A 54,470-nucleotide genomic window follows, 5' to 3' on the forward strand; every position below is an offset into this window, starting at 1 on the left:
GCGGCAGGGGCGGTCAGATGAAGCGTTGATGGATCGGGCACTGGCGTGCTCCCGGGTATTATCCCCTTGCAATCATTCAAATATTGACGATGATGGCGAGGAGCGGTATTTTTGGAAACTTGATATTTTCCAAAATAGTCACCACATGCCTTCTGTCAATGGAATGACAGGCACGAACGAAAGGCATGGCTGGCCGGGAGGGTTTGACATGAAGGCGACACAAGAGAGTCGGCAGACCACCGCCGAACTCGACGATCGGCGCTGCCGCGGCCGGCCGCAGCTGCGCTCGGACGACGAGACCCGGGCCATCATCTTCGAGGTGGCGCGTCACCAGTTCATCGAGAAGGGTTTCGCCGCGACCAGCATGGAGACCGTCGCGCGCGGCGCCGGCATCTCCACCCGCACGCTCTATCGCCTCGTGCCCAACAAGACCGCGCTGTTCGAGGCGATGCTGACTGCGCGCATGGACCGCTTCCTTGAGCAGGTCAGCCTGCAGACCTGCGAGCACCAGGACGTCGAGATGGCGCTGCGGGCGGCGCTGACCGTGTGCGCCGAAATGATGTTCGACGAGGAGGTCATCGCCCTGCAGCGCGTGATGCTGGCGGAGGGCGATCGCGTGCCCGAAATGGCGGAAACCTTCTATCAGAAGGCGATGCGGCGCTCGGTGGCGGCGCTGGCCGACTGGCTGCGCGCGCGCCGCCAGCGCAGCCTGATCGAGTTCGACGACGCCGAGGAAGCCGCGGGCATCCTCATCGGCATGCTCGCCTTCGCGCCGCAGCGCGCCGCGCTGTTCGGCCACCAGCCGCTGCCGACGCGCGAGGCCACCGAAAAGCGTGTGTGCACCTGCGCCTCGCTGTTCCTGCACGGCTGCGCCGTCTGACGCGCGCGCCGTTCGCTGCCGCGTTGCTCAGGCGTGCAGGCGCCGCCGCGTGCGGCGCGGTCCGCGCAGCGCCTTGAGGTTGGCGGCGCACAGCGCATCGAAATGATCGAGGATGCGGCCGTCGCCGGCGAGTGCGGGATGCGCCACCGCGGCATGCGCCAGCAAGGTGGCGTTGCGATGCTGCAGCGTCGCCGTCAGGCGGATCTCGTCGGCGCCGGCGTCGGGACATTCCTCCGTCAGCGCCAGCGCGATCTCGTCCACCATCTGCGCGATGCAGTGCTGGAATTCGACGGACGGCCGCGCCGTCTCGGCGAGGCGGATCAGGTTGAGATGCAGCATCTGCGCGCCGCAATGGTCGTTGAGGATTTCGACGAACGGCAGGCGCAGCCGCGTCCTGGCCGAACGGCCCCTTGACGCAAGGCGCGTGTCGCGCAGCAGGCCGACGGTGTCGTCGAGGTGCTGGCGCAGCAGCGCCACCGCGATCGCCTCCTTGCCGCCGAAGTACTGATACAGCGAGCCGATGCTGACGCCGGCGACCTCGGCGATGCGGTTGGTGGTGGCCTCCGCCAGCGGCACGGTGTTCAAAACGCGAGTTGCACCGGCGAGGATGCAGGCGATCATCTGCTCCGAACGCGCCTGTTTCGGGGCTTTCCTGAGCATTCAATCCTCCCTTGCGCCGCATGGAAACGCGAGTTGCCGGCCTCCACCGTGCCGCCGAGGATGCGCTGCGCGAGCCTGACGATCGCGCGCCATCACCAGCCGCGAGGGAACCGCCGATGTTTCGCCGATGCTTGCACCCGGCCACCCTTCTGACAACAGGATTTGTCCTTGCCATGACAGCAGTGATCCCGACGGCGACCGCCGAGCCGGCCGCCATCTCCGTGCCCGGCATGATCATCGAACACAATGTCGCTGTCACCATGACCGACGGCCTTGCGCTGCGGGTCAACATCTATCGCCCGGACAAGCCGGGCCGCTTCCCGGTGGTGATGCTGCACGGCCCGTATGGCAAGGACACGCCGGACGCGGAAGCACCGGCCTATCAGGAGGCCTGGAAGAAGCTGCTGATCAGGAATCCGGAGCTGTGCAAGACCTCGTCGTGCCGCCTCATCCGCTGGGAGGCGCCGGATCCCGAGCGCTGGGTGCCGGACGGCTATGTCATCATTCACGCCGACTCGCGCGGCAGCAATGCTTCGCCCGGGCTGCTCGATCCGTTCGCGCCGCGCCACACCGAGGACTATGCGACGCTGATCGGCTGGGCCGCGCATCAGCCCTGGAGCAGCGGCAAGGTCGGCCTGCTCGGCATCTCCTACTACGCCATCAACCAGTGGCAGGTCGCGGCGCGCCGGCCGGAAGGCCTTGCCGCGATCATTCCGTGGGAGGGCGCGTTCGATCATTACCGCGACGTCTCCCATCATGGCGGCATCCCCAGCACCGCATTCCAGACCATGTGGTTCGCGCGCCAGGTCGCGATCAACCAGCATGGCAATGGCGACACACCTTATCGCGACGCGCTGACCGGCGCGGTCGCCACCGGCGCGCCGCTGCCGCCGTCGTTGCTTCGGGTCAACCGCATCGAGCCGGCGGAGGCGTCGCTGCGCCAGCCGTTCGATGGCGCGTATTATCAGGAGCGCACGCCGGACGGCGCGCGCATCGAGGTGCCGCTGCTGTCGGTCGGCAACTGGGGCGGGCAGGGCCTGCATGGCCGCGGCAACATCGAGGGCTATCTTGCCGCCGGCAGCGCCCAGAAATGGCTGCGCATCCACACCGGCGATCATCACGCGCCGTTCTATGCAGAGGATTCACTCGCGCTGCAGAAACGTTTCTTCGATCGTTTCCTGAAGGGTGAGCAAAACGGCTTCGATCAGGAGGCGCCGATCACGCTGGCGATCCGGCGGCCGGACGGTGTGACCTGGCGGGCGGAGAGCGAGTGGCCGCTGCGTGGCACGCGGTGGGAGCGCTACTATCTCGATGCCGCGGACGGCGGTCTCGCTGCCGGCAAGACACCGGTGACCGCCGAGCGCAGCTATGATGCGTCGGGCGAAGGCCTCACCTTCACCACCGCGCCGTTCGCGGAGGCGACCGAGTTCACCGGGCCGGTGAAGCTCAAGCTGTGGGTGAAGTCGAGCACCGCCGACATGGACGTGTTCGCCACGCTGCGGCTGATCGATCCCAATGGCCACGACGTCACCTTCGACGGCGCGTCGGAGCCGCATGCGCCGGTGTCGCAGGGCTGGCTGCGCGTGTCGCATCGTCAGCTCGATGCCGCGCGCTCGACCGAGGCGCGGCCCTATCATCCGCATCTCGTCGCCGAGCCGATGACGCCCGGGCAGGCGTATGAAGTCGACATCGAGATCTGGGCGACCAGCATCGTCGTGCCCCCGGGCTATCGGCTCGCGCTCACGGTGCAGGGCAGGGATTGGGAGCTGCCCGGCCTCGAAGGACCGTTCAAGGGATCGGGGCCGTTCCTGCATGTCGGCCGCGATGCCGCGCTTTATGGAGGCACCAACACCATCGCCTCCGGCGAAGGACAAGAGTCCTATCTGCTGCTGCCGCGAATCCCCACCAGCCGGTGACGGACAGGGCGGAGTGACTTTGTCGCGTCACTCCGTCCCTTCATTGGTTGCGCGCGAGATCATCGTCAGCCCTGCACCGGGCGCAGATCCCGCGATCGTACGATGTGGCGGCATGTGAGCGATTGTACGTAGATCTGCGGAGATCATCACGCGCGGATTGACGGACGAGCGTCCGTTCGTAGCAAGACAATCTCCTGTTGCCTGCGATTGCCTGTCGATCGAGCAGGAGTGCTGTCGTAGATGGAGCGAAAACCATTGCGGCACAGGCATAACTATCACCGCGCAAAACCTGACGGAACTTGTCGAGTGTTGCTGCAGCCACACAGAATTCCGTGCACGCCTGGCATAGGATGACTCCAGTCATTTTGCGAATGTTGGTCGTCATCAGGGGGAATTGCAGATGAAAAAGGTTTTGCTCTCCACCGCGGTCGCCCTGGTTGGCATCGCAACTGTCGCGGGCTCGGCGTCGGCCGCTGACCTCGCCGCGCGCCCCTACACCAAGGCGCCGCCGATCGTCGAACCGATCTTCACCTGGACGGGCTGGTACATCGGCGTCAACGGTGGTGGTTCCTTCGGCGGCTCTTCGACCGGCAAGCTCGCTGCGTTCTCGACAGCTCCCGCCGGCAACGACTTCACCCCGGCTGTGGTCGCGGGCGGCACGCCGCGTGCGCTCGGCGTCAAGCACAACGGCGGCTTCGGCGGCGGCCAGATCGGCTACAACTGGCAGACCGGACCGTGGGTCTGGGGCCTCGAGACCGACATCCAGGGCGCCAGCATCGGCAGCGCCTCGACGGTGGTCTTCCCCGGCGGCGGCGGCATCGTCCCGAGCGTCTCCACCGGCCGCGATCGCATCGACTGGTTCGGCACCTTCCGTGGCCGCGTCGGCTATGCCGCCGACCGCGTGCTGTTCTACGCCACCGGCGGTCTCGCCTATGGCGAAGCCAAGAGCAGCATCAGCAATATCTACACGCCCAATACCTCCGGCGTGTTCGTCGGCAGCAAGAGCGATACGCGGGTCGGCTGGGCCGCAGGTGCCGGCATCGAGTGGGCCTTCCTGCCGGGCTGGAGCCTGAAGGGCGAATATCTCCATGTCGACCTCGGCCGTACCAGTGTGAACGCCACCGACCCCATCAACTTCCCGGGCGGCGCGTTCGCGACCTACCGCTTCAAGCACGACTTCGACAGTGCGCGTGTCGGTATCAACTATCACTTCAACAGCTTCAGCCCGATCCTGGCCAAGTACTAGGCTGGTCACCAAGGGATCATCGCGTCACGTTCGATCGTCTCCTCCCAACCCAGAAACTGGCCCGGCCTCGTGCCGGGCCTTTTTGTCGAGGGCGAGGGTGCCGCAATCCGGGGGCTTGCGCTCATACCGGGGTGGGGTATGCTCCGTCCATGCGCATGAGCCTGCGAGGAGCGAGCGATCGGACGCGTCCGGGCCTGACCCGGACCGCGCGGCTGCGCGCCGGCTGGTGCCTTGCGCTGCTTTACCTCACCTGTGTGCTGCTGCCGGGCCTGTCGCTGACGCTCGCCGCCGATCCGGCGCGGGCCGCGCCGTGCATCGAGCAGGTTATCGCGACCCCCACGTATCATGCCGAAGCAGCGCATGTGGCCGGGCATGAACACGCGGGTCTCGGTCACACCGCTCCTGGCGATGGCCCCGGCCACGCCGCCGCCCCGGGCGGCGATCACCATCACGGTTCGATGACCGCCATGGCAACGGATGTCGCCGCGGCGCCGGACAGCGGCGATCGCCCATCCTCCCATCACCACACCTCGCCCGGCCCGTGCTGCGCGATGATGTGTCTCAGCGCGCTGCCGGCAGCCCCTGCCGAACTTGCGCTTCCCGCCGCGGTGACGTCGCGTCGCACGCCCGACATTGCCCGCAGCCTCAGCGATGCCGCGCCGTCGCGGCGCGACCGTCCCCCCATGGCCTGATCCGACGTCACGCTGCCGCGTCGCGCTCGCCTGAGCGCGCGCTTTCCGTGCCATCGAGATTCGGGATTTTTCATGCGAGCGCAACCTGCGGCGTCAGCCGCGGCCGCCGTCCGTTCGGGCGCGGCCATCCATCCCCTGTTCCTCATCGGCCGTGCGGCCGCCGTCGCCGCGGTGGTCGCGGCCGGCGGCTGCACGCCGCCGCGCCCGGCCATCGGCGCCGACCCGGCCGATCCTGCGGCGCGCGTCGCGCCGGTGCGCGCGGCGCCGGTCATCGACCGCTACGAATCGCTGCGGCCGCAGACGCCGGCGGCGTGGCCGGCGCAGAACCGGCGCGTGACGCCGGACAGCGGGGAGCGATGACCATGCGGCGCTGGTCATCTCTCATCGCCGCGACGGCGTCGCTGGCGATGCTGTCGGCCTGTGCATCGTTTTCGCCGGATCGCGGCATGGCCGTGGTGTCGCAGGCGACGCAGGCCGCGATCGGTGAGGACACGGTGGCGCGGCGCGACGCCGGCGCGACGGCCGAGGCAGGGGACCGCATGCGGGCGCTGCTGCGCAAGCCGCTTGCGGCCGATGATGCGGTGCGCGTCGCGCTGCTGAGCAACCGCGCGCTGCAGGCCGCCTACAGCGAGCTCGCGCTCGCGGAGGCCGACCAGGTCCAGGAGAGCCTGCCGCCGAATCCGACGCTGTCGCTGTCGCGCATTGCTGGCGGCGGCGCGGTCGAGATCGAACGCCAGGTCGTGGTCGACATCCTGGCGCTGGCGACATTGCCGGCGCGCTCGGAAATCGCGCGCCAGCGCTTTGCTGCCGCGCAGTGGCGCGCGGTCGAGGCGACGCTGCGGCTCGCCGCCGACGTGCGCCGCGCCCATGCGCGCGCCGTCGCCGCGAGCGAACTCGTGGCGCTGCTCGCGGAGACGAAGGACACCGCGGAGGCGATCGCGCAGCTCGCGACGAAGCTCGGCGAAACCGGTGGTCTCAACAAGCTCGACCAGGCGCGCGAGCAGGTGTTTTACGCCGAGACCACGGCGGAGCTCGCCACCGCCCGCCAGGACGCGATGCGCACGCGCGAGGCGCTGACGCGGCTGCTGGGATTGTGGGGGGACGATCTCGCCTATCGCCTGCCGCAGGCCCTGCCGGCGCTGCCGCGACCACCGACGCTCCCGGAGGTCGAGGTCGCGGCGATCAGCCGCCGCGCCGATCTGCAGGCGGCGCGGCGCTCGCTCGCCGCGCTCGCCGGCTCGCTCGATCTCACCCAGGCGAGCCGCTTCGTGTCGCTGCTCGATCTCGCCGGGGTGGCCAAGACCACGCGCGAGGGCGGCGGCACGCTGCGCGAACGCGGCCTCGACGTGCAGCTGCAGGTGCCGCTGTTCGACGGCGGCGAGGTGCGCGTGCGCCAGGCGGCCGAGACCTACAACGCGGCGGTCGATCGCCTCGCGGACCAGGCGATCCGCGCGCGCTCCGAGGCGCGCGAGGCCTACCGCGCCTACCGGGCCTCCCATGACATCGCCCGGCATTATCAGAGCGAAGTTCTGCCGCTACGCAAGGTGATCGCCCAGGAGATGCAGCTGCGCTTCTCCGGCATGCAGGTCGACGTGTTCACGCTGGTGACCGAGGCGCGCCAGCGCGTCGCGGCGCAGCGTGCGGCAATCGCTGCGCGGCGCGATGTCTTCCTGGCGCAGGCGGATCTGTCGGCGGCGATCCATGGCGGCGGGCGCGGCGATGCGGCAGAGGCGCGACCGGCGACGACGGCCGCCGCGGAATGATGACCCCTGGCCCGGATGAGCGCTGCGACATCCGGGTGGGAACGACGAAAGCGGCCCCGGATATCGCTGCGCTCATCCGGACTCCGCGCCGCCTTCACTCCCGACCTCATCCTGAGGAGCCTGCGAAGCAGGCGTCTCGAAGGACGAGGGCGGGGCACGGCGTTGGTGCACGGCCTTGGTGCACAGCCTTGGCCTCATGGTTCGAGACGCGCCTGCGGCGCTCCTCACCATGAGGAGTGGGGTTGGGCGACGAACCACGACGAATGACCTGTTGTTTGGAGATTCCTGATGCTTTCCCGACGTAACTTCATCGGCACCGCGGCGCTGGCGGGCGTCAGCGCGGTCAGCGGCCGCGCGCAGGCCGCCGCCATCCCCGAGGCGGCCGTGATGGACAAGGCGACGACCCAGCCGCCGCTCGCCCCGACGAGCGGGCCGGACTATCGCCCGGTGGTGACGCTCAACGGCTGGACGCTGCCATGGCGCATGAACGGCGCGTGGAAGGAATTCCATCTCGTCGCCGAGCCCGTGGTGCGCAGCTTCGCCGACGGCATGACCGCGCATCTGTGGGGCTATAACGGCCAGGCGCCGGGGCCGACCATCGAGGCGGTGGAAGGCGACACGGTGCGCATCTTCGTCACCAACCACCTGCCCGAGCACACCACCGTGCACTGGCACGGCCTGATCCTGCCGAACGGCATGGATGGCGTCGGCGGCCTGACGCAGCCGCACATCAAGCCCGGCAAGACCTTCGTCTACGAGTTCGAGCTCAGGCACAGCGGCACCTTCATGTACCACCCGCACTCCGACGAGATGGTGCAGATGGCGATGGGCATGATGGGCATGTTCGTCGTGCATCCGCGCGACACGACGTTCCGCCCGGTCGACCGCGACTTCGTCTTCATCATGAGCAGCTATCTCATCGATCCCGGCAGCTACCTGCCCAAGGTCAACGAGATGACCGACTTCAACATGTGGACGTGGAATGCGCGGGTGTTCCCCGGCATCGATGCCCTGCCGGTGCGGCTCGGCGACCGGGTGCGGGTGCGCATCGGCAACCTCACCATGACCAACCATCCGATCCATCTGCACGGGCACAAGTTCGGCGTGTCGTGCACCGACGGCGGCTGGGTGCCGGAGAGCGCGCAGTGGCCGGAGACGACCACCGATGTTCCGGTCGGCGCGGTGCGCGCGATCGACTTCACCGCCGACAATCCCGGCGACTGGGCGTTCCACTGCCACAAGTCGCACCACACCATGAACGCCATGGGGCACGACATGCGCAATCTCATCGGCGTGCCCAGGAAAGACATCGCGCGCGCGGTGCGACGCCTCGCACCCGACGCCATGGTGATGGGCTCGACCGGCATGGCGATGGGCGAGATGGAGATGCCCGCGCCCGACAACACGCTGCCGATGATGACCGGCAGCGGCCCGTTCGGCCCGCTGGAGATGGGCGGCATGTTCACGGTGATGAAGGTGCGTGCCGACCTTGCCGCCAACGACTACCGCGATCCCGGCGCCTACGCTCATCCCGCCGGCACGGTGGCCTACGAGATCGCAACGCCGCCGGCGGCCGCGCCTGCGGCGCCGCTGCCCGACAGCAGCAAGGGCGCGGCGAAACCGCGCACGTGACCATCCGCTTTCCCCACCACCCCTACCCAGCCTAACAGGAGCAATGCCAATGACACTCTGGATCAGATCACTCGCCGTGCTGGCGGGCCTTGCGGCCGCCCCGGCGCTCGCCGCCTCCGGCCACCATCATGGCGGAGCGACGCCGGCGGGCGAGCCGGGCGATCCGCGGAAGCCGTCGCGCGTCATCGAAGTGATCATGGATGACCGCATGTACTCGCCGGTCACCGTCGATGTCGTGCAGGGCGAGCAGATCCGCTTTGTCATCCGCAACGCCGGCGGCGAGGCGCACGAATTCCTGCTGGCGACGCGCGAGGCCAATCTCAAGCACGCCGCCGTGATGAAGAAGCATCCGGACATGGAGCATGACGAGCCCAACGGCCTGCGCCTGGCGCCGAAGGCCAATGGCGAAATTCTCTGGCGCTTCACGAAAACCGGCACGTTCGAATACGCCTGCCTCATCCCCGGTCATCGCGAGGACGGCATGATCGGCCTTGTCACGGTCAAGCCGGCGCCGAGCGCCGATCATCATGCCCCGAAGAAGGAGAGCCGCAAATGAAGTTCACTCCCGCAACGCTGGCGATGGCGCTAGGCTTGTCCGCATCCGTTTCGATGACGTCCGCCGTGTTGGCCGAGGCGCTGGTCAAGGGCGAGGTGCGCAAGATCGACGAGGCCGCCGGCAAGGTCACGCTCCAGCACGGACCGATCAAGGCGCTCGACATGGACGACGATGGCATGACCATGGTGTTCCGCGTCCAGGACACAGGGCTGCTGAAACAGGTCAAGGTCGGTGACCGCGTGCAGTTCGAGGTCGTGCGCACGTCGGCCGGCCTCACCATCACGCGGCTGGAGAAGGCGCGGTAGAACGGGCCCAATCCGTCATCCCGAGGTGCGCAGTAACCCGGCAAAGCCGGGTTACGTCCTTTTTCAAAACTGCAAGTCGTGTAAGCACGACTTGCAGCGCGAGCGTCGAAGGATGGACGGCCGATGCGTTGGTACTCGGGCCGTCGCCCTTCGAGGGTCCCGCTGCGCGGGACCACCTCAGGGTCACGGATCAATTCGATTGAACCTCAGATCACGACGGCCTGGCGGGCCAATTCCAGCTCTCCCATCCAGCGTGGGACCGCGCGCCGGCCTGCCATTTGAGGTTGGCGCGCGTGTGTGCCACAAGGGCGTCGCCGCCGGCGCGAGAGGCCGGCGGCGTTGACGGAGACGCACGACAAGCCATGGGTCACCCCACCGCGATGACAGCGCCGGCCGCGGCCGTGACGACCGGGCCATGAGCCGTCCGCGTCTTCCGCCCCTGATTGCCCTCCGTGCATTCGAAGCGGTGGGCCGCACCGGCAGCGTGCGCGCCGCCGGGGACGAACTCGCCGTCAGCCACACGGTGGTGTCCCGCCATGTCCAGAACCTGCAGAAGAGCCTCGGCATCGTGCTGGTGCGTGGCGAGGGTCGCGGCGTCACGCTGACCGAGGCGGGCGTCGCGTTTCATGCCCAGATCTCGCAGGCCTTCGACATCATCGCGCGCGCCACCGTCGCGGTGCGCCCGGCGACGCGGCCGGCGCTGAACATCTGGTGCATACCCGGCCTCGCCAACCGCCGCCTGCTGCCACGCCTGCCGGAACTGACGGGACCGCCGCGCAACTGGGAGGTCAACCTGCAGCCGACGCTGTCGCATCCCGATCTCGCGCGCGGCGAGGCGGATGCCGAGATCGTGTTCGCCGATGTCATCGAGGTGCGCGGTGCGTTGATGGCCGAGCCTCTGGTGCGGCCGCGGGTGTTTCCGGTGGCGAGCCCGGCCTATCTGGCGCGCTATCCGGCGCTGTCGAGCCTTTCGGATCTCGCCGCCATCGCACTGATCCACGAGGAATCCACCGAGCAGTGGGAGCGCTGGTTCGCGCTCGCCGGCATCGACGTCGTGCCGCCGCTGCGCGGCCAGCGGCTGTGGCACGCGCATCTGGCGATCGAAGCGGCGCGGCTCGGCCAGGGCGTCGCCATCGCCAACGACGTGCTGGTCGCCGACGATCTCGGCAGCGGCACCCTCGTCGAGGTGATGACCTCGGCGGTCTACATGGGCAGCTATCAGCTCGTCGCGCTCAAAGAGCGCTGGAACGATCCCGTCATCGCCGCGCTGCGCGACTGGCTCAAGCAGGCGCTCGCGGTGTAACGCGGCGCCGTCCGGCGAGGTCGGTGGTGTGTTGCGAGGCCCCGGATACGGGCGATCGCCCGCACGCATTCTGCTTCATCCCGAGGAGCCTGCGCAGCAGGCGTCTCGAGGGATGGTGGTCTGGCGACGCCGTGTCCTCATGGTTCGAGACGGCGCTTTGCGCCCCCCGCCATGAGCGGCAGGCGCCGGTGCCCTCGGTGCATTTTTTCAAAAGCCTGAACCCGTGACCCGGATGAGTGCTGCGACATCGGGGACCGACGGCGCCCGCATTGGTGCATTCAGGTCACCAGAGCCGACGGAGAAGCTGATTGTCCGCCGGCCAGCGGTGCTTACGTTTCCTGTCGCGGATGACAGGGAGACGTGGATGACGGCGAATGCGGAGTTGCTGGCGCGGCGGCAGGCGGCGGTGGTGCGCGGGGTCGGTCATGCCACGCCGGTGTTCGCGGCGAGGGCGCGCAACAGCGAGGTGTGGGACGTCGAGGGACGGCGCTATGTCGACTTCGCCGGCGGCATCGCCGTGCTCAACACCGGCCACTGCCATCCCCATGTCATGCAGGCGGTGCGCGATCAGCTCGACAGCTTCACCCACACCTGCTTCCAGGTGCTGCCTTATGAGCCCTATATCGCGCTCGCCGAGCGCCTCAACGCGCTGGCGCCGATCAACGGCCCGCTGAAGTCGATTTTCCTCTCCACCGGCGCGGAGGCGACCGAGAACGCGGTCAAGATCGCCCGCGCCGCCACCGGCCGCAGCGGCGTCATCGCCTTCACCGGCGGCTTCCATGGCCGCACCGCGCTGGCGTCGGCGCTGACCGGCAAGGTCATTCCCTACAAGATGGGTCTCGGCCCGGCGCTGCCGGATGTCTGGCACGTGCCGTTTCCCGTCGGCGATGTTTCGGTCGAGGATGCGCTCCGCCACATCGGCTTCATCTTCAAGGCTGATATCGACGCCTCGCGGGTCGCCGCCATCATCATCGAGCCGGTGCAGGGCGAGGGCGGCTTCCACCAGGCGCCGGTCGAACTGATGCGCGGCCTGCGCCGCATCTGCGACGAACACGGCATCGTGCTGATCGCCGACGAAGTGCAGACCGGATTCGGCCGCACGGGCACCATGTTCGCCATGGAGCACTACGACGTCCAGGCCGACCTGATCTGCGTCGCCAAGAGCCTCGCCGGAGGTCTGCCGCTGTCGGGCGTCATCGGTCGCGCGGTGATCATGGATGCCGCCGAACCCGGCGGCCTTGGCGGCACTTATGCCGGCAATCCGCTGGCGTGCGCCGCCGCGCTCGCGGTGCTCGACGTGTTCGAGCGCGAGAATCTCGTGGCCCGCGCCAATGCCATCGGCGCGCGGCTGCGCGAGGCGATCGCGCGTTTCGCCCGTGCCAACACCCTGCGGCCGATGTCGCCGCCGCGCGGTCCGGGCGCGATGATCGCGTTCGACCTTCTCAAGCATCGCGGCGGCGACGAGCCGGACGCGGAGGCGGCCAAGCTCGTGACGCGGCGCGCCCATGAGAACGGCCTGATCCTGCTGTCGTGTGGCACCAACGCCAACACCATCCGCGTCCTCGTGCCGCTCACCGCCTCCGACGCCATCGTCGACGAAGGCCTTGCCATTCTGGAGCGCTGCCTCGCGGTTTGAGGCAGGCTGATAACTGAAGGACTGATGACCATGCTGACCCTCAAGGATCCGACCCTGCTGACCGACCGCTGCCTGATCGGCGGTGAATGGACGGGCACGCCGGTCGACGATGTGCTCAATCCGGCTACCGGCGAGCGCGTCGGCGGAGTGCCGCGGTTCGGCGCTGGCGAGGCGCTCGCCGCCGTGCGCGCCGCGGGCGCGGCGTTTCCGAAGTGGTCGAAGCTGCTCGCCAAGGAGCGCGCCACGCGGCTGCGCCGCTGGAACGACCTGATCCTCGCCAACCGCGACGACCTCGCGCTGATCCTCACTTCGGAGCAAGGCAAGCCGCTGAGCGAAGCCAGGGGCGAGATCGATTACGCCGCCTCGTTCGTCGAGTTCTACGCCGAGGAGGCGCGGCGCATCTATGGCGAGACCATTCCCTCGCATCGCGCCGACTCGCGCACCCTCGTCATCAAGCAGCCGGTCGGCGTCGTCGCCGCGATCACGCCGTGGAATTTCCCAGCGGCGATGATCACCCGGAAGGTGGCGCCGGCGCTCGCCGCCGGCTGCACCGTGGTGGTCAAGCCGGCGCCGGAGACGCCGCTCACCGCGCTCGCGCTCGGCGTGCTGGCGGAGCGCGCCGGCATCGACGGCGGCATCCTCAACATCATCACCGGCGACGCGCCGGCGATCGGCAAGGTGCTGACCGAGAATCCGCTGGTGCGCGCCATCAGCTTCACCGGCTCGACCGAGGTCGGCAAGATCCTGATGCGCCAGGCGGCGTCCACGGTAAAGAAGGTCGGCCTCGAGCTCGGCGGCAATGCGCCGTTCATCGTGTTCGACGACGCCGATCTCGACGCCGCGGTGGAAGGCACGCTGGTGTCCAAGTTCCGCAACATGGGTCAGACCTGTGTGTGCGCCAACCGCATCTATGCCCAGGACAGCATCTATGACGCGTTCGTCGCCAAGCTCGCGGCGAAGGTCGCGACGCTGAAGGTCGGCAACGGCATCGACGACGGCGTGACGCAGGGCCCGCTGATCACCACGGAAGCGATCGACAAGGTCGAGCGCCATGTCGCCGATGCCACCGCCAAGGGCGCCAAGGTCGTGATCGGCGGCAAGCGTCACGCGCTCGGCGGCACGTTCTTCGAGCCGACGGTGCTGTCGGGCATCACCACCGACATGATCGTCACCGAGGAAGAGACCTTCGGTCCCGTCGCACCGGTCTACCGCTTCAAGGACGAGGCGGATGTCATCGCGCAGGCCAATGCGTCGCCCTACGGCCTTGCAGCGTATTTCTACGCCCGCGATCTTGGTCGCGTCTTCCGCGTCGCCGAGGCGCTGGAGTCCGGCATGGTCGGCGTCAACTCGGCGCTGCTCGGCGCGGACGTCGTGCCGTTCGGCGGCGTCAAGGAATCGGGGTTGGGACGCGAAGGCTCGCGCCACGGCATCGAGGAGTATGTCGACATCAAGTACATCCTGCTCGGCGGGCTCGACACGTAACGCCACAACGCTGCGACGACATGAAAAATGCCCGGCCTTGCGCCGGGCATTTGCGTTTGCTGGATCGTGCGCGGCGCGCGATCAATCGGGCATGTGCTCCGTCAGCGCCTTGTTGAGCGCACGCACGCGATCGTTGAGATCGACGATCTGCTCGACCGAAAGGCCCGAGCGCTGCAGCAGCGTTTCCGTCAGACAGCCGCTCTCGGCGCGCAGCGCCTTGCCCTGCGCGGTGAGGCTGACCACCACCTGGCGTTCGTCGGCGGGGTTGCGCTGGCGGGCGATGAAGCCCGCCTGTTCCAGCCGCTTGACCAGCGGGGTGATGGTGCTTGGCTCTAGCGCGAGGCGCTCGCCGATCGCGGAGATGGTCTGGCCGTCATTCTCCCACAGCGCGCTGAGCACGAGGTACTGGGGATAGGTGACGCCCAGGCCGTCGAGCAGCGGCTTGTAGGTGCGGTTGATCGCGATCGAGGTCGCGTACAGCGAAAAACACAGCTGCTGGTCAAGCGGAATGACGGGGGCGGGCATCGGGCGGTTCCCTGAAAACCATATTTGTCATGACCTTATCACAAAAATTATTATCGCGATAAGAATTATCTGGACAGGGGTCGTGAGCTCAGCTATCAATTAATTATCGCGATAATAATTATCGCAAAAATTAAAAGGAGCTTGTCATGTCCGTCATCCGCAAGGCCCTCGCTGCCGCCGTCTCCCTCAGCTTCACCGCGGCCATCATGCCCCAGGCCCACGCCCAACCTGCCCGCACCGACACGGCCATCAAGTCGGTGATCCTGGTTCATGGCGCCTTCGTCGACGGCTCGGGCTGGGAAGGCGTCTACAACATCCTGAAGAAGGACGGCTACAAGGTCACCATCGTGCAGAACGCGACCGCCACGCTGGCCGACGATGTCGCCGCGACGAAGCAGGCGATCGCCAACGCCGACGGCAAGGTCATCCTGGTCGGGCACTCCTATGGCGGCGCAGTGGTGTCGGAGGCCGGCAACGATCCGAAGGTGGCGGGCCTTGTGTATGTGGCCGCGTTCGCGCCGGACCAGGGCGAGTCGGTCGGCTCGCTGATCGCCCATCCCGTGCCGGGTGCGCCGGTGCCGCCGGTCCTGCCGCCGCAGAACGGCAATCTGCTTCTCGACAAGGCGAAGTTCGCGGCCGCCTTCGCCGCCGACGTCAAGCCGGAGCTCGCTGCATTCATGGCCGATGCGCAGGTGCCGTGGGGTGTCGCCGCGCTGAACGGCGCCGTGACGCAACCCGCGTGGAAGACGCACAAGAGCTGGTATCTGGTCACGACCGACGATCACATGATCCCGCCGGCGGCGCAGCGCGCGATGGCTGCCCGCGCCAAGGCGACGGTGACCGAAGTCGCCAGCAGCCACGCCATCTATGTGTCGCGGCCCAAGGCCGTCGCCGCGGTGATCGAACAGGCCGCCCGCGGTTCCGCCGACGCCAGATAACAGGCCGGCGAGCGCCCGCACCTCCATCAACGGACGCTTCCGCACCAAGACTTCCGCACCAAGACTTCCGCACCAAGACTTCCACACCAAGGCTCCCGGGGGCTCAGCCCCGGGAGCCTTTGGCGTCGTTGCTGCGGAGATGGTCGTGTCGACACCAAGCGTCGCGCGCGGGCGGACGGTGTGGGGACATCATGGATCGGAGAGGGACGAGGCGACTGCTGCGGCGAGAGCCGCGACGCTCAGTGCTTCTTGTCGGATTTCTTTTTGGGCGCGCGGCCGATGGCGCACTGCGCGTCGATGATGGCGCGGATCTTGTTGCCGTCGAGCAGGTCGGGCGCGCGGCGATAGCCCTTCTCCACCAGCTTCGCCTGGACGCTGCGCCAGTCGGCGTGGTCGCCCGAGGCGGCGAGCGCGACGGCCTCGCGGAACACCTCAACATCGTGCTTCTTCATCGACATGCTCTCGTAACTGGAATGCGACGGGGTCTGAACGATCGGCCAACGTCCCGGGCGGACGCATGGCGCAGGCGGCCCCGGTGACATACCCGTTTTTGCGCTGCATTCAAGGGCTGCGATGGTCGCGATCGCGGGAACCCGGGAGGACGGCAGGCGACGAACGCCGCTTCTTAATGTGGTTCTCGTGCGCGTCTTAATGCTTGTCTTAATTCCTGGCTGGTAGTGTCGCAGCGTGACGACCGCGCGATGTCGCTGGAGCTGCGACAGCACGCGGTATAATATGATGACCTGTCATGAATGAGTCTCCCGGCCGGCGAATCCGACCCGGAGGATGGCGATGCGCTGGATGCTGGTTCCGCTCGTTGTCGTGTCGATGCTTGGGCTCGCTGCCTGCGAACCCGAGACCGAGACGACGAGTTCGATCAAGCAGTGTACGGCCGGCCTCACCGGCACGCCGGCGCCGCGCAACCTCGATCAGTGTGTCCAGAGCTGCAAAATCTGCGAACACGGCAACACGCTGACCTGCACCACCGCCTGCAAGCTCAAGGGCGCGCTGTGACCGGACCGCGCGATGGCCGCGGCCGCATGCAGCGACCGGCGATCAGCGCCGCCAGCGTGAAGCCGAGACCGACCCAGCAGACGCCGGCCCATCCCTGCCAGTCCCACGCGAGGCCGGCGAGCGCGGCTCCTGCCGCGCCGCCGATGAAGAACAGTCCGGTGTAGAGCGCATTGAGGCGTCCGCGCGCTTCCGGCCGCACGGTGTTGATGGCGATGCGGCCCAGCGTCTGGTCGGCAAACAGCCCGAGATCGAGCAGCGCCGCCGCGAGCGTCAGCGCGGCGAGTGAAACAGACGGCGCGGCGGCCGATGCATGCACGGCCCAGGGACCGTCGGCGGCAAGGCCGGCGACCACGATGCCGGCGAGCGCCGTCACATGGGCGAGCGTGGTGGCGGGCGCGGACCAGCCCCGGTCGGCAATGCGCCCCGCCAGCGGGGCGATCACGGCGCCGGAGACGCCGGCGAGCGCGAACAGCGCGATGCCGCGCTGCCCCAGGTCGAACGGTGGAGCGGCGAGCCGCAGCGCCACCGCAGTCCAGAACGCGCTGAAGGCGCCCATCAGCAGGATCTGGTTGAGCGCGCGCTGCCACAGGACGGGTTCGCTCACCATCAGCGGACCGAGCGAGCGCACCAGCGCCAGGTAATTGGCGCGTCGCGCCGGCGGCCGCGCATCGACCATGCGTGCGAGCACCAGCGCGATGACGGCGATCGATGCCGCGGTGAGGGCATAGAACGCGCGCCAGCCGCAGAACTCCGCAACAAGGCTTGCGACCGGCCGCGACAGCAGCACGCCGATGACGATGCCGCTCTGGACGGTGCCGACCACGCGGCCGCGATCGGTGGCCGGGGCGAGGGAGGCGGCGACCGTCACCAGCATCTGCACGGCGGTGGTGGTGACGCCGATGGCGGCTGAGGCAATCAGGAACAGCACCGCGGTCGGCGCGGCGATGCTCAGCAGCAGCGCGGCGACGGCGCATGCCAGCGTGGTGACGATGAGCCGGCGGTGCGCGACGATATCGATCAGCGGCACCAGGAACACGAGGCCCGCGGCATAGCCGAACAGCGTCACCGTCGTGGTGAGGCTCGCCACCGCCGGGCCAAGGCCCAGTGCCGGGGCGATCAGGCCGATCAGCGGCTGCGACGCGTAGAGGTTGGAGACGATGACCGCGATCGCCGCGGTGAGGAACAGGACGCGTGCGGTCGTTATCGCCGGTGGCGGCGACGTCGAGGAAGACGACATGACAGATCCCTGGGACGAAGATGGTCTGGAGTGGGAGCGATGCAGGCGGCGGCGGTGCGCCGGCCGCGGATCAGGCCGCCGCCGCGCCGTGGGTGCGGGCGAGATGCTCGACGTAGTCGCGCAGGGTGTGCGGCGGCCGCTTGAGGATGGCGTTCAGCGTCAGGCTGTTGCCGCGCGAGCCGTAGCTGGAATAGGAGGCGAACACGCGCTCGAGTTGCGCGAGCTGCCGCGCGTCGTAGGGCGGCCGCGCCAGCTCGGCCCATGCGCTAAAGTCGAGCTCGGCGGCGGCGATCGGCCGGCCCAGCACAGCGCCGATCGTCGCCGCGATCTGGTAACGATCGAGCATTTCGTCGGCGCACAGCTCGAACGCGCCGCCGCTGAGGCGGTCGCCGGTAAGCGCCTCCGCCGCGACCTCGGCGACGTCGCGGTAATCGACGCGCGCCAGCGCCGCGCTGGCGGCAAACGGCTCGGCGAACGCCCCGGTGGCGAGGATCGCCGGCCAGGCGGCGGCGAGGTTCTGATAGACCGTCGCGGGATAGAGCAGCGTGTAGTCGAGCCCCGAGGTGAAGATCGCCTGCTCCACCGGCAGCTTGCTGCGGTGGTTGGCGAGATCGCCATTGGTCGGATGGATCACCGAGGAAAACACGATCTTGCGCACGCCGCTGGACCGCGCGGCGTCGACCAGCGCGACGCCGAGTTCGGCCTCGTCCGCGACGAACGCCGGGCCGATGTGAAACACCGCGTCGATGCCCGCGAGCGCCGGCTGCAGGCGGTCGGGGCGGCGCAGGTCGCCGATCGCAATCTCGCCGGCGCCGTTGGCGCGGGCGACCGCCTCGAGCGCGGGATCGCGCAGCAGGGCGCGGACCGTCGCGCCGCGGCGGGCGAGCGCGGCGGCGACCAGGCCGCCGAAGCGGCCGGCGGCGCCGATGACCAGGATCTTGGCAGGGGATGTCGACATGAGGGGTCTCCGTGATGCTGCAGCGCAGTTGGCAGAGTCCCGGATTTGTTGAGTAGTCGGACATTTTCTGAGATGGTCTCTCATAAATCGAGAGACCAGACATGAAGTCGCGCAAATCCCAGTCCGGACCGAAGCGGCTGGACGAGATCATGACCTTCCTGGCCGTCGTGGAGCACGGCAACCTGACCGCGGCGGCGCGCCATCTCGGCCGCCCGCTACAGTCCGCGAGCCGGCAACTTGCGGCGCTGGAGCGCGCCCTCGGTGTCGAACTGGTGCGGCGGACCACCCATCATTCCCAGCCGACCGAGGCAGGCCTTGCATTCTATCGGCGGGTCAAGCCGGCGCTGTCGGAGATCGAGGACGCGGGCCTGGAGGCCGCGAACCGCGGCGCCGAGCCGTCGGGCACGCTGCGCGTCGGCGCCTCGGTGCTGTTCGCGCCGATCTTCGTGGTGCCGCTGATCGCGCGCTTCATGGCGGGCCATCCGCGCGTCCTGGTCGACCTGCGGTTGTCGGACCGTTTCGTCGATCTCGCCGAGGAAGGGCTCGATCTTGCCATTCGTATCGGCGAGCTCGGCGACACCGATCTCAAGGCGCGGCGTCTCGGCGCGCAGCGCCGGGTGGTGTTTGGCGCGCCGTCCTATCTCGCCGCGCGCGGCCGCCCGCGGCATCCGCGCGATCTCGCCGACCATGCCTGCGTGATCCGCACCACGGATCCGGACCCGCATCGCTGGGAGTTCGTGATCGACGGCAAGCTCACCCATGTGAGGGTCGACGGCGCGTTCCGCTCCGACAGCACCACGGCGGTGCATGCCGCGGTGGCCGAAGGGCTCGGGCTCGGCGTCGCGCCGCTGTGGCAGCTGCGGCCGCTGCTGCAGGCCGGCGCGATCGAGATCCTGCTTGCGGACTACAAGCAGCCCCCGGTGCCGATTCATGCCGTGTGGCCGCCAAGCAAGCTGCTTGCGGCACGAACGCGGCTTTTCATCGACCATCTTGCGGCGGAGCTGGCGCGTGACGTCGACGCGCCGGTGTGATCGCGCAGCGGAGCTGTCACGGCACAATGCTGATGCAAGGTCCGGCGGCGAGGTTGCGGCGTTGATCTTCGCCGGCGCGTCGCGCCGCGCCCGCCGCAACAGGAGCGACCCGCCGTGCTCGATGCCCATTCCGTCGTCCCCATCGCCACCGCCGCCGCGCTGGCAGGCTGGGGAGGGCTTGTGCTCGCGTTGTTCGTCCGTTCGGCGCTGCCGGTGGCGCGGACGATCGCGACCGTGATCATTCCCGGCCTGCTCGCGCTTGCCTATGTGATGCTGTTCTCGCGGGGGTGGGACGGCCTGCATGGCGGCTTCGGTTCGCTGACACAGTTGCGCGCGCTGCTCGCCGACGATGCCGCGCTTGCCGCCGGCTGGCTGCATTATCTCGCCTTCGACCTGTTCGTCGGGGCCTGGATCGTGCACGAGAGCGACCAGTTCGATCTGTCGCCGTGGCTGATCGTGCCTTGCCTGGTACTGACCTGCGTGGCGGGGCCGGCGGGTCTGCTCGGCTTCATTGTCGTTCGCACGGTCGTCCCGCGGCTGACCGCGGCGGCGTCGTGATGCGCAGGCACGCGGCCGCGCGGCCGGTCGCCGGCATGCGCAACGATGCCGTCCGCAAGGCCGCGGCAATCGCCCGTGCATGAGCCCCGCGGGCCGGACGGCGCCGGAGCCCGATAAGCAGTTTCGATCAGCGTATTTTGCATTTCGCCTTGCCTGACAGGCCGGGGGCGGCAGACTGCAGCCTGCACTCCTCACGTTTCGGCCGGGGCGGCGGTTGCCGCGTCGGCCAGCAAGGCTGATCAAGACATGCGCACTCAGGTTGGAATCATCGGCGCCGGCCCGGCCGGACTGTTTCTCTCGCATCTGCTGCACCGTGCCGGCATCGACTGCGTCGTGCTCGAGGCGCGCAGCCGCGACTATGTCGAGGGACGGGTGCGCGCCGGCGTGCTGGAGCCGGGCACGATCGAGACGCTGGGCGCGCTGGGGCTCGACGCGCGCATGCATCGCGAGGGCATGATCGACGAAGGTCTCGACATGCGCTTTCGCGGCAAGACCATCCATCTCGACCTGCCGGAATTGACCGGCAAGCGCGTCATCATCTACGGCCAGCAGGAGGTGGTGAAGGACCTGATCGCCGCGCGCGTTGCCGCCGCCCAGCCGCTGCTGTTCGAGGCCAAGGTGTCCGAACTCGTCGACATCGACGGCGAGCGACCGCGCGTCCGCTTCACCCACAACGGCGAAGATCAGACGCTGGAGTGCGACTTCATCGCCGGCTGCGACGGCTTCCATGGCGTCAGCCGCGCCGCGATTCCGCAGGACAAGCTCAGCGTCTTCGATCGCGTCTATGATTTCGCCTGGCTCGGTGTGCTGTCGCGCTCGCGGCCGCTGGCGGACATGACCTACACCAACAGCGATCGTGGCTTTGCGCTGTGCAGCCGCCGTTCGATGCAGGTGTCGCGGCTCTACCTGCAGGTCGGCGCCGACGAGGATCCGGACAGCTGGTCCGACGCGCAGTTCTGGGACGAGCTGCACGCCCGCATGTTCGACGAGGGCCGTACCGAGATCGTCGAGGGCGAGATCTTCCAGCGCGATCTTGCGCGCCTGCGCTCGTTCATCGCAGCCCCGATGCAGTATGGCCGCCTGTTCCTTGCCGGCGATGCCGTCCACATCACGCCGCCGGCCGGCGCCAAGGGCCTCAACCTCGCCGTCGCCGACGTCCGCGCGCTCGCCGGCGCGGTCAGCCATTTCTACAAGAGCGGCCGGCGCGACAAGCTCGACCGCTATTCCGAGCACTGCCTCAAGCGGGTGTGGAAGGCGGTCGGCTTCTCCACGCGCCTCACGGGCCTGTTGCACAAATTCCCCGAGCACTCACCGTTCGAACGCGGGCTGCAGCTCACCGAACTCGAATACCTCCACACCTCCCGCGCCGCGCAGACGGCGATCGCCGAGCAGTATGTCGGCCTGCCGTTCGAGCCGATCTGAGGGGGCGCGATGATGCGCGCTCTCAGGACGGCTCGACTTTCCTCCTCATGGTGAGGAGCGCGGCCTTAAGGCTGCGCGTCTCGAACCATGAGGCCGAGGGGATGCGCCCTGTCCTGCTGTCTCCGGTCAGCGTATGGGCATTCATCCTTCGAGACGGCCGCTGTGCGGGCTCCTCAGGATGAGGGGAGAGACGGAGTGTGCCGTCATACTCAGCGTCATCACCGGGCCGACGCGAAGCGTCGAGACCCGGTGATCCAGCTTCAAAAGCTTTCGGCGGGTTGCGAGGAAGCTGGATTGCCGGGGCAAGCCCGGCAATGACGCCGTGGGCGGGGGGCATGCCCGTCGCCACACGTCGCGTCGCATCGGCTGTACAACGCCGGCCACGGGTCCCACATGCCGCACGCACGGTACACCGGGTTCGGCACCTCTACAGCTTCCCGATGGCATGCAGTTCGTCCATCAACAGCCGCGCGGCGAGCGAGGGGTTGGAGGCGGAGCGTTGCAGGATGCCGATGGGGCGGCGGGTCTCCGGCAGCGACAGCGGCAGGATCGCCAGCATCTTCGCGCCGATCTCGTGATGGTAGAGATGCGCCGACACAGCGGTGACGAGGTCGCTGTCAACCAGAAGCCCACGGGTGATGGCGAGGTCGGCGGTCTCCACCGCGACGCGCGCCTTGCCGAGGCCGCGCGCGGCCAGCGCGCGTTCCAGCAGTTCACGCGTCGGCGTGCCGCGCTGGGGCAGCACCCAACTGGCGGCGGAGAGATCCGCCGGCGCGATCTGGCGCTTGCGCGCCAGCGGATGGCTCTTGCGGACCACCAGCGACAGCACGTCATGGGTCACGACCTCGCGCGTCAGCCCGATGGTGTGCTCGGGATCGCGCAGCGCGCCGAGGATGAAATCGATGTCGCCGGCGCGCAACCGCATGGCGAGATGCTCGAACGATCCTTCCACCGTCGACACCGTCAGCTTGGGATACTGCTTCATCAGCGCGATGATCGCGGTCGGCAGCAGCCGCGCGCGTCCCAGCGACAGCGTGCCGACGACGACGCTGCCGGCCATCGCGCCCTGCAGCGAGGCGATTTCGAGTTCGCCGGCGCGGATCTCGGCGAGCGCACGGCGGATGTGCATGCCGAGCAGCGCGCCGAGCGGTGTCGGCTGCAGGCCGCCGGCGCTGCGGGTGAACAGCCGCACGCCGAGTCCGCTCTCGATCTCGCGCAGCGCCTGGCTCGCTGCGGGCTGCGAGATGCCGAGGCTGTCGGCGACCGCACCCATGTGATGCTGCTCGACCAGCTCGACGAACACCAGGAGACGCTGGCGGCCGATGGCGAGCGTGAAGGTCGGCGCCTGCGCCACCGACTTGACGTTCGGGCAGGCGGCGGTGAAGGCCGCGCGGGCGGTGTCCATCTCGGCGAACGCGCGCTCGACCCGGCCGAGCAGCGCGCGGCCGAACTCCGTGAGCAGCATGCCCTGCGCGCGCCGCTCGAACAGCGGCACGCCGACATCCTTCTCCAGTTCCTTGATGGTGCGCGTGACGGCCGACTGCGCCCGCCGGATCAGTTCGCTGGAGCGGATCACGCTGCCTGATTGGGCCACCGTGAGGAAGGCTCGCAGATGCCTGGTGTTCAGCACGTCCCGTCCCGTTTCCCTGCGTTCAGGTTGCATCGAGGGGGCGGGGTCGCCAGTCCTCACGATAAGCTTTTTAGATAGCGCCGTGCACGATTTGCGCCTAGGCAACGCCGCGCCGCAAGACAATTCTAGCGAGCAATTTCGCGCGGCAGATCTTCGCGCCGCGCAGACCCGTCAGACCAACCGCCCGACCGAAACATCCGTCGAACCCTGGAATCCGCGATGCAGCCACCGGCCCCCTATGTCATGCCGTCCTACGTGATCGACCGCGTCATGAAGAAGCGCGGACGGTTGCGGGTTTTCGACCGCTTCGAGCCGCGCGAGACCGCGCTCGTCGTCGTCGACATGCAGACGTTCTACGTCTCGGACGTGCCGCCGGCGATCGCCATCATTCCCAACATCAATCGCCTGGCGGGCGTATTCCGCGAGCGTGGCGGCCATGTCGCCTGGGTCAAGATGACCGCCGGCGAGGGCGGACGCAGCCTTTGGCCGTTGTATCATGATTACTTCTTCAGCAAGGAGAACGGAGAGCGTCACCGCGACAACCTCACCGAGGGCGCGCCGGGCCATGCGCTGCATCCCGATCTCGATCCGCGGGATGGCGACATCGTTGCCACCAAGACCCGCTTCAGCGCGTTTCTCCCCGGTGTCTCCGACCTGCCGGAGAAGCTTGCGGCGAAGGGCGTCCGCAATGTCGTGATCACCGGCATGCTGACCAATTTCTGCTGCGAGACCTCGGCGCGCGACGCCATGATGCTCGATTACCGTGTCGCCATGGTCTCCGACGCCAACGCCGCGCGTTTCGCCGAGGATCACAATGTCGGCTTTACCACGGTGTTCCAGAGTTTTGGCGACGTTGTCACGGTGGACGAGGTGATTGAGGATCTCGTGATTGGGGAGAAGGACAAGACAAGGGCGTGACTGAGCGCTGCGGCTTGCTGCCTGTACACCGTCATCCTGAGGAGCGAGCGCTTGCGAGCCTCGAAGGATGGACGGCCCGGGCAGCGGCCGTCGCCGTTCGAGGGCCGTGCAAGGGCGCGACCACCTCAGGGTGACGGGGTGGCTTCTTCGCTGTTGGGGATGCGAACCGGAGAGGGCGCTGCGTTGCTCGTTATCCGTCATCCTGAGGAGCGCGCGCTTGCGAGCCTCGAAGGATGGACGGCCCTGGCAGCGGCCATCGCCCTTCGAGGGCCGTGCAAGAGCACGGCCACCTCAGGGTGATGGATTGGTGGCTTGAGTGATTGGCGTCTTGAGTGTGAGTGAGGCGACGTGAGTGCTGCAACCGCCGACATTGCTGCTGTGCGGTGCCTGCGGATCGTGCAACTGCCAAAGGGCAAGTGCCAAAGGGCAAGTGGCGAAAGGCAAGTCTCTAAAGGCAAGTCCTCATAAGCGTTTTAGATGCCAATGTTCTGTTTTGCGGCTATCGCTGCTGCGGGGGTGGATCAGAATCGCTGTCGCCGGTCACATGCGGCGCGGCGGACGTTTCGCCCGGCAATGAAAAAGCGCCTTGCTGCCGTGTCGCGGCGGCGGGCGGGTGAAGGAAGGACAAGGCGAATGGCAAGGATCATCGGCGGCATCGGCTCCTCCCACGTGCCGACCATCGGGGTCGCTTACGACAAGAACAAGCAGGAGCAGCCGGCGTGGGCGCCGCTGTTCAAGGGGTTCGAGCCGGCGTTCGACTGGCTCAAGGAGAAGAAGCCCGATGTGCTGCTGTTCTTCTACAACGACCATCTCAACGCGTTCTTCTACGACCTCTATCCCACCTTCGCGCTCGGCGTCGCGCCGAGCTACGATGTGGCCGACGAGGGCGCCGGCCGCCGGCCGCTGCCGACGCTTGCCGGCCATCCCGGCCTTGCCACCCACATCGCCGAGAGCCTGATCAACGACGAGTTCGACCTCTCCGTGTTTCAGGACCGGCCGCTCGACCATGGCGTGTTCTCGCCGCTGCCGCTGCTGTGGCCGCACAAGGATGGCTGGCCGGGCGCGGTGATCCCGATCGAGGTCAATGTCGTGCAGTACCCGCTGCCGACGGCGATGCGCTGCTTCAAGCTGGGCCAAGCGCTGCGCCGCGCGGTGGAATCCTATCCGGAGGATCTCTCGGTGGTGGTGGTCGGCACCGGCGGGCTGTCGCACCAGATCCATGGCGAGCGCACCGGCTACAACGACACCGATTGGGACATGCGCTTCATCGATCTCATCGAGAAGGACCCGATGACGCTCGCGAACATGCGCCATGTCGATTACATCCGCCTCGGCGGCGCCGAGAGCGTCGAGGTCATCATGTGGCTGGCGATGCGCGGTGCGCTCAGCGACGACATCACCAAGGTGCACCAGAACTACTATCTCGCCACCACCACCGCGATGACCGTGCTGGTGTTCGAGGAGAACAACCCGGGCGCGCCGGCGACGACGCAGGCCCGCAGCGGCAATCCGCAGCTCGCCGGTGTCGAGGATATCGCCGGCACCTACGCCTTCGACATCAAGACCGGCACCGAGCGAATCCGCCTCAACCGCTTCTTCTGGAACATGAAGGAGCCGGCGTTCCGCGATGCGTTCGAGCAGGACGAGGCGGCGGCGTGCCGGAAGGCCGGCCTGACCGCGGAGGAGGAAAAGCTGGTGCGCGAGCGCGACTGGATCGGCCTCGTGCGCTACGGCGCCAACTTCTTCGTTCTGGAGAAGTTCGCCCGTCTGGTCGGCAAGACCAATCTCGAGGTCTATGCCTCGATGCGCAACGAAAGCTTCGAGGAATTCCTGGCGACCCGCCAGGTGCCCGACGCGCGCTGAGACCGCTGACACTTTCACGTCCGGGCGCGCCGCGCCCGGACCAATGACGACAAGGGGCCCGTGAGGCCCTGCCAATCAGGAGACATCTCGATGCCAGGCTTGCGCGGTGGGTGGGGTTTCAGGGGGAGGGCGGCCGCTGGCCTTGCGGCCCTGCTCGCGGTGCTGGCGCCGGCGGCGTCCCGCGCCGCGGACGGCAAGCTGACCATCGGCGTGGTGCTGCCGATGTCCGGCGCCTTCGCCGACCAGGGCCAGCATTACGACAACGGCATCAAGCTGTACCAGAAGCTGCACGGCACCACGGTCGCCGGGCTCACGGTCGAGACCGTGGTGCGCGACGACCAGGGCCCGGGCTCGGGCGATCTCGCCCGCCGCCTGACCCAGGAGCTGATCGTCCGCAACAAGGCCGACGTCATCCTCGGCTACAGCTTCACGCCCAACGCCATGGCGGCAGCGTCGCTGCTGACGGAAGCGAAGAAGCCGGCGGTGATCGTCAATGCGGCCACGTCAGTCATCACCGAGAAGTCGCCGTACTTCGTGCGCGCGTCCTTCACCCTGCCGCAGCTCGCGGCCTCGCTCGGGCGCTGGGCGGCACGCAACGGCATCAAGACCGCCTATACCATCGTCTCCGACTACGCGCCGGGCATCGACGCCGAGACCTGGTTCAAGCAGAGCTTCGAGGCGCGCGGCGGCAAGGTGATCGGCGACGCCCGCACGCCGGTCAGCGCCATGGAGTACGCCCCGTTCCTGCAGCGCGCTATGGAGGCCAAGCCTGACGCGGTGTTTGCATTCAATCCCGGCGGCGACGTCTCCGTCGCCTTCATGAAATCGGCCAGGGAACGCGGCCTGACCAAGGCGGGCATCAAGCTGATGGTCACCGGCGACGTCGTCGACGACAACCTGTTGCCGGCGATGGGCGATGCGGTCGACGGCGTGATCTCGACGCTGCACTACCAGGTCGACCTCGAGAACCGCGCCAACGCCGAATTCCTGAAAGGCTTTCGCGAGATGTTCGGCGCCACTGCGGTGCCGAGCTATCGCGTGGTGCAGGGCTATGACGCCACCGCCATGATCTACAAGGCGGTCGAGAAGACCAAGGGCAACCTCGACGCCGCGGCGCTGATGGAGGCATTCAAGGGCATGACCATCGACAGCCCGCGCGGCCCGATGTCGATCGATCCGGCGACCCGCGACGTCGTCCAGAACATCTACATCCGCCAGGGACAGCTGAAGGACGGCGTCTGGCGCAATGTCGCCATCGACTCCATCGAGGACGTCAAGGACCCCGCGAAGTAATGAGCGGCCTGATCTCCGTCATCGCCGATGGCGTCGCCTACGGCATGCTGCTGCTGTTGTTCTCGGTCGGCCTGTCGGTGACGCTGGGACTGATGCGGTTCATCAACCTCGCCCATGGCGCGTTCGCCATGTGCGGCGGCTATGTCGCGGCGCTGGCGCTGGGCCGTGGCGGCGTGCCGTTCCTGCTGACCCTGCCGCTCGCCTTCGGCGTTACCGCGCTGGTCGGTGTCGCCGCCGAGCGCACCGTCATCCGCCATGTCTACGCGATGCCGGCGCTGCAGCAGGTGCTGTTCTCGATCGGGCTCGCCTTCGCCGCCAGTGCCGTCGCCACCATCCTGTTCGGGCCGCAGCAGCAGGCGATGCTGCTGCCGGACTGGTTGACGCAGCCGGTCGACCTGTTCGGCCTGCACATCGGCGGCTATCGCGTGTTCCTGGTGCTGGCGGGCCTGCTCGCGACCGCCGCGTTGTTCCTGCTGTTCAACCGTACGCTGTTCGGCGCCCGCATCCGCGCCGCCGTCGATAGCCGCCGCACGGCGGAGGGGATCGGCATCAATGTCGACCGCCTGTTCGCGGTGGCGTTCGGCCTCGGCGCCGGGCTCGCCGGCCTCGGTGGCGCGCTGTCGGTCGGCTTTCTCGGTCTCGATCCGACCTTTCCGTTCAAGTATCTCACCATCGTGCTGATGGTGGTGGCCATCGGCGGCCCCGGCTCGATCGGCGGCTCGGTGCTCGCGGCGCTCGGCCTTGGCGTCATCGACGCGGTGTTCAAGTATCTCTGGCCCGAGGTCGGCTCGTTTGTGATCTATGGGCTTCTGGTGATCATGATGATCGCATGTCCCACCGGCCTTGCGGGGCGTCGCGCATGAAGACGCTGCCCTCCGTCGGCCTTGGCTGGCTGCTGCTCGCCGCTGCGCTGATCGCCTGCTGGCTGCTGCCGGATTACCTGCTGCTGCTCGGCAACCTCTGCATCCTCGCCATCTTTGCGCTGTCCTATGATCTCCTGCAGGGCCATGCCGGCATTGTGTCGCTGGGCCATGCGGCATTCTTCGGCATCGGCGCCTTCACAGCGGCGCTCATGGCCCACGCCGGCGTTGCCGAGCCGCTGCTCGGGCTTGCGGGTGCGACGCTGCTCAGCGCGGCGGTGGCATTCTGCCTGACGCCCATCGTGGTGCGCGGCAACGATTTCACCCGCCTGCTGGTGACGCTCGGCATCGGCTTCCTGTTCTATGAGGCCGCCAACAGCGCGCGCTGGCTCACCGGCGGCGCCGACGGCATGCCGGATTTCGAGGTCGGCCCGGTGCTGGGGCTGTTTTCGTTCGATTTCCTCGGCCGCACCGCGTTCTTCTATGCGCTTGCCGTGCTGGTCGCGGTGTTCGTACTGCTGCGGCGGGTGACGCAGTCGCCGTTCGGCCTCGCGCTCAGCGGCCTTCGCGAGAACAGCCGCCGCATGCCGGCCATCGGCGCGCCGGTCGCGCGCCATCTTGCCATGGCCTACACGTTGTCCGGCGCCATCGCCGGGCTCGCGGGGGCGGTGCTGGCGCAGACCACGCGCTTCGCCTCCATCGACATGCTCGGCTTCGACCGTTCCGCCGAGGTGATGATGATGACCACCATCGGCGGCTCCGGCAGCATTCCCGGCGTCGTGCTTGGCGCAGCGGCGTTTGGTTTCCTCAAGGATTATCTCTCCTCGGTGTCGCCGAAATACTGGCACCTCGGTCTCGGCCTCGTGCTGATGGCCTCGGTGTTCGTGATCCGCGGCGGCATCGTCGGCGCGCTCACTGTCGGCGTCGGGGCGCTGCGGCGGCGGATCGGAGGCGCGCGATGACGACGGACACGACGAACGCCATCGCCGCCAGCGGCCTCACCGTGCGCTTCGGCAACTTCACCGCCGTCGGCGGCGTCGATCTCGGCATCGCCGCCGGCAGCCGCCATGCCCTGATCGGCCCCAACGGCGCCGGTAAGACCACGCTGGTGCATGCGCTCACCGGCGGCCTGCGGCCGACCGCGGGCAGCGTCCATCTCGGCGGCCGCGACGTCACGCGGCTGCGCGAGGCAGGCCGCGTTCGCCTCGGGTTGGCGCGCACCTACCAGATCAACCAGCTGTTCCGGGGCCTCAGCGTCCTCGACAACGTCATGCTCGCGATCTTCGAGCGCGACCGCAAGACCTTCGCGTTCTGGCGCCGCGCGTCGCGCGACAGCGCCGTGATCGAGGAGGCGCGCGGCCATCTCGCCTTCGTCAACCTCGCTGATCATGCCGAGCGCATCGTCGCGACGCTGCCCTACGGCCTGCAGCGCCTCCTCGAGATCGCGGTGGCGCTGGCGACGAAGCCCAAGGTGCTGGTGCTGGACGAGCCCGCGGCCGGCGTGCCGGCGGCGCAGAGCGAGGCGATCTTCGAGCGCATCCATGCGCTGCCGCGCGAACTGACGCTGGTGTTCGTCGAGCACGACATGAACCTCGTCTTTCGTTTCGCCGAGCGCATCACCGTGCTGGTCGCCGGCCGCGTCCTGACCGAGGGCACGCCGGCGGAGATTTCGGCCGACGAGCGCGTGCGCGAGGTCTATCTCGGCCGCAGGGGGCACCATGCCGCTGCTTGAGATCGACAACCTCACTGCCGGTTACGGCGAGGCCGTGGTGCTCGACGACATGAGTCTTGCCGTCGACGAGGGCGAGTGCCTTGCGGTGCTCGGCCGCAACGGTGTCGGCAAGACCACGTTGATGCTGGCGGTGATGGCCCATGCCCGGCGCTTTGGGGGCGCGCTGCGCTTCGCCGGCGAGGACATCGCCCGCCTGCCGGCCAATGAGCGGGTGCGGCGCGGCCTCGGCTGGGTGCCGCAGGAGCGCGACATCTTTCCCTCGCTCACTGTCGAGGAAAACCTGCTGGTCGCCCACCGGCGCGGCGGCCGCTTCGACCTCGCGGCGATCTACCACCTGTTCCCGCGGCTGCGGGAGCGGCGGCGAAACGGCGGCGACCGCCTGTCCGGTGGCGAGCAGCAGATGCTGGCGATCGGCCGCACGCTGATGACCGATCCGCGTCTGCTGCTGCTCGACGAGCCGTTCGAGGGCCTCGCGCCGGTGATCGTCGACGAACTCGAAGACACGCTCAAGCGCCTGCGCAGCGAGTTCGGCTTTGCGGTGGTGCTGGTCGAGCAGCGCGCCGAGGACGTGCTGCTGCTGTCCGACCGCGCCATCGTCCTCGACCGCGGTCGTATCGTGCTGCAGGGCCAATCGGCGGCGCTGCTCGCAGACTTTGGCAAGGTGCATGAATGGATCGCGGTGTAAGCGAGGGGGCAGCGAACCATCTCCTCATCTTGGGAATCTGATCGGAAAGGCACGCGCCGACCTTAATGTTTGTCGTCGCCGGGCTTGTCCCGGCGACCCCGATCAGGGGGGGGGGGGTGGCCGGGACAAGCCCGGCCACGACGGAGAAAAAGGAAAGCGCCGTAAGAGTCACTGCCTCATGGTTCGGGACGCGCGGCATGCCGCGCTCCTCACCACGAGGAGAATGCGAGGCGCGAGGAGACGTGGTCATGAAAGACAGCCTGCTGGCCGGCACCATGGCCGAAATGACGGCGACCGCGGTCGCGGCTGCTGCGCGGCGCAAGGCGGCGGTGCTGCTGCCGGTCGGCGTGATCGAGGCCCATGGCCCGCACCTGCCGGTCGGCACCGACGCCTTCATCGCGCTGGCGCTGTGCAAGGCGACGCAGCGCTATGCGGCAGAGGCCGGCCGCGAGACCTTCATCGCGCCGCCCTACTACTGGGGCATCAACGCGGTGCTCGGCGAATTCACGGGTTCGTTCCGCATCCGCGCCGAGACCGCGAAAGCGCTGCTCGCCGACGTCATCGCCTCGCTGATCGCCAATGGCTTTCCGGAGGTCCACATCGTCAGCCACCATGGCGACCGCGCCCACAACGAGATGATCCTCAGCGTGCTGCGCGAAGTCCATGCGCAGGGCCATGCCGGCGTGCGGCTGCTGTACACGCCGGTGCGCTGGAAGATGATCGAGCGCCTCGGCGAGACCGGCAAGGAGCCGTGGTGGGTGCCGTGGGACTATCACCCGCGGCTCGAGGATTTCCGCCTCACCGGCATCCTCGGCGTCCATGCCGACGAGTACGAGACCGCGGCGATCGTGCGCTATCATCCGGAGACGGTGGATTTCGAGGCGCTGCGCAAGCTCGCGCCGACGCAGCTGACGCTGGAGGATCTCGCAGCCTGGCGGACTGGCGGCGAGGCCGCGCGGCGGCTGACACCCGACGGCTATTTCGGCGCACCGAACCCGATCGACCCCGAGCTGTGGCGGCACTACGACGAGACCGCGCGCATCCTGGCGGCGGCAATCGGTTGAGGGATGCCGGGAAGGCCGCTGCGGCGCGCGGCCGTCACTCTTCGATGTATGCGGCGCCCTGGCGGGAATTCTTCTTCTTCTTGCCGGCCATCTGCTTGAGGAAGCAGACCTCGAGCTGGTCGCCGTTGAGGCGCTCGAGCTCGCAGCGGCGGTAGACGAGGCCGGTCGACGACAGCAGCAGGAAGAATTCCTTGAGGTTGAGGCCCTCGACGGACCCCTCGACGATCAGCGAGGCGTTGGTGTCCGAGATGCTCTCGACGACGCAGTTGCGCCGCCAGGTGCCGTCGATGCCCATCAGGTGCGCGGTGATGCCCCGTGAAAACGTGACGCGATCGACCTCGGCTTTCTCGGCAGGCATGGATGACGTCCGGTTCGCGCGACGGCCGGAACCCGGTCAGACGCATTCAGACAACAATAGGCAGCCTGAAACTAACAAGCCGTATAGACGTGGCCCCGGCCGGGGAGCGCTCGGTTCTATTCCGGTCATCATGTACCGCCTGCGACGCCCTGTCGCATGAGTGATCCCGCCGGCAAGGGCGGGCACCGATTGCACTCAGTGCATGGGTGGCTGCGCCGAAGGTAATAGCTTGCACCGGGCCGGCGCCTGACCGGCGCGCAGGGCGGCTGGCGAAAACCGTCATGGCTCCGGGACTTATGCGTTACGCGCAGATCGAAAGCGCCGCTCATCGCCGCGACCGCCGCGGGCCGGACGGCAGGCGGCATGACAGGGATGCGCGGGCGAGCGGAGACGACCGCGGAATTTCGCGAGAAAGGTTCGCGATCACGGCCGCCGGGACGTGCCGCCGGCCGCTGCCGGGAGGCGGGTGCGGCGTCGCCGGACCTGTCACCTCACCAAGACCCTGGGACCTTGCGCGATGGACGATGCCGAGCTGCAGAAGATCGCCGCCGACAACGAGAACCTGATCCTGAACGCCGAGAATCCGGGCGAAGCGCTGCGGGCGATCCTGCGCTCGGCCGACGTGGTCTACGGCGTCTACCCGGCGCAGGGCGGCTGCGCCAAGCTGCTGATCAAGGGGCAGGGCCTGCTCGACGGCAAGCATGTGCCGCGCAAGCTCACCGCCGTGCCGTGCCGTTCGGCGGAAGAGGCGCGCACGCTGCAGGCGACATTTGGCGACGGCGGCGCGCGCCGCTGAGTCGCGCCGCCCCTGTTTTCAAGGCTTTCGTTAACGCCAATCATGTCGACGCAGCGGCGCCGCGCGCGGCCGCATCCGTGTTTGCGGCGGATTCCTGCCTCGCCACTGTCGCAATTGAGCATCGGTCGTTGCAGGAATGTCGCAGTCGGGATTCGAATCCGGCGCGGCGCGCGGCGATCGTTGACTGTGCGGCCTTCCGTGCCGTTACGTGAATGCCATGCAGGCGCAAGGTTCGTTTTCCGCCGATGTGCGGTTGATCTTGCGGATGGACCTGCGAAGTGGTGGGGCGGGCGTAAGGACGTAAATGATGCTGCAGATCGTTGCCATGTGTGGTGGTCTCCTGAGCGCCGGGATTTTCCTCGCCCACGCCTACGACATGTTCCAGAACTCGGCTCCGCGCCGGAGCTGATCCTCTCTCTCGTTCTTGCTTCTCGTCTGCGATCCCGGCTGCGGCTCTCGCCCCCAAGGCGCGTCCGGCCGCCGGGACCGATGACCCGGCCGCAAGGCCGCGACGGCCCGCCGCCGGCCCTGCCAGGGCCCTTTCAGGGCCGTGTTACCGTTCTGGTCGCCCCCCCCTGGGGCCGCGTCCCCCTACCCATCCAGCTTCCTGGTCGGTATCCTTCTTGGCGCTGCCATGCGCAGCACGCCTTGCTCAATTTGCATGCCTGTACTGGTTCTGGGCCCAAGATGACCGGTCATATTGGATCGGCGCACTGAGGGATGAAGGGACCACGCGCATGCTGCTGGCGGTCGAGGCGGTCGAGCGCTTCTGGCAGGACAGCGCGCCGCGCCGGGCCATGCTCAGCGGCCGGAGCCTGTCGCCGGTCGCGCGCCTGAAGCAGCACTTTCACCGTCTCAACACGTTCAATCTCGACATGGGTTGCCTGATCGGCAACTTCAGCGCCGAGTTGCCGGCGCAGAGCCGGCCGGTGCGCGCCTGGCAATGATCTGGGCGGCCTGGAGCAAGGGCGTCGAAATCTCTGTGCGCGACGCCGCCGAAGCCGGCCAGCTGCGGCCGGGCCTCGTCCCGGGCGATGTCGCTGCTTTCCTGATCAGCGCCTGGGAAGGGGCGCTGCTGCGCGCCAAGATCGATCACGACCACAGCGCGCTGGAGCGTTTCAAGCGCGTCGTGTTCGCCGGCCTGTTCGTCTGAGCAGGGCGGGAACCGGACAGGACGCGATCGACCGTCGATCGACGTGTTTCGTCGCCCACGCCCGTCGGCATGCCGACGCCTGCGTCCATCGTTCTGGCCCGTATGCTAATCTTTCGCTTTCGACGAACTCCGCCGGAACCGGGCGGGCGGGCGCGGTCGCCGCGTCTACACCAGCCCGAGATCGGTCGGCGCAACCGCCGCGAAGATGCGCTCAAGGCTCGGCTTCTCCAGGCCGTACATGCGCTGGAACAGGCCGGAGAAGAAGCTGCGGTAGTCGGTCAGCACCGGGTAGTCGCGGTTCTGGAACAGTTTTGGCTGCTCGACCTTGACCTGCTCGCCGAGAATGCGCCCGCCATTGATGCCGCCGCCCAGCACCCAGTAGACGCTGCCATGGCCATGGTCGGTGCCGTGGTCGCCATTCTCGCGGAACGTGCGGCCGAACTCGGAGATCACGACCACGACGGTGTCGCGCCAGCCGGCCGGCCCGATCTCCTCGGAGAAGCCGGCGAGCGCGCGGCCGAGTTCGCCGAGCCGGTCGGCGAGATAGCCGTTGGCGGCGCCCTGGTTGACATGGGTGTCCCAGCCGCCGACGTCGACGAAGCCCAGATTGAACTGCTCGCGCATCAGGCGGCCGATGCGCCGCGCCGACAGCTCGAAGCCGCGCGGCGACACCGCGCCGCGGTTGGCCGCCGTCATTTCCTCGGACACCGCGCGGTAGACGTCGTCGCGCACGCGAAAACCTTCCGACACTGAGCTCGCCAGATCGCTGTTGTCGTACATGCTCTTGATCAGCCGCGCCTGGCGGTCGTCGATGCCGGGCTTGCCGACGCCGTTGATGCCGATGTTGGGGATCTGGGCCTTGCCGCGGAAGGTCAGCGGCAACTGATCGGTGAAGGCGATCGGCTTGACGCGGGTCAGCTCGCTCGCGAGGCGGCTCATGAAGCCGGAGCGGTAGTCGCGCGAATGGCTCACCGCCTGGCCCAGCTCGATGGTGTCCTGGGTCTCGAAATGGCTGCGGCTGAGGTCGTCGGCGGTGCCGGCGAACGGGATGAAGGCGATCTCGCGCTTGCCCCACAGCGGATAGAGCGTGTCGCGCAGCACCGGGTGCAGGCCCCAGTCGGCGTCGAGCGCCAGCGCGGCGTTGGGATTGCCGACATCGGGCTTGGCGATCGCCAGCGTCGGCCGCGACGCACGGTAGAAATCGCTGGACACGGGGATGACGACATTGGCGGCGTCGTAGGCGCCGCGCAGGAACACCACCAGCAGGCGCGCGTCGGTGGCCGGCGCCGCCCACACCCGCCCGGCCACCGTGAGCGGCGCCATCGCCGCGAAGGCCTTGATGAGATCACGACGGTTCATGGTCGGCTCCTCGTGTTGTTGTGTCGTGGTTGTTCGCCCCACGTCGGAAGGAATGCGTCTGCGCGTCGTGCGTCCGCTGTGTCATGTGCGGGCTCGACCTGCGCATCCAGCTTGCCTTGGCGGCGCGATGGCACGTGAAGCTGGATTGCCGGGGTCAAGCCCGGCAATGACGCCGAGTATGGTGATGCGCTTGCGCTCATCTCCGCGACACGATGGTCCGCGCCGCTCATCGCATGAACTCCGGCGACGACAGGAACAGCGTGTTCCAGTCCTGCGGCGACACGGCCTGGTCGAGCGCGGCCACGGTGGTGGTGCTCAGGGTGTGGCGCAGGGTGTTGAAGTACAGCGCGTTCTGCAGCAGCGGGAATCCGGGCTGGTCGACGGCGTTGGCGCCCTCGGGCTTGAACAGGCCGGCGGAGCCGGAGCCGATCTGGCGCGCGACCTCGAAGCGCAGCATCATCTGTCCCGGGCCGTTCCAAGCTTCCGACGTCAGCGGATAGCCGTCCGGCGTCTGGTGATTGAACAGGCCCTCCGACAGGCGGTTGAGCCAGTTCTGAATCGGTCCGGTGTTCAGGATCGGCTTGCGGTCGTAGGCGAGGCGCACCGCCGACATCACATACTGCACCGGATCCTTGAACTTGGCGCCGGGCTTGAGCGAGGCGATGAACTCCGGCGCGTGCACCATGGTGGCGAGCACGGCGGCGATGTCGCCATCGGTCTTCTGGAAGGTCTGCGCCATGCGCTGCACCAGCGCCGGCGGTGGGGTGTCGCCGACGAAGTAGGTCGCGATCTTCTGCGACACGCGGGTGGCGGTCGCCGGATGGCGGCACAGGATGTCGAGGGCATCGTCGACCTCGGCGAGGCCGCGCCCCTTGATGGCGTGGCCGAGCAGCGTCTTGTCGCCGTAGTCGTGGCGCATCGGGTTGAATTCGAACAGGCCCTGGCGCACGAGCTGGGCGCGCAGCTCCGGCTTGACGTTGGGATCCTCCTGCTTCGGGTCGATGCCGACGCCGGTGAGGATATGGGCGAGCTGCTCGACATCCGCCTGGCTGTAGCCGGAGCCCACCCCCATGGTGTGCAGCTCCATGATCTCGCGGGCGTAGTTCTCGTTGATGTGGCCGGCGGCGTTGTCGGCGTTGTCGAGATAGCGCAGCATCGCGGGGTGATGCAGCGTGGCGCTCAGCAGATCGCGGAAATGCCCCAGCGCGTTCGGACGAATGGCGTTGTCGACGTAATCGCCGACCAGCACGCGCAGGTTCGCCTTGTAGAGGTGGACGTTGAAGTGATTGAACCAGAACCAGGTCATGCGCTCGCGCAACTGGTCGGGGGCATACAGCGCGCGCAGGATGGTGCGCGCCGCCGCCTGGCGGCCGCGGTCGTTCATCGCCTGCTGGAACGCCTGCTGCGCCGCCTTCTTCTGGTCGGGGTCGGTCATCTGGTTGGCGGTGCGGCTCTGCTGGTCGAACGCCAGCACGGTGTCGAACGGCAGTGTATGCACGTCCGGCATCGCCTCGATCTGCGCCTTGACCGCGTCCGGCATCGCCGGCTGCAGGCTGGCCGGCGGATGCAGTTGCTGGTCGAGCCACTGCTCGGCGCCCATCGACTGGAACTGGGCGGCGCTCGACGGCGTGATGCCGAAGGTCAGGCGATCGAGCAGCGTGACGTCGCGCACGCTCAGTTCGGCGGCGCTGGCGGCGGGCTGCGTGACGACCAGCGCGGCGGTGAGGAGGAGGCCGAGGCGGGTGACAGAGAGGCGGCGCGGTGTCGTCATGACGGATCTCGGACGGGACGGGTTGTGGGCGGCCCGCGGTGCGGTCCGCCATCGCGGGCCTGCCGAAGGCGATCATCGCGCGCGCTGCCGCGGGGACACCGGGCGGCGATGACCCGACGAACCGCGGCGTGGTGCAGCAAGGCCGGTGATCGTCGAAGCGGCGCTCATTCAAGGCGCGATCCGCTGAACAGTCTCTGAACGAAACCTGCGGGAATTGTGGCGCCGGCCGATTTAATCAAATTGTAATGTTGCTGGCGTCGGCGGCCTCACGTGCGACCGCATACGACTGCACGGCGTCGCGGACTGCGTCCGTGCGCGTGGTCTGTCGTTGGCGGCGCGGGCGAACGGCGGCGTCGCCCGCGCGCGGCGCTGCTACTCGATGACGACGGCGAGGCGTCCGATCAGCGAGGCGATTTCCGCAAGCCTTGCGTCATCGTGTTCGGCGATCGCCTGCGCGAGGCAGGTGATGCATTCATCGTCGCTGATCGAGGGCACAAGGCCGGGATCGATGAACGCCGGTGCGGACGTCGGGAGAGACAGCTGGACTTCCATGCGCGTGCTCCGTGAACGAATCACCCAGGAAGGATGGTTGCACGAGCTTAATGAAGGGTTGGCGACTCCCCTGCATCACAAATGCGCGCCGGTGCTGGCATGCCAGCAGAAATTAGCGGCAGCGGTTGCACCTTCGGCGGGCAGGCCTGGCATCAGAATGGACGAGCAATGACGCGGACAGCGCCGGGTCGCGGACATGGGGCGGCGGGAATCTCCAGCGCGCCGGATTGCATCGGCTGGGCTGAGATAATATAGGGGGGTACCCTATATGACGAGCGCCGGAAGGGCCGCATGACCGTTGCACGACGCCTCCTGCCGTTTGCGCTCGCGTGGCTCGCCGGCGCAGCGTCGGCGCATGCCCATGGCATCGCGGGCAATCGCTTCTTTCCGGGCACGCTGACCTTCGACGATCCGGCCGTGGCCGACGAGGCGGTGCTGCCGCTGGCGTCCAGCATCAGGCATCCGGGGGAGGGCGGCGACGTCACGGACAACCGCATCGCCTGGTCGTTCGTTCGTCTGCTGACCCCGACGGTCGCTTTCGCGGTCGACAGCGGTGCGGCGGCCCGCAACTGGAGCGTCGCCCGCCGCTCCGGTTTCGACACCACGAGCCTCACGCTCAAGAGCGAGGTGTTCCGCAGCGATCCCCACGAAATGCTGATCTCGGCCTCGCTCGGCTGGGGGATCGGGCGGTCCGGCGCGCTCGGGATCGGAGCCGGCGCGAGCGACACCCTCAAGCCCGGCCTTTTTTTCGGCAAGGGCTTTGGCGACCTGCCCGACCAGCTCGGCTGGTTGCGGCCGTTCGGAATCGCCGGCGGTGTCGTGCTCGAGCATCCGCTGTCCCGGACCTCGCCGGCGCTTGGCCTCGATCCGGCCACCGGCATGTTGGGGCGGACCATCGTCGGCAACGTCGACGTCCTGCGCTGGGGCTTTGCCGTGGAGTTCAGCACGCTCTACCTGACCAGCCGTTTCACCGGCGGACCTCCGAAGGAGGAGCCGCTCAATCAATGGGTGCCGCTGGTGGAGTTTGCATTCGACAGTCCGCGCGGACAGAAGACCGCGGCCACGGTCAATCCCGGCGTTTCCTATGTGGCGGTCACCTGGCAGGCGGCGGTCGAGGCCGTCATCCCGATGAACACGCAAGCCGGCCGCACCGTCGGCGCCCGCGCGCAGATGCTGTTCTTCCTCGATGACCTGATCCCGTCGCTGTTCGGCAAGCCGCTGCTCGTCGGCCGCTGACGCACCTGCGGAGCAGGGCGCGTGTGCTTTGATGGAATCGTAAACGCGCTCCAGCTTTTTGCTTTGACGCGTTTTCTTCACGCGAACCGGGGGGCCACTTCGCTCGAAAACGCTCTACCGGCGGTCGTAACCGGGGGCGACGGTGTTCTTCACCTGCACCAGCAGGGTGAAGATCCAGGCGAGCGCGTAGAGCCCGGACAGTCCCAGCGCGACACGGCGGTCCATGACCGTCAGGGTGCCCCAGAACCAGATGCGATAGATCCACAGGCCCGAGGTGGCGACGCCGAGCAGGCAGATGAGCAGCTTGAGGCCACGGTTGGTGGCGACGCCGAGCGCGCCGAACAGCAGCGTCGTCGGAACAAGGAACATCTGGCAGGCGGCGATCAGCGTTTCGTCCATGGGGGATCTCGAAGGTCCGAATCGCGCGGGAGTATAGCCGGCTTTATCCGCCGGCCAGGGCAGGGGCCGCGAGTTCCAGGACATGCGGTGCGAAGGCACCGCCGGCATGTTGACGAAATGGCCGTGCGACCGCACCTATCCTGTGAAGCTGAACGGGGAGGCCGGACTCGGGCCTGAACGGCGAATGACCGAGCCAATACCTTTCGATACTGCGGTGGCGCTGCGCCTGAAGGCGGTTGATGCCGCGCGCCGCGCGCGGGCGCGGCCGGTCGGCCCCGAGCGCAACGAATACCGCCAGCTGGCGCTCGCCTACAAGGCGCTGTCGGAGAACGAGGCCTGGCTGAGCGGCACACGCGCCCGCGTCCGCCAGCCCCAGGTCGTCACTCCACCCCACGACTGGCCGCCGCGGCGGGACGAGGAAGGCTAGTGCGAAATGAATGTCGCTTGTCCGTCGTCCTCAGGTGCGAGCCAACGGGTCCGCACGACGTGCGGCCTGATGACAGCTCCGCAAGCCTCGGGGGATGAACGGTCGGTTCCTCCCGAGCCTTGGCCGTCGCCCTTCGAGGTCCGCGCCTTGCAACCCAGGCGTCCCCGATCTGCTCCTGTCGCGCACGCAACGCGGCAAGGCCGGATTGCCGTACGCGGGGTGACGGATCCGTCGCAGCCTACCAGCCGTATTTCAGCTCGATGCCGAGATAGTCGCTGTCGTGGGCGCCGGCCTGGCGCAGGGTGTCACCGATGCGAAAGTCGACGAACTCGACCGCGCCGGTGAGATTGGCATTGAAGGCGTAGTCGGCCCGCAGTTGGGTATAGAAGCCCGACCACGGGCTGCCGCGCCCGGCCGTCCCGGCGATCGCGATGTTGGGCTGCACATAGACCGCATCCGCGGTGGTCTGGCGCCACTGCAGGCCCACCGCGCCCGTCAGCGTCAGGCGTTCGACCGGCTTGATGGTCAGCGACGGCTTGAGATGGATGAGGTTGGCGTAGCCGGTGAAGCCGGCGAGGGTGAAGTAGTAGCCGTTGGGGAACAGCGGATTGAAGGTGCCGAGCTTGCCGTCGCCGGGATGGCCGTCGCCGGAGGCGGCGTCGGCCTGCAGGCCGATGCGCGGCGTCCAGCCCAGACCGCTGAAAGTGTAGCCGGTGCGTGCGCCGAGGCCCCAGGCGCGGATGTTGCTGGCGCCGACCTCGCCGGTCTGGCCCATCGCCTCGATGTCCCAGTCGAGGCCGTCGTGCTTGCCGGCAAAGCGGATGTCGAAGGCATGGCGGCGCTCGTCGCCGCGCGCATCGAGATAGCTGACATTGTCGCGCTGGTAGAGCGCGTAGTAGGCCGACAGCTCGTTGTTGCCGAGCACGTGGCGCTCGACGCGGAAGGTCGAGAAGCGGAAGTGGTCGTTGGAGACGTCGTCGAACGGCGCGCCGTTGTTGTACTGCACCGGACGGCTGACGAAACCGAGCACGCGCCATGGCCCGCTCTCCCAGTCGGCCCACACCGCGTCGAACGACTGGCGCACGTTGGGACCGTCGCGCGACGACACGAACCGCTGCAGGTCGAAGGCGAAGTCCTGGCGGCCGACGCGCGCCTTGAAGGTGCCGTCGCCGAAGGTCTGGGTGTAGGCGACGAAGGCGAGGCGCAGGTCGAGCGGATTCTGGTCGACCGGCGTGATGACATTCTTGCCGAACGCGCGGGCGTCCTCGATCTGGGTGAAGATCTGCCAGTTCTCGTTGAGATGGATGTCGGCATGGAACTGCAGGCGCTGCAGCAGGTAGCTGTCGGGCGCCGTGGCCTTCGTGCCGAAGTTCGCGGCGTTGAGCGTCTCGAAGCGCTCGCGCAGGTTCATGCCGAACGACACGTAGCTGTGCGGATCGCCGGGGATCAGCGGGATGTATTTGAGGCCGTCGAACGGCTGGGTGCGGAGCGAGGGATCGGCGAGCACCGACCAGTCCTCCTCCCAGCGGTTGCTCTGGATCGCGGGCCGCTGCGGCGTCTTCGCAGCCGCGTCATCGGCGCGGGCGTGATGCGGCGCGAGCGCGCAGAGCACGCCCGCGGCAAGGCTGGCGATGGCGAGCCGCGTGGCGGATGATCGCCGCGGCGTGTGACGCGATTGTTGTCTGTTTGCCCCGCTGCCCATCGTGATCGTTCTACTACAGGGCTGACCGTGCCGCTGTGTCTGCCGCGCCACGATCGATCCTCTTCATCCTGAGGAGGCGCATCGCGCCGTCTCGAAGGATGAGGCCCCGGCATCGCGGATCGCCGCGGCGCCGGGGCCTCATGGTTCGAGACGCGCAGCGGTGCTGCGCTCCTCACCATGAGGAGAAGGACGGGCTGCGGCGGGCCCATCCTTGTCGTTCACGATGCGGCTACTTCACCGCCGCGTGGATCTCGGCGACGTAGCCGCCGGGAAACTGCACCACGGCGGCCTGGCGGTGGTCGGCGGTGTACGGTTCGACCAGCACGGTGACGCCGGCGGCCCTGGCCTTGTCGAGCGTCTCGGCGAGGTTGGTGACCTCATAGCCGGTCATCTCGCGGCCGTAGGGGTAGGGCAGGTGGCCGTCGGTTGAGAGCACCGTGAACTTGCCGAACGCCGCTTCAAGGCGGATGCGGCGATAGGTGTCCTTGGGACGGCCGATCTCGGCGCCCGGCGCGCGGGCATCGTCGGACACCACCTTGGCGTGGGCGAAGCGCTGGAAGCTGCGCACGAAGGCATCGGCGCGCTCGCGCGAGACGTAGATGCGGTTCTCCGGCACGGTCTGAAACGCGGCGTAGTCCGGCTTGGTGGTGTGCCAGTACAACTGCATGTTGACCCCGCCCGGCCACTGCACCACGACGTCGCGGCCGATCGGATCGGGGAAGGTCTCGACGATGACGTCGGCGCCGGCGGCGCGCGCCGATTTCACGGCGGCGTCGATGTCGCTGACGAGGTAGCCGTTGCGCTCAGCGCCGAACGGGGTGGGGATCGGCGTCTTGAAGCCGAACAGCGACACGGTGCCGACCGGCGTCTGCAGCAGCTGCGACGTCGTGCTGCTCGGTGTCGGCGTCACCGTGGCGACGACCTGCTTGGTGCTCTGGCCGCCGAAGGTGGCGAGGAAGCTCGCGACAAAACGGTCGAGGTCGCTTGGGGCGACATAGACATGGGTGGTGCCGTATTGCGGCGCGACGGCAAGGGACGGCGCCGCGGCCGGGCGGGCCTGCGCGGCGGTGAGGCTGCCGGCGACGAGGGCGGCGGCGAGGACGGGAATCAGACGCATGATGCAAACGCTCCGGGTGGGGAATGGTCAGGATGAACGGGAGGGGGAAGCGGTCCGGCAGGCCAGCACCGCCACGAGGACGAAGCCGCCGATCAGGCCGAGATGTTCGAAGAAGGCGTTGAAGGCGGCGAAACGTGCTGCCCCCTCCAGCGCCCAGAAGCGGTTGGCGGTGAGCATCGCGACGGCGGTCAGGACGCCGAGCCCGCCGGCGCCGAGCCACACCAGGCGGCCGGAGATCACGAGCACCGAGCCAACAAGCTCGACCGCGATGGCGAGCGAGGCCCACAACCAGCCCGGGGTGAGGCCGAAGTGTTCCTGCTCAGCCACCGCGGCCGAGAAGTCCGCGAGCTTGGTGATGCCGCCGATCAGGTACGCCGAGGCCAGCGCGACACGCGCCACCACCGGCGTGCCGCGCCAGCGCAGGATCGCATCGACGAACCGCGGGGTCATGTCGGAGGCCTGCGGCATCTCACACCGCCCAGCAGGCGCAGCCGAGCGCGCCCCAGAACGACTTGAGATCGGCGACCGGCAGCTTGCTCGACCACGCGGTGGCGTGGGCGTGGCCGTGCACGTTGCAGGAATTGGCGCAGCCGCACATCTGTGCCGCCTTCATCTGCAGGGTGTTGCCCTGCTGCCGCTCGCCCCAGGCGCCATAGCCGCCGAAGGTGCGCACCGGCGACCAGTCCGGCATCGCCGGCGGCACCGGATTGTCGTCGAGCTTGCTGAACGTGCCCGCGCCATAGACGATGCGGCCGCCGACCACGGTGAGATCCGCGGCGATGTCGGCGATCTCGGCTTCCGCACACGCGAAGTAGTCGCGGTCGGGCACGATGAGGTCGGCGAACTGGCCGACCTGGATGCGGCCCTTCTTGCCTTCTTCATTGGAGAACCAGGTGACGTTCTCCGTCCACATCCGCAGCGCGGTCTCGCGGTCGAGGCAGTTGTGCTGCGGCGTGATGCGCAGGCCGCCGACGGTCTTGCCGGTGACCAGCCACGCCAGCGCCACCCACGGATTGTAGGACGCGACACGGGTGGCGTCGGTGCCGGCGGAGGTCTTGACGCCCTTGTCGAGGATCTTCTTCACCGGCGGCGTCGCTTCCGCAGCGCCAAAGCCGTAGCGCTCGACGAAGTACTCGCCCTGATAGGCCATGCGGTGCTGCACGGCGATGCCGCCGCCGAGCGCGGCGATGCGGTCGATCGACTGGTCCGAGATGGTCTCGGCATGGTCGAAGAACCAGTTGAGGCCTTCGAGCGGGGTGTCCTGGTTGACCTTCTCGAACACGTCGAGTGCCCGCGAGATGGTCTCGTCATAGGTGGCGTGCATCCGCCACGGCCAGCGGTTCTGCACCAGCACGCGCACGACATCCTCGAGCTCGCCCTCCATCTCCGGCGGCATGTCGGGACGGGCGACGCGGAAATCCTCGAAGTCGGCGGCGGAGAACACCAGCATTTCGCCGGCGCCGTTGTGGCGGAAGTAGTCGGTACCCTGCTTGTATGTCGAGGTCTTCGCCCAGTTCAGGAAGTCCTCCTTCTCGCCCTTGGGCTTCTGGGTAAAGAGATTGTAGGCAAGGCGGATGGTGAGCTGTCCTTCGTCGGACAGCTTCTGGATCACCGCATAGTCGTCGGGATAGTTCTGGTAGCCGCCACCGGCGTCGATCGCGCCGGTGACGCCGAGGCGGTTGAGCTCGCGCATGAAGTGCCGCGTCGAATTCACCTGATAGTCGAACGGCAGCTTCGGGCCCTTGGCCAGCGTCGCATAGAGAATGTTGGCGTTGGGTTTGGCGAGCAAAAGACCCGTCGGGTTGCCGTTGGCATCGCGGGTGATCTCGCCGCCAGGAGGCTCCGGCGTGTCCTTGGTGTAACCCACCGCGCGCAGCGCCGCGCCGTTGAGGATGGCGCGGTCATAGAGATGCAGCAGGAACACCGGCGTGTCCGGCGCCACCGCATTGAGTTCGTCGATGGTCGGCAGGCGCTTCTCGGCAAACTGATGCTCGGTGAAGCCGCCGACGACGCGCACCCACTGCGGCGGCGGCGTGATCGCCACCTGCCGCTTGAGCATGTTCATGGCGTCGGCGAGCGAGCGCACGCCGTCCCAGCGCAGCTCCATGTTGAAGTTGAGACCCCCGCGGATGATGTGCAGGTGATTGTCGATCAGTCCCGGCAGCACGCGCTTGCCATGGAGGTCGATGATTTTGGTCTGCGGACCGGCTGTCGGCATGATCTCGTGGTCGGTGCCGACCGCTGTGAACACACCATCGGTGATGGCGACCGCGCTGGCGGTCGGGTTGCTGCGGTCGAGGGTGGTGAACAGGCCACGGTGCAGGATGAGGTCGGGCGCGCGGGTGGTCATGAGCGGGTCTCCGCGGAACGGGTGGACGAAGCGGTGGTGGTGTCGGTGTGGCGTCCGGGCAGGTGTCCGAACAGGTGGCTCGAGCATTTGGCCTGCTGCCAGGCCGCGGCGAGCGCCTCGCCGCCGATCATCTGCTTGGCGACGGGGATGACCTGTTCGCCGATCAGGATGCCGGCGAGGCCGACAAGCGCGATCAGCGGCGGCGCCGGCGAACGCACATTGATGAGGCTGTAGATGACGCCGACCAGGAGGCCGGCGCCGAGCGAGAGCAGGTAGGGTTTCATCGGGGGGGACCTCCGCTGCGGCGTGGTGTTTGCGGCGTGTATACCACCCTCATGGTGAGGAGCGGCCGCAAGGCCGCGTCTCGAACCATGAGGCGTGGGCGCCCCGGCCTCATCCTTCGAGACGCCCGCGATGCGGGCTCCTCAGGATGAGGGGAGGGGCGGTGCGTGTGACGAGCACGGCCGTGAGGCTTCACGTGTAGCGGTGCACTGACCGCTCGGTGCAAGCGGCACTGTGCTGCATCAACCCTCATGGTGAGGAGCGGCCGCAAGGCCGCGTCTCGAACCATGAGGCCCGAGGCGTCCCGGCCTCATCCTTCGAGACGCCCACGATGCGGGCTCCTCAGGATGAGGAGAGAGACGTCTCGGGAGCGCAGGCGCTCAGTGCCCTTCCGACGCGCCGAACATCGACTTGGCGTAGGTGATGCCGAGGCCGTAGGCGCCGCCGTACTGCCGGGCGATGCCGGTGGTCATGTCGTAGGTGCCGGTGCGGGCCCAGTCGCGCTGCAGCTCGAGCAGATATTGCAGCGAGGTCATCGGCCGCACGCCGGCCTGCACCATGCGCTCTACCGCGCGCTCGTGGGCCTCATCCGAGACGTCGCCGCAGGCGTCGGTGATGGCGTAGACCTCAAAACCCTGGTCGAGCGCCGACAGCGTCGGGCCGACGATGCACACCGAGGTCCACAGGCCGGCGAAGACGAGGCGGGTCTTGCCGATGCGGTTGACCTCCTTGATCACGGCCTCGTCTTCCCAGGTGTTCATCGAGGTGCGGTCGAGCAGCTTCTGGCCCGGAAACGCGTCGGTGATCTCGCTGAACATCGGGCCGGAGAAGCTTTTCTCCGCGACGGTGGTGAGAATGGTCGGCACCTTGAAGCCGGCGGCGGCGCGCGAGATCAGCGCGGCGTTGTTGCGCAGCGCGACCGCGTCGATCGACTTGGTGGCGAACGACATCTGCGACTGGAAGTCGATGAGGATCAGGGCGTGGTCGGTCGGCGAAATCAGCTTGGAGCCGGGGGTCGCGGTGGCGGTGATCGGCATGGTCTTGGTCCTCTTGGTGATGGCGACGTCGTGTCGGTGCGTCGGTAGGTGAGATATCCCAGATAGCTTATTTGAAGACAATTGAGCTATTTATGGCATCACTGTCTACAAATTGACGACAATCAGGGCGGAGCTCCGCCTGAAGCCGTCTCGCCCGCCGGCCCGGGACCAGGCGGCGGGCGATCGTGCGGCGGAGGCTCAGCCCTTGATGAAGGCGAGAAGGTCGGCGTTGATGGTCTCGTGCTCTGTCGTCGGCATGCCGTGCGGGAAGCCCTTGTAGGTCTTCAGCGTGCCGTTCTTCAGCAGCTTGGCGGACAGCGGTCCGGAGTCGGCATAGGGCACGATCTGGTCGTCGTCGCCATGCATCACCAGCACCGGCACGTTGATCTTCTTCAGGTCCTCGGTGAAGTCGGTCTGCGAGAACGCGACGATGCCGTCATAGTGCGCCTTGGCGCCGCCCATCATGCCCTGGCGCCACCAGTTCCAGACGATCGCCTCGGACTTCTTGGCGCCGGGCCGGTTGAAGCCGTAGAACGGCCCTGCCGGCAGGTCGTAATAGAACTGGCTGCGGTTGGTGGCGACCTGCGCCTGCAGGCCGTCGAACACCTCTTTCGGCAGGCCGCCCGGATTGGCTTCGGTCTTGACCATCAGCGGCGGCACGGCGGCGATGATCGCGGCCTTGGCGACGCGGCTTTCGCCGTGGCGGGCAATGTAGTGCACGACCTCGCCGCCGCCGGTGGAATGGCCGACATGCACGGCGTTCTTGAGGTCGAGATGCGCGGTCAGCGCCGCGAGATCGTCGGCGTAGTGGTCCATGTCGTGGCCGTCGGCGACCTGGCTCGAGCGCCCATGGCCGCGGCGGTCATGGGCGATGACGCGAAAACCCTTGCCGAGGAAGAACATCATCTGGGCGTCCCAGTCGTCCGACGACAGCGGCCAGCCATGGCTGAACACAATCGGCTGTCCAGCGCCCCAATCCTTGTAGAAGATTTCGACGCCGTCTTTGGTCTTGATGCTGGACATGTCACACTCTCCCGAAACCGCCCACCGTTGGGCGGAATCCCTCGCGGGCGTCACCATAAGTGGCCGACGCGACCGCTTCTTGAACAAAAGACAACCGATTTTTACTTTTGACGCGCCGCGGTGCGGGCGGGCTGATGGTCAGCGCCACTGACCTGGCGGCGCAGATCCTGCGTTGCAGCGCGGCAAGCTTCCGCCGTGTCCTCTTTTGTCGTTTTGTCGCCTGCGATGGGCGTGTTGAGGAAAAGGTAGACTGCGCCGGGCGACCAGACAATGGCGGCGAAGTGCCACCGGACTGGCGCTGGGGAGCCAGCGAATGGGTCCACGGGGCCAATGTTCGGCGGCCGGGAATGCGCTAGCATGACCGATGACGGGTGGCGATCGCGTGTCATTTGTTCAAGCCGTGCGCGCGGGGGAACTGCTAGGCTCGGACGCGCAGCGCCGGGCGGCTGCGCGCCACTGGTCCGGGACCTGTGTCGGGATTTGCGGACGACGACCATACTTCGGGGGTAATGACCATGCTTCTCCAGCTTCATGTGGCCTTGAGCCTGATCGGGATCCTGACGGGTCTCGTGGTGCTGTTCGATCTTCTGCAGGGGCGGCTGCGCAGCAGCTGGACTGCGGTCTTCCTCGCCACCACGGTGCTGACCAGTGTGACCGGCTTTCCGCTGCCGCCGTTCGGTTTCGATCCGCCGCGCGCGGTCGGCGTGCTGTCGCTGGTGCTGCTGGCGCTGGCGTTGGCCGGCCTTTACGTCTTCCATCTCGCCGGCATCTGGCGGCGGGTCTATGTGATCACCGCCATCGCGGCGCTCTATCTCAACGTGTTCGTCGCCGTGGCGCAGTCGTTCCAGAAAATCCCGGCGCTGAACGCGCTGGCGCCCACCCAGTCCGAGCCGCCGTTCGCGGTGGCGCAGGTCGTGGTGCTGGCGATCTTCGTCGTGCTGGGCTGGCGCGCGGTGCGCGCGTTCAACGGTGCGCCGGCGCTGCAGTCCGCTGGCTGAACCGCGGCGATCGAAGCGGCTTCAGGCCAGCCGGCGTCCCACGGCGGCATCGTCTTGCACGCGCCGCCACGCGGCCGGGCTCGCCCCGGCATGGGCGCTGAACACGCGGGTGAAATGGCTCTGGTCGGCGAAGCCACAGCGGATCGCGATGTCGACCAGCGGCAGCTTGGTGTCGCGCAGCAGCGCTTTCGCGCTCTCGATCCGGTAGCGCTGCAGCCAGCGGTGCGGCGTGACGCCGGTCGTCGTCTTGAACGCCTTGGTGAAGTACTGCCGCGACAGGCCGCATTCGCGGGCGACGTCGGCGAGCAGCAGGTCGCCGCTGCAGTTATCGGCGAGCAGTTCCTCGGCCCGGCGCAACTGCGCGGCGCTCAAGCCGCCCTTTGTCTCCGTGCGCGCGGCCGGCGCGTCGCCATACTTGCCGGCGAGGTAGGCGCAGATCGCCAGCGTGACATGGTCGACGAACAGCGCATTGGCCTCGTGCGGGCGCTCGAACGCCGGCCGCAGCGCTGCGGCAAGATGGGCCAGCACGGGATCGACGATGCCGGGCGTGCAGGCGAGGTTGCCGATCCGCCGCATGCCGGCGTCGGCGGTGAAGGCGTCGAGCGCGCTGCGCGGGATATGGAAGTTCATCGATTCGTGCGGATGGGTGATGCGCGCCGAAAATTCGCCGGCGAGGTTGACGATGCGCATCGCATTGGCCGCGTAGCCCTGCATGAACAGCGGCCGGCCGCCGCTCCACAACTCGTGGTAGGGCAGGCGTGTCAGGTAGAGCGCGACGATGAAGGTGTCTTCCGGCGGGATCTGCGGCGTCATGCCGAGCTGGCGCTCGCCGCAGGAGATGCGCGTCGCGGCGATGGCCGACTTGCGCAGCGCCCGGGCGGTCAGCGACGGCGCGTCCTGCAACCCCAGGCTGCGCGCCACCGCATCGCCAAAGAAACGTCGTTCAGTCATCGCGCCCCATCCGTTGTTCCTCGGCAGAGCAGATATAAGCGCGATGGCCGAAATGCGCCACCGTTCAGGCGGCGGTGAAGAATGCCTGCACCTCGGTCGCGAACATCACCGGAACTTCCTGCATCGGATAGTGGCCGCAATTGTCGATGACCTTGAGCGTGGCGTTGGGATAGTCGGCGAGATAGGTCGCGGCCATCGCCTCCCTGGTCAGCGCGGCATCGTGGGCGCCGACCATCACCAGCATGGGTTGTGACAGACCGCGCGCGGCGTCGGCAAAGCCGCCGGCACGCCACGCCTGGAAGTAGGCGGCGAAAGCGGTCTTGTCGGACCGTGCCTGCGACTGCTCGGCGATGTGGCGCGTCCAGGCCGGCGACAGGCGATTGCCGGTGGAGAAATCGATGATGCCCTGGCGGGCGGCGAAGTTGTCCGCCGCGCTCTCGAACAACTGCCGTCCGGCGTCGTCGAACGGCACGCCGGCGGCCGGCACCGGCGTCGCCGCCAGCACCCGCGTGACGCGCTCGCGCGCGGCGAGCGTGGTGCGCAGCGCCGCGGCGCCGCCCATCGAGTGGCCGAGCAGGCCGAAGCGCTGCCAGCCGAGCGCGTCCGCCAGCGCGACCGCGTCGTGCGCAATTTCGGCAAGCGTGTACTCGCCGCCGATGTGGCGCGACCGGCCGTAGCCGCGGTAGTCCATGAACGCCAGCGTCAGCGCCTCCGGATCGAGCGCCGGCAGCATCGGATCGAAGACGCTGGAATCGCCGAACCAGCCGTGCAGCACGATCGCCTTGCTCGCGCCGCGACCGAAAACCGTGTGTCCGATCATGTCCAATCCCCCCGGTCGTTGTTGTCGCTGTTGCAGGATGTCCCCACCCGGAGCGTTGTCCGGCGCGGCCATCATGAACGGATTTGAAGGGCGCGCAATGCTCCCTATATGCAACGTCACCGCGTGCGATGCGGCGCGCCTGCGCCCGGTCCTGTCGGAAATTTAAGTTGCCGCAACGTTTTCGGCGGCCCTAGGTTTGCCGACGAGGCATGAGGGGAGGGGAATGAGCCTGGCTGGGAAAGCCCGTGCAGCAATCACCGGCGCGTGCCTTGCCGCGACGCTGGCCGGCTGCGGCTATGTCGATCCCGGCGTCACGTTCGTTCCCGAGCGCTTCCGCCAGCCCTCGCCCACGGCGAGCCTCGATCCCGAGCCCGATGTGAAGAAGCTGGTTGCCGACAATCTCCAGCTGGTGTTCGCCGCCCATCCGACCAACGTGCGCGTCGGGCCGCCCCATCGCGAGGGCATGCACTGGCAGGCCTGCGTCACCGCCCTGGTGCCCGGCGCCGGTGGCGCGCCGCTGGAGGTGCGTCTGCTGGTGTCGATTGAGCAGGGCAAGGTCGGCGATCGCACACGTGTCACTGCGGAACACTGGTGCGCCGCCGATGCGCTGGAGCCGATCTGAGCGCTGCGCGAGACGCGCGCTGCGATGCGCGCGGACGTTGCAGTGTCGCGGCCGTGCCGTGTCCGCATGTGTCCCTGTCGCAAATGTGTCACCCGCCGCCTATAGTTGACGGTCCCGAGCGCCGGCGGGGGCCGGTCGACCTCAACGACTCTGGCAAGGCGGATGTTGCGATGACCAACCTGAAAACGATTCTGTACGCCGCGTGCGTCGCGCTGACATTCTCGGTGATGTCGGCGCTGGCGCCGCAGCCGGCGAACGCCGCCGACGTCATCTGCTACAATTGCCCGCCCGAGTGGGCCGACTGGGCCTCGATGCTCAAGGCGATCAAGGCCGATCTCGGCTACGACATCCCGCACGACAACAAGAACTCCGGCCAGGCGCTGGCGCAGATCATCGCCGAGAAGGCGAACCCTGTCGGCGATATCGGCTATTTCGGCGTCACCTTCGGCATGAAGGCGAAATCGCAGGACGCGCTGGAGCCCTACAAGCCCGCGCACTGGGACGAGGTCGCCGCCGGTCTCAAGGATCCCGACGGATACTGGACCACGATCCACTCCGGCACGCTCGGCCTGTTCGTCAACAAGGACGCGCTCGGCGGCAAGCCGGTGCCGGCGTGCTGGAAGGACCTGCTCAAGCCCGACTACAAGGGCATGGTCGGCTATCTCGATCCGTCGTCTGCTGCGGTCGGCTATGTCGGCGCGGTCGCGGTCAATCTCGCGCTTGGCGGCTCGGCCAGCGATTTCTCGCCGGCGATCGATTTCTTCAAGGCGCTGGCTCAGAACCAGCCGATCGTGCCCAAGCAGACGTCGTACGCCCGCGTCGTCTCCGGCGAGATGCCGATCCTGTTCGACTACGACTTCAACGCCTACCGCGCCAAGTATTCCGAGAAGGGCAACTTCGAGTTCGTCATTCCCTGCGAGGGCTCGGTGGTGTTTCCCTATGTCGTCGGCCTCGTGAAGAACGCGCCCGACAAGGACAAGGCGAAGAAGGTCATCGACTATCTGCTGTCCGACAAGGGCCAGGCGATCTGGACCAACGCGTATCTGCGCCCGGCCCGCGCCATCGACCTGCCGGCGGCCGTGAAGAGCAAGTTCCTGCCCGACACCGACTACGCCCGCGCCAAGACCGTCGACTGGGGCCAGATGGAAAGCGCCCAGAAGGGCTTCGTGGAGCGGTATCTCGCCGAGGTGCGGTGAGGGGAGGCGGAACGATGAAGACGTTGCCGCTCGGCTATTGTTGACTTGGTGACCCCTGCTCCTCATCCTGAGGAACGGCCTGTTGGCCGCGTCTCGAAGGATGAGGCCCGATGGCATCCGAGGGAGCCTATCTCTGCATCGTACGCCAACGGCAGCCTCTACACGGGCACCACGCGTGCCGCGCTCGACGTATGGATTGCGCAGCACAACGATGGCTATTTCGACGGCGGCTACACCGCCGTCCGGCGGCCGGTCACTCTGATCTACGCACAATGGTTCGATCACATCACGGACGCCATCGCTGGCGAGCGGCGTCTCAAGGGCTGGTCCCGTGCCAAGAAGGAGGCTCTCGCGGAAGGGAAGCTGGAGCGATTGCAGGAACTGTCGCGGCGGCGCGGGCCTCATCCTTCGAGACGCGTCCAAGCGGCCGCTCCTCAGGATGAGGAGTAACGTGGCGCGTGCGTTGGAAGCAGGGCAGGGGGCTGTTATCGATCGTCGGAGTCTCGCGAGTGGTTCCTGGTTTGCCAATGCCCAGCGGATGTCCGTCGTGTTGTCCGTGGCTCGTGTCGATGTCCGTGCCGAAGCCTCCATTCCTCATCCTGAGGAGGCGCGAAGCGCCGTCTCGAAGGATAGAGGCCGATGCCCGTGACGCTCGTTCGATGATGTCACTCGCAAGTGAATGCGTGCTGCTATATAGGCCTCCTGCTATTTCAGCGTCCCCGGGCTGACCCCATGTCCCACCGCACCTTCCTCCGCCTCTGCCTCGTTCCGCTCGTCGTCGTCACGGCGGCGTTCTTCGTGATGCCGATGGCGCGGCTGATGGTGATGGGGGCGGAGGGGCCGCGGGGGCTGATGGGGTATCTCGCGATCCTCACCGAGCCGCGCTATCGCGCGACGCTGATCAACACGGTGGTGCTGTCGGCCGCGACCACGGCCGTGACGCTCGCGGTCGCCACCATCGCCGGCATGTTCCTGCAGCGCCATCGCTTCCCCGGCCGCGCGGTACTGATCGCGATGCTGACGTTTCCGCTGGCATTTCCCGGCGTCGTCGTCGGCTTCATGATCATCCTGCTGGCCGGCCGCCAGGGCCTGATCGGCGACCTGTCGAACCGCGTGCTCGGCGACAGGATCGTGTTCGCCTATTCGATCTGGGGCCTGTTCGCCGGCTATCTCTACTTCTCGATCCCGCGTGTCATCCTCACCATCATGGCGGCGATCCAGAAGCTCGACCGCGGCCTCGAGGAAGCCGCGCGCTCGCTCGGCGCCAGCCCATGGGCGGTGCAGCGCGATGTCGTGCTGCCGGCGCTGACGCCGGCGTTCGTCGCCTCCGGGGCCATCGCCTTCGCCACCGCCATGGGCGCGTTCGGCACCGCGTTCACGCTCGCCACCAACATCGACGTGCTGCCGATGCTGATCTACACCGAGTTCACCCTGGCGGCGAATTTCGCGACATCGGCGGCGCTGTCGATCGGCCTCGGCGTCATCGCCTGGGCGATCCTCGCGGTGGCGCGCACGGCCAGCGGCGGCACCGTCGCGGCGGCGGGGTAACGCGTCATGGCTCACACACGCTGCACGGCGATGGGAGCACGGGAGGGGTGATGCGCGACCGCCTGATCTTCGCCGGCCAGCTGCTGTTCACGCTGCTCGTCGCCGCCTTCCTGGTGGTGCCGGCGGTGCTGTCGATCTCCGCCGGCGTCACCGTCAATTACTTCCGCGGCCTGCAGTCCGGCGTCACCCTGCAATGGGTCCAGCAGGTGTGGGAGCTCTATGCCGGCACCATCTTCCTGTCGTTCCTGATCGCGTTCGCGACGCTGCTGGCCACGCTGGTCGTCGGCGTGCCCGCGGCCTATGCGCTGCATGTCCGTGGCGGGCGGCTGTCGCGTGTCATCGAGGAGGTGATCACGCTGCCGCTGGCGATCCCCGGGCTTGCGATCGCGCTGGCGCTGCTGCTGACCTATGGCGGCTTCTCGGGCTTTCGTCGCTCGTGGCTGTTCATCCTCGCCGGCCATGTCGTGTTCACGCTGCCGTTCATGGTGCGCTCGGTGATGGCGGTATTCGCCACCATCGATATCAGGACGCTCGACGAAGGCGCCGCTTCGCTCGGCGCCTCGCCATGGCGGCGCTTCCGCGACGTCATCGTGCCCAACGCCATGCCCGGCATCCTCGCCGGCGCGCTGATGGTGGTGACGCTGTCGCTCGGCGAGTTCAATCTGACGTGGATGCTGCACACGCCGCTGACCAAGACACTGCCGGTCGGCCTCGCCGACAGCTACGCCTCGATGCGGCTCGAGGTGGCGTCCGCCTACACGCTGATCTTCTTCATCATGATCGTGCCGCTGCTGGTGGCGATGCAGATGCTGGCCGACAGGGGACAGAAATCATGACCGATATCATGGCGCACCCTGTCACGGGGCACGGCGCGGCGGTGCGCGTCGAGGCCTGCGGCAAGACCTTCGCCGACGGCACGCGGGCGCTGGAGCCGGCAACCCTCGACATCGCCCGCGGCGAGACGCTGGTGCTGC

58 protein-coding genes (2 of these 58 only partly in view) are annotated in these 54,470 nt (G+C 67.8%); 37 read left to right on the plus strand and 21 right to left on the minus strand.

Going from position 1 to position 54,470, the window contains the following annotated elements; translation table 11 throughout:
• A protein-coding gene (locus tag JQ639_RS27995; protein WP_211962587.1) for a hypothetical protein crosses the window boundary here: on the minus strand, positions 1 to 41 show its beginning. It extends 226 nt beyond the left edge of the window; only the first 41 of its 267 coding nucleotides appear in the window; its start codon is at positions 39 to 41; its stop codon lies off the left edge, out of view.
• A gap of 167 nt (positions 42 to 208) precedes the next feature.
• On the opposite strand from JQ639_RS27995, the gene JQ639_RS28000 reads away from it, so the two are divergent.
• Positions 209 to 880, plus strand: coding sequence for a TetR/AcrR family transcriptional regulator (locus JQ639_RS28000; protein ID WP_211964880.1), 672 nt, complete (start codon positions 209 to 211; stop codon positions 878 to 880).
• Between the two features lie 27 nt (positions 881 to 907).
• Here the strand turns inward: JQ639_RS28000 and JQ639_RS28005 are convergent, their stop codons facing one another.
• The gene (locus tag JQ639_RS28005; RefSeq protein WP_211962589.1) at positions 908 to 1,540 is read right to left on the minus strand and encodes a TetR/AcrR family transcriptional regulator; all 633 of its coding nucleotides are present in this window, start codon (positions 1,538 to 1,540) and stop codon (positions 908 to 910) included.
• Positions 1,541 to 1,713: 173 nt separating this feature from the next.
• Here JQ639_RS28005 and JQ639_RS28010 point away from each other — a divergent pair, with 173 nt between their 5' ends.
• The 11 genes from JQ639_RS28010 (at position 1,714) to JQ639_RS28060 (ending at position 14,071) form a co-directional block, all read left to right on the plus strand.
• A complete protein-coding gene (locus tag JQ639_RS28010; RefSeq protein ID WP_249122824.1) occupies positions 1,714 to 3,456 on the plus strand; it encodes a CocE/NonD family hydrolase in 1,743 nt (580 codons plus the stop codon).
• A 400-nt stretch (positions 3,457 to 3,856) separates the two neighbouring features.
• Positions 3,857 to 4,702: an outer membrane protein gene (locus JQ639_RS28015; protein ID WP_211962591.1), complete on the plus strand. Its 846-nt coding sequence runs from the start codon at positions 3,857 to 3,859 to the stop codon at positions 4,700 to 4,702.
• 155 nt (positions 4,703 to 4,857) lie between these two features.
• On the plus strand, positions 4,858 to 5,394 hold the full coding sequence (locus JQ639_RS28020) for a hypothetical protein (protein ID WP_211962593.1): 537 nt from the start codon (positions 4,858 to 4,860) through the stop codon (positions 5,392 to 5,394).
• 72 nt (positions 5,395 to 5,466) lie between these two features.
• The gene (locus JQ639_RS28025) at positions 5,467 to 5,754 is read left to right on the plus strand and encodes a hypothetical protein (protein ID WP_211962595.1); all 288 of its coding nucleotides are present in this window, start codon (positions 5,467 to 5,469) and stop codon (positions 5,752 to 5,754) included.
• Positions 5,751 to 7,157 carry a TolC family protein gene (locus JQ639_RS28030; RefSeq protein ID WP_211962597.1) on the plus strand — a complete coding sequence of 469 codons (1,407 nt, stop codon included), beginning with the start codon at positions 5,751 to 5,753 and terminating at the stop codon, positions 7,155 to 7,157. Before JQ639_RS28025 ends, JQ639_RS28030 begins: the two co-directional genes overlap by 4 nt.
• A gap of 288 nt (positions 7,158 to 7,445) precedes the next feature.
• Positions 7,446 to 8,789: a multicopper oxidase family protein gene (locus JQ639_RS28035; RefSeq protein WP_211962599.1), complete on the plus strand. Its 1,344-nt coding sequence runs from the start codon at positions 7,446 to 7,448 to the stop codon at positions 8,787 to 8,789.
• Positions 8,790 to 8,838: 49 nt separating this feature from the next.
• Positions 8,839 to 9,345, plus strand: coding sequence for a cupredoxin domain-containing protein (locus JQ639_RS28040; RefSeq protein WP_371744977.1), 507 nt, complete (start codon positions 8,839 to 8,841; stop codon positions 9,343 to 9,345).
• 53 nt (positions 9,346 to 9,398) lie between these two features.
• Positions 9,399 to 9,650 carry a copper-binding protein gene (locus JQ639_RS28045; protein WP_371745019.1) on the plus strand — a complete coding sequence of 84 codons (252 nt, stop codon included), beginning with the start codon at positions 9,399 to 9,401 and terminating at the stop codon, positions 9,648 to 9,650.
• Between the two features lie 415 nt (positions 9,651 to 10,065).
• The gene (locus JQ639_RS28050) at positions 10,066 to 10,953 is read left to right on the plus strand and encodes a LysR substrate-binding domain-containing protein (protein WP_211962604.1); all 888 of its coding nucleotides are present in this window, start codon (positions 10,066 to 10,068) and stop codon (positions 10,951 to 10,953) included.
• A 364-nt stretch (positions 10,954 to 11,317) separates the two neighbouring features.
• Positions 11,318 to 12,589, plus strand: coding sequence for a 4-aminobutyrate--2-oxoglutarate transaminase (gabT, locus tag JQ639_RS28055; protein ID WP_211962605.1), 1,272 nt, complete (start codon positions 11,318 to 11,320; stop codon positions 12,587 to 12,589).
• 30 nt (positions 12,590 to 12,619) lie between these two features.
• Positions 12,620 to 14,071 (plus strand): NAD-dependent succinate-semialdehyde dehydrogenase, encoded by a 1,452-nt coding sequence (locus JQ639_RS28060; protein WP_211964891.1) that lies wholly within the window; start codon positions 12,620 to 12,622, stop codon positions 14,069 to 14,071.
• 81 nt (positions 14,072 to 14,152) lie between these two features.
• Here the strand turns inward: JQ639_RS28060 and JQ639_RS28065 are convergent, their stop codons facing one another.
• Positions 14,153 to 14,596 (minus strand): MarR family winged helix-turn-helix transcriptional regulator, encoded by a 444-nt coding sequence (locus JQ639_RS28065; protein ID WP_211962606.1) that lies wholly within the window; start codon positions 14,594 to 14,596, stop codon positions 14,153 to 14,155.
• Positions 14,597 to 14,802: 206 nt separating this feature from the next.
• On the opposite strand from JQ639_RS28065, the gene JQ639_RS28070 reads away from it, so the two are divergent.
• Positions 14,803 to 15,534 carry an alpha/beta hydrolase gene (locus JQ639_RS28070; protein WP_211964893.1) on the plus strand — a complete coding sequence of 244 codons (732 nt, stop codon included), beginning with the start codon at positions 14,803 to 14,805 and terminating at the stop codon, positions 15,532 to 15,534.
• A gap of 239 nt (positions 15,535 to 15,773) precedes the next feature.
• On the opposite strand, the gene JQ639_RS28075 is transcribed toward JQ639_RS28070, so the two are convergent.
• On the minus strand, positions 15,774 to 15,986 hold the full coding sequence (locus tag JQ639_RS28075) for a hypothetical protein (RefSeq protein WP_211962607.1): 213 nt from the start codon (positions 15,984 to 15,986) through the stop codon (positions 15,774 to 15,776).
• Positions 15,987 to 16,326: 340 nt separating this feature from the next.
• On the opposite strand from JQ639_RS28075, the gene JQ639_RS28080 reads away from it, so the two are divergent.
• Positions 16,327 to 16,548 carry a hypothetical protein gene (locus JQ639_RS28080; RefSeq protein ID WP_211962608.1) on the plus strand — a complete coding sequence of 74 codons (222 nt, stop codon included), beginning with the start codon at positions 16,327 to 16,329 and terminating at the stop codon, positions 16,546 to 16,548.
• Here the strand turns inward: JQ639_RS28080 and JQ639_RS28085 are convergent.
• Together JQ639_RS28085 and JQ639_RS28090 are read right to left on the minus strand one after the other, a co-directional pair.
• Positions 16,532 to 17,785, minus strand: coding sequence for an MFS transporter (locus JQ639_RS28085; protein WP_211962609.1), 1,254 nt, complete (start codon positions 17,783 to 17,785; stop codon positions 16,532 to 16,534). The two genes, JQ639_RS28080 and JQ639_RS28085, sit on opposite strands and share 17 nt — an antisense overlap.
• 70 nt (positions 17,786 to 17,855) lie before the next feature.
• Positions 17,856 to 18,743, minus strand: a complete 888-nt coding sequence (locus JQ639_RS28090; protein WP_211962611.1) for an NmrA family NAD(P)-binding protein — start codon at positions 18,741 to 18,743, stop codon at positions 17,856 to 17,858.
• 101 nt (positions 18,744 to 18,844) lie between these two features.
• Between JQ639_RS28090 and JQ639_RS28095 the strand changes: the two genes are divergently transcribed.
• The 3 genes from JQ639_RS28095 (at position 18,845) to JQ639_RS28105 (ending at position 21,754) form a co-directional block, all read left to right on the plus strand.
• Positions 18,845 to 19,774 carry a LysR family transcriptional regulator gene (locus JQ639_RS28095; RefSeq protein ID WP_211962614.1) on the plus strand — a complete coding sequence of 310 codons (930 nt, stop codon included), beginning with the start codon at positions 18,845 to 18,847 and terminating at the stop codon, positions 19,772 to 19,774.
• A gap of 114 nt (positions 19,775 to 19,888) precedes the next feature.
• On the plus strand, positions 19,889 to 20,332 hold the full coding sequence (locus JQ639_RS28100) for an abscisic acid-deficient protein Aba4 family protein (protein WP_211962616.1): 444 nt from the start codon (positions 19,889 to 19,891) through the stop codon (positions 20,330 to 20,332).
• 246 nt (positions 20,333 to 20,578) lie between these two features.
• A complete protein-coding gene (locus JQ639_RS28105) occupies positions 20,579 to 21,754 on the plus strand; it encodes a 4-hydroxybenzoate 3-monooxygenase (RefSeq protein ID WP_211962618.1) in 1,176 nt (391 codons plus the stop codon).
• Positions 21,755 to 22,181: 427 nt separating this feature from the next.
• Here the strand turns inward: JQ639_RS28105 and JQ639_RS28110 are convergent, their stop codons facing one another.
• A complete protein-coding gene (locus tag JQ639_RS28110) occupies positions 22,182 to 23,384 on the minus strand; it encodes a LysR family transcriptional regulator (RefSeq protein WP_211962620.1) in 1,203 nt (400 codons plus the stop codon).
• 219 nt (positions 23,385 to 23,603) lie between these two features.
• On the opposite strand from JQ639_RS28110, the gene JQ639_RS28115 reads away from it, so the two are divergent.
• The 8 genes from JQ639_RS28115 (at position 23,604) to JQ639_RS28150 (ending at position 31,799) form a co-directional block, all read left to right on the plus strand.
• Positions 23,604 to 24,302, plus strand: coding sequence for an isochorismatase family protein (locus JQ639_RS28115; RefSeq protein ID WP_211962622.1), 699 nt, complete (start codon positions 23,604 to 23,606; stop codon positions 24,300 to 24,302).
• Positions 24,303 to 24,935: 633 nt separating this feature from the next.
• Entirely contained in the window at positions 24,936 to 26,165 is a 1,230-nt protein-coding gene (locus tag JQ639_RS28120) for a gallate dioxygenase (protein ID WP_211962624.1), read from the plus strand.
• A 90-nt stretch (positions 26,166 to 26,255) separates the two neighbouring features.
• Complete coding sequence (locus JQ639_RS28125) at positions 26,256 to 27,458, plus strand: ABC transporter substrate-binding protein (protein ID WP_211962626.1); 1,203 nt, start codon at positions 26,256 to 26,258, stop codon at positions 27,456 to 27,458.
• Positions 27,458 to 28,321 carry a branched-chain amino acid ABC transporter permease gene (locus JQ639_RS28130; RefSeq protein ID WP_211962628.1) on the plus strand — a complete coding sequence of 288 codons (864 nt, stop codon included), beginning with the start codon at positions 27,458 to 27,460 and terminating at the stop codon, positions 28,319 to 28,321. The genes JQ639_RS28125 and JQ639_RS28130 overlap by 1 nt, the downstream gene beginning before the upstream one ends.
• Positions 28,318 to 29,280 carry a branched-chain amino acid ABC transporter permease gene (locus JQ639_RS28135; protein WP_211962630.1) on the plus strand — a complete coding sequence of 321 codons (963 nt, stop codon included), beginning with the start codon at positions 28,318 to 28,320 and terminating at the stop codon, positions 29,278 to 29,280. The genes JQ639_RS28130 and JQ639_RS28135 overlap by 4 nt, the downstream gene beginning before the upstream one ends.
• Positions 29,277 to 30,050 (plus strand): ABC transporter ATP-binding protein, encoded by a 774-nt coding sequence (locus JQ639_RS28140; RefSeq protein ID WP_211962632.1) that lies wholly within the window; start codon positions 29,277 to 29,279, stop codon positions 30,048 to 30,050. The genes JQ639_RS28135 and JQ639_RS28140 overlap by 4 nt, the downstream gene beginning before the upstream one ends.
• Positions 30,037 to 30,735 (plus strand): ABC transporter ATP-binding protein, encoded by a 699-nt coding sequence (locus JQ639_RS28145; protein ID WP_211962634.1) that lies wholly within the window; start codon positions 30,037 to 30,039, stop codon positions 30,733 to 30,735. The genes JQ639_RS28140 and JQ639_RS28145 overlap by 14 nt, the downstream gene beginning before the upstream one ends.
• Before the next feature lie 248 nt (positions 30,736 to 30,983).
• The gene (locus JQ639_RS28150; protein WP_211962636.1) at positions 30,984 to 31,799 is read left to right on the plus strand and encodes a creatininase family protein; all 816 of its coding nucleotides are present in this window, start codon (positions 30,984 to 30,986) and stop codon (positions 31,797 to 31,799) included.
• A 34-nt stretch (positions 31,800 to 31,833) separates the two neighbouring features.
• Here the strand turns inward: JQ639_RS28150 and JQ639_RS28155 are convergent, their stop codons facing one another.
• Entirely contained in the window at positions 31,834 to 32,157 is a 324-nt protein-coding gene (locus JQ639_RS28155; protein WP_211962638.1) for a PilZ domain-containing protein, read from the minus strand.
• A 517-nt stretch (positions 32,158 to 32,674) separates the two neighbouring features.
• Between JQ639_RS28155 and JQ639_RS28160 the strand changes: the two genes are divergently transcribed.
• The 3 genes from JQ639_RS28160 (at position 32,675) to JQ639_RS28170 (ending at position 34,106) form a co-directional block, all read left to right on the plus strand.
• Positions 32,675 to 32,953, plus strand: a complete 279-nt coding sequence (locus JQ639_RS28160; protein WP_211962640.1) for a hypothetical protein — start codon at positions 32,675 to 32,677, stop codon at positions 32,951 to 32,953.
• 737 nt (positions 32,954 to 33,690) lie between these two features.
• Positions 33,691 to 33,900, plus strand: coding sequence for a hypothetical protein (locus tag JQ639_RS28165; RefSeq protein WP_211962642.1), 210 nt, complete (start codon positions 33,691 to 33,693; stop codon positions 33,898 to 33,900).
• A complete protein-coding gene (locus JQ639_RS28170; RefSeq protein ID WP_211962644.1) occupies positions 33,897 to 34,106 on the plus strand; it encodes a TetR family transcriptional regulator C-terminal domain-containing protein in 210 nt (69 codons plus the stop codon). Before JQ639_RS28165 ends, JQ639_RS28170 begins: the two co-directional genes overlap by 4 nt.
• A 165-nt stretch (positions 34,107 to 34,271) precedes the next feature.
• On the opposite strand, the gene JQ639_RS28175 is transcribed toward JQ639_RS28170, so the two are convergent.
• The 3 genes from JQ639_RS28175 to JQ639_RS28185 form a co-directional block, all read right to left on the minus strand.
• Positions 34,272 to 35,465 (minus strand): DUF1501 domain-containing protein, encoded by a 1,194-nt coding sequence (locus JQ639_RS28175; RefSeq protein ID WP_211962646.1) that lies wholly within the window; start codon positions 35,463 to 35,465, stop codon positions 34,272 to 34,274.
• 226 nt (positions 35,466 to 35,691) lie between these two features.
• Positions 35,692 to 37,236, minus strand: coding sequence for a DUF1800 domain-containing protein (locus JQ639_RS28180; RefSeq protein WP_211962648.1), 1,545 nt, complete (start codon positions 37,234 to 37,236; stop codon positions 35,692 to 35,694).
• Between the two features lie 372 nt (positions 37,237 to 37,608).
• Positions 37,609 to 37,788 (minus strand): hypothetical protein, encoded by a 180-nt coding sequence (locus tag JQ639_RS28185; RefSeq protein WP_211962650.1) that lies wholly within the window; start codon positions 37,786 to 37,788, stop codon positions 37,609 to 37,611.
• 291 nt (positions 37,789 to 38,079) lie between these two features.
• Here JQ639_RS28185 and JQ639_RS28190 point away from each other — a divergent pair, with 291 nt between their 5' ends.
• Positions 38,080 to 39,024, plus strand: coding sequence for a hypothetical protein (locus JQ639_RS28190; RefSeq protein ID WP_211962652.1), 945 nt, complete (start codon positions 38,080 to 38,082; stop codon positions 39,022 to 39,024).
• A gap of 114 nt (positions 39,025 to 39,138) precedes the next feature.
• Here JQ639_RS28190 and JQ639_RS28195 read toward each other — a convergent pair whose 3' ends face one another.
• Positions 39,139 to 39,423 (minus strand): hypothetical protein, encoded by a 285-nt coding sequence (locus JQ639_RS28195; protein WP_211962654.1) that lies wholly within the window; start codon positions 39,421 to 39,423, stop codon positions 39,139 to 39,141.
• Between the two features lie 184 nt (positions 39,424 to 39,607).
• Here JQ639_RS28195 and JQ639_RS28200 point away from each other — a divergent pair, with 184 nt between their 5' ends.
• Positions 39,608 to 39,850 (plus strand): hypothetical protein, encoded by a 243-nt coding sequence (locus tag JQ639_RS28200; RefSeq protein ID WP_211962656.1) that lies wholly within the window; start codon positions 39,608 to 39,610, stop codon positions 39,848 to 39,850.
• A gap of 238 nt (positions 39,851 to 40,088) precedes the next feature.
• On the opposite strand, the gene JQ639_RS28205 is transcribed toward JQ639_RS28200, so the two are convergent.
• The 7 genes from JQ639_RS28205 to JQ639_RS28235 form a co-directional block, all read right to left on the minus strand.
• Entirely contained in the window at positions 40,089 to 41,552 is a 1,464-nt protein-coding gene (locus tag JQ639_RS28205; RefSeq protein ID WP_211962657.1) for an alginate export family protein, read from the minus strand.
• A 229-nt stretch (positions 41,553 to 41,781) separates the two neighbouring features.
• Positions 41,782 to 42,669, minus strand: a complete 888-nt coding sequence (locus JQ639_RS28210) for a VOC family protein (RefSeq protein WP_211962658.1) — start codon at positions 42,667 to 42,669, stop codon at positions 41,782 to 41,784.
• Positions 42,670 to 42,696: 27 nt separating this feature from the next.
• A complete protein-coding gene (locus tag JQ639_RS28215; RefSeq protein WP_211962659.1) occupies positions 42,697 to 43,137 on the minus strand; it encodes a DoxX family protein in 441 nt (146 codons plus the stop codon).
• A 1-nt stretch (position 43,138) separates the two neighbouring features.
• Positions 43,139 to 45,019, minus strand: coding sequence for an amidohydrolase (locus JQ639_RS28220; RefSeq protein ID WP_249122825.1), 1,881 nt, complete (start codon positions 45,017 to 45,019; stop codon positions 43,139 to 43,141).
• Complete coding sequence (locus JQ639_RS28225) at positions 45,016 to 45,303, minus strand: XapX domain-containing protein (RefSeq protein ID WP_211962661.1); 288 nt, start codon at positions 45,301 to 45,303, stop codon at positions 45,016 to 45,018. Before JQ639_RS28225 ends, JQ639_RS28220 begins: the two co-directional genes overlap by 4 nt.
• A gap of 378 nt (positions 45,304 to 45,681) precedes the next feature.
• Positions 45,682 to 46,332, minus strand: a complete 651-nt coding sequence (locus JQ639_RS28230; protein ID WP_371745020.1) for a hydrolase — start codon at positions 46,330 to 46,332, stop codon at positions 45,682 to 45,684.
• A gap of 204 nt (positions 46,333 to 46,536) precedes the next feature.
• Entirely contained in the window at positions 46,537 to 47,361 is an 825-nt protein-coding gene (locus tag JQ639_RS28235) for an alpha/beta fold hydrolase (protein ID WP_211962664.1), read from the minus strand.
• 515 nt (positions 47,362 to 47,876) lie between these two features.
• Between JQ639_RS28235 and JQ639_RS28240 the strand changes: the two genes are divergently transcribed.
• Complete coding sequence (locus tag JQ639_RS28240; RefSeq protein ID WP_249122826.1) at positions 47,877 to 48,359, plus strand: hypothetical protein; 483 nt, start codon at positions 47,877 to 47,879, stop codon at positions 48,357 to 48,359.
• 21 nt (positions 48,360 to 48,380) lie between these two features.
• On the opposite strand, the gene JQ639_RS28245 is transcribed toward JQ639_RS28240, so the two are convergent.
• Complete coding sequence (locus JQ639_RS28245; protein ID WP_211962668.1) at positions 48,381 to 49,310, minus strand: helix-turn-helix transcriptional regulator; 930 nt, start codon at positions 49,308 to 49,310, stop codon at positions 48,381 to 48,383.
• Positions 49,311 to 49,374: 64 nt separating this feature from the next.
• On the minus strand, positions 49,375 to 50,130 hold the full coding sequence (locus tag JQ639_RS28250; protein WP_211962670.1) for an alpha/beta fold hydrolase: 756 nt from the start codon (positions 50,128 to 50,130) through the stop codon (positions 49,375 to 49,377).
• Positions 50,131 to 50,353: 223 nt separating this feature from the next.
• Between JQ639_RS28250 and JQ639_RS28255 the strand changes: the two genes are divergently transcribed.
• The 6 genes from JQ639_RS28255 to JQ639_RS28280 form a co-directional block, all read left to right on the plus strand.
• On the plus strand, positions 50,354 to 50,752 hold the full coding sequence (locus JQ639_RS28255; RefSeq protein ID WP_211962672.1) for a hypothetical protein: 399 nt from the start codon (positions 50,354 to 50,356) through the stop codon (positions 50,750 to 50,752).
• Between the two features lie 227 nt (positions 50,753 to 50,979).
• The gene (locus JQ639_RS28260; protein WP_211964895.1) at positions 50,980 to 51,948 is read left to right on the plus strand and encodes an ABC transporter substrate-binding protein; all 969 of its coding nucleotides are present in this window, start codon (positions 50,980 to 50,982) and stop codon (positions 51,946 to 51,948) included.
• 48 nt (positions 51,949 to 51,996) lie between these two features.
• The gene (locus tag JQ639_RS28265; RefSeq protein ID WP_349644649.1) at positions 51,997 to 52,398 is read left to right on the plus strand and encodes a GIY-YIG nuclease family protein; all 402 of its coding nucleotides are present in this window, start codon (positions 51,997 to 51,999) and stop codon (positions 52,396 to 52,398) included.
• Positions 52,399 to 52,680: 282 nt separating this feature from the next.
• Positions 52,681 to 53,496 carry an ABC transporter permease gene (locus tag JQ639_RS28270; RefSeq protein ID WP_211962673.1) on the plus strand — a complete coding sequence of 272 codons (816 nt, stop codon included), beginning with the start codon at positions 52,681 to 52,683 and terminating at the stop codon, positions 53,494 to 53,496.
• 50 nt (positions 53,497 to 53,546) lie between these two features.
• Positions 53,547 to 54,332 (plus strand): ABC transporter permease, encoded by a 786-nt coding sequence (locus JQ639_RS28275; RefSeq protein WP_211962674.1) that lies wholly within the window; start codon positions 53,547 to 53,549, stop codon positions 54,330 to 54,332.
• A protein-coding gene (locus tag JQ639_RS28280) for an ABC transporter ATP-binding protein (protein WP_249122827.1) crosses the window boundary here: on the plus strand, positions 54,329 to 54,470 show its beginning. Its footprint extends 932 nt past the window's final position; 142 of the gene's 1,074 nt are visible here — the first part of the coding sequence; it begins with the start codon at positions 54,329 to 54,331; its stop codon lies off the right edge, out of view. Before JQ639_RS28275 ends, JQ639_RS28280 begins: the two co-directional genes overlap by 4 nt.

This window comes from Bradyrhizobium sp. U87765 SZCCT0048, from assembly GCF_018131225.1.
Taxonomy (GTDB): domain Bacteria; phylum Pseudomonadota; class Alphaproteobacteria; order Rhizobiales; family Xanthobacteraceae; genus Bradyrhizobium_A.

Bases quoted from the DNA above. Each gene is read 5' to 3' on its own strand.
- JQ639_RS28015 (WP_211962591.1), top strand. From the start codon at position 3,857: ATGAAAAAGGTTTTGCTCTCCACCGCGGTCGCCCTGGTTGGCATCGCA.
- JQ639_RS28045 (WP_371745019.1), top strand. From the start codon at position 9,399: ATGACGTCCGCCGTGTTGGCCGAGGCGCTGGTCAAGGGCGAGGTGCGC.
- JQ639_RS28105 (WP_211962618.1), top strand. From the start codon at position 20,579: ATGCGCACTCAGGTTGGAATCATCGGCGCCGGCCCGGCCGGACTGTTT.
- JQ639_RS28175 (WP_211962646.1), bottom strand. From the start codon at position 35,465: ATGAACCGTCGTGATCTCATCAAGGCCTTCGCGGCGATGGCGCCGCTC.
- JQ639_RS28125 (WP_211962626.1), top strand. From the start codon at position 26,256: ATGCCAGGCTTGCGCGGTGGGTGGGGTTTCAGGGGGAGGGCGGCCGCT.
- JQ639_RS28025 (WP_211962595.1), top strand. From the start codon at position 5,467: ATGCGAGCGCAACCTGCGGCGTCAGCCGCGGCCGCCGTCCGTTCGGGC.
- JQ639_RS28085 (WP_211962609.1), bottom strand. From the start codon at position 17,785: ATGTCGTCTTCCTCGACGTCGCCGCCACCGGCGATAACGACCGCACGC.
- JQ639_RS28255 (WP_211962672.1), top strand. From the start codon at position 50,354: ATGAGCCTGGCTGGGAAAGCCCGTGCAGCAATCACCGGCGCGTGCCTT.
- JQ639_RS28250 (WP_211962670.1), bottom strand. From the start codon at position 50,130: ATGATCGGACACACGGTTTTCGGTCGCGGCGCGAGCAAGGCGATCGTG.
- gabT (WP_211962605.1), top strand. From the start codon at position 11,318: ATGACGGCGAATGCGGAGTTGCTGGCGCGGCGGCAGGCGGCGGTGGTG.
- JQ639_RS28190 (WP_211962652.1), top strand. From the start codon at position 38,080: ATGACCGTTGCACGACGCCTCCTGCCGTTTGCGCTCGCGTGGCTCGCC.
- JQ639_RS28165 (WP_211962642.1), top strand. From the start codon at position 33,691: ATGCTGCTGGCGGTCGAGGCGGTCGAGCGCTTCTGGCAGGACAGCGCG.
- JQ639_RS28160 (WP_211962640.1), top strand. From the start codon at position 32,675: ATGGACGATGCCGAGCTGCAGAAGATCGCCGCCGACAACGAGAACCTG.
- JQ639_RS28150 (WP_211962636.1), top strand. From the start codon at position 30,984: ATGAAAGACAGCCTGCTGGCCGGCACCATGGCCGAAATGACGGCGACC.
- JQ639_RS28270 (WP_211962673.1), top strand. From the start codon at position 52,681: ATGTCCCACCGCACCTTCCTCCGCCTCTGCCTCGTTCCGCTCGTCGTC.
- JQ639_RS28020 (WP_211962593.1), top strand. From the start codon at position 4,858: ATGAGCCTGCGAGGAGCGAGCGATCGGACGCGTCCGGGCCTGACCCGG.
- JQ639_RS28275 (WP_211962674.1), top strand. From the start codon at position 53,547: ATGCGCGACCGCCTGATCTTCGCCGGCCAGCTGCTGTTCACGCTGCTC.
- JQ639_RS28075 (WP_211962607.1), bottom strand. From the start codon at position 15,986: ATGAAGAAGCACGATGTTGAGGTGTTCCGCGAGGCCGTCGCGCTCGCC.
- JQ639_RS28140 (WP_211962632.1), top strand. From the start codon at position 29,277: ATGACGACGGACACGACGAACGCCATCGCCGCCAGCGGCCTCACCGTG.
- JQ639_RS28215 (WP_211962659.1), bottom strand. From the start codon at position 43,137: ATGCCGCAGGCCTCCGACATGACCCCGCGGTTCGTCGATGCGATCCTG.
- JQ639_RS28000 (WP_211964880.1), top strand. From the start codon at position 209: ATGAAGGCGACACAAGAGAGTCGGCAGACCACCGCCGAACTCGACGAT.
- JQ639_RS28155 (WP_211962638.1), bottom strand. From the start codon at position 32,157: ATGCCTGCCGAGAAAGCCGAGGTCGATCGCGTCACGTTTTCACGGGGC.
- JQ639_RS28225 (WP_211962661.1), bottom strand. From the start codon at position 45,303: ATGAAACCCTACCTGCTCTCGCTCGGCGCCGGCCTCCTGGTCGGCGTC.
- JQ639_RS28005 (WP_211962589.1), bottom strand. From the start codon at position 1,540: ATGCTCAGGAAAGCCCCGAAACAGGCGCGTTCGGAGCAGATGATCGCC.
- JQ639_RS28030 (WP_211962597.1), top strand. From the start codon at position 5,751: ATGACCATGCGGCGCTGGTCATCTCTCATCGCCGCGACGGCGTCGCTG.
- JQ639_RS28065 (WP_211962606.1), bottom strand. From the start codon at position 14,596: ATGCCCGCCCCCGTCATTCCGCTTGACCAGCAGCTGTGTTTTTCGCTG.
- JQ639_RS28090 (WP_211962611.1), bottom strand. From the start codon at position 18,743: ATGTCGACATCCCCTGCCAAGATCCTGGTCATCGGCGCCGCCGGCCGC.
- JQ639_RS28120 (WP_211962624.1), top strand. From the start codon at position 24,936: ATGGCAAGGATCATCGGCGGCATCGGCTCCTCCCACGTGCCGACCATC.
- JQ639_RS28195 (WP_211962654.1), bottom strand. From the start codon at position 39,423: ATGGACGAAACGCTGATCGCCGCCTGCCAGATGTTCCTTGTTCCGACG.
- JQ639_RS28210 (WP_211962658.1), bottom strand. From the start codon at position 42,669: ATGCGTCTGATTCCCGTCCTCGCCGCCGCCCTCGTCGCCGGCAGCCTC.
- JQ639_RS28130 (WP_211962628.1), top strand. From the start codon at position 27,458: ATGAGCGGCCTGATCTCCGTCATCGCCGATGGCGTCGCCTACGGCATG.
- JQ639_RS28070 (WP_211964893.1), top strand. From the start codon at position 14,803: ATGCCCCAGGCCCACGCCCAACCTGCCCGCACCGACACGGCCATCAAG.
- JQ639_RS28060 (WP_211964891.1), top strand. From the start codon at position 12,620: ATGCTGACCCTCAAGGATCCGACCCTGCTGACCGACCGCTGCCTGATC.
- JQ639_RS28135 (WP_211962630.1), top strand. From the start codon at position 28,318: ATGAAGACGCTGCCCTCCGTCGGCCTTGGCTGGCTGCTGCTCGCCGCT.
- JQ639_RS28115 (WP_211962622.1), top strand. From the start codon at position 23,604: ATGCAGCCACCGGCCCCCTATGTCATGCCGTCCTACGTGATCGACCGC.
- JQ639_RS28050 (WP_211962604.1), top strand. From the start codon at position 10,066: ATGAGCCGTCCGCGTCTTCCGCCCCTGATTGCCCTCCGTGCATTCGAA.
- JQ639_RS28010 (WP_249122824.1), top strand. From the start codon at position 1,714: ATGACAGCAGTGATCCCGACGGCGACCGCCGAGCCGGCCGCCATCTCC.
- JQ639_RS28080 (WP_211962608.1), top strand. From the start codon at position 16,327: ATGCGCTGGATGCTGGTTCCGCTCGTTGTCGTGTCGATGCTTGGGCTC.
- JQ639_RS28185 (WP_211962650.1), bottom strand. From the start codon at position 37,788: ATGGAAGTCCAGCTGTCTCTCCCGACGTCCGCACCGGCGTTCATCGAT.
- JQ639_RS28245 (WP_211962668.1), bottom strand. From the start codon at position 49,310: ATGACTGAACGACGTTTCTTTGGCGATGCGGTGGCGCGCAGCCTGGGG.
- JQ639_RS28040 (WP_371744977.1), top strand. From the start codon at position 8,839: ATGACACTCTGGATCAGATCACTCGCCGTGCTGGCGGGCCTTGCGGCC.
- JQ639_RS28035 (WP_211962599.1), top strand. From the start codon at position 7,446: ATGCTTTCCCGACGTAACTTCATCGGCACCGCGGCGCTGGCGGGCGTC.
- JQ639_RS28240 (WP_249122826.1), top strand. From the start codon at position 47,877: ATGCTTCTCCAGCTTCATGTGGCCTTGAGCCTGATCGGGATCCTGACG.
- JQ639_RS28200 (WP_211962656.1), top strand. From the start codon at position 39,608: ATGACCGAGCCAATACCTTTCGATACTGCGGTGGCGCTGCGCCTGAAG.
- JQ639_RS28235 (WP_211962664.1), bottom strand. From the start codon at position 47,361: ATGTCCAGCATCAAGACCAAAGACGGCGTCGAAATCTTCTACAAGGAT.
- JQ639_RS28220 (WP_249122825.1), bottom strand. From the start codon at position 45,019: ATGACCACCCGCGCGCCCGACCTCATCCTGCACCGTGGCCTGTTCACC.
- JQ639_RS28170 (WP_211962644.1), top strand. From the start codon at position 33,897: ATGATCTGGGCGGCCTGGAGCAAGGGCGTCGAAATCTCTGTGCGCGAC.
- JQ639_RS28095 (WP_211962614.1), top strand. From the start codon at position 18,845: ATGAAGTCGCGCAAATCCCAGTCCGGACCGAAGCGGCTGGACGAGATC.
- JQ639_RS28205 (WP_211962657.1), bottom strand. From the start codon at position 41,552: ATGGGCAGCGGGGCAAACAGACAACAATCGCGTCACACGCCGCGGCGA.
- JQ639_RS28180 (WP_211962648.1), bottom strand. From the start codon at position 37,236: ATGACGACACCGCGCCGCCTCTCTGTCACCCGCCTCGGCCTCCTCCTC.
- JQ639_RS28260 (WP_211964895.1), top strand. From the start codon at position 50,980: ATGTCGGCGCTGGCGCCGCAGCCGGCGAACGCCGCCGACGTCATCTGC.
- JQ639_RS28145 (WP_211962634.1), top strand. From the start codon at position 30,037: ATGCCGCTGCTTGAGATCGACAACCTCACTGCCGGTTACGGCGAGGCC.